The sequence below is a fragment of the Streptomyces sp. NPDC088350 genome (assembly GCF_044753545.1).
GTDB lineage: Bacteria > Actinomycetota > Actinomycetes > Streptomycetales > Streptomycetaceae > Streptomyces.
Genome location: NZ_JBIVNL010000005.1, coordinates 762,555 through 806,106, shown reverse-complemented (window position 1 = coordinate 806,106; position 43,552 = coordinate 762,555). Strand labels below are relative to the sequence as shown.

Annotated in this window: 33 protein-coding genes, 1 rRNA gene, 1 pseudogene and 1 riboswitch; of the genes and pseudogenes, 24 read left to right on the top strand and 11 right to left on the bottom strand. The window is 70.1% G+C overall.

Features of this window, described 5'->3' with window-relative positions; translation table 11 throughout:
• The 11 genes and pseudogenes from rrf to ACIQBL_RS21370 all read left to right on the top strand — a co-directional run.
• A 5S ribosomal RNA gene (gene rrf, locus ACIQBL_RS21420) occupies positions 1–95 on the top strand; the annotation flags it as partial.
• A gap of 111 nt (positions 96–206) precedes the next feature.
• Positions 207–815: a CDP-alcohol phosphatidyltransferase family protein gene (locus tag ACIQBL_RS21415; RefSeq protein WP_043667902.1), complete on the top strand. Its 609-nt coding sequence runs from the start codon at positions 207–209 to the stop codon at positions 813–815.
• A gap of 114 nt (positions 816–929) precedes the next feature.
• A complete protein-coding gene (locus tag ACIQBL_RS21410; RefSeq protein WP_401944011.1) occupies positions 930–3,425 on the top strand; it encodes a sugar phosphate nucleotidyltransferase in 2,496 nt (831 codons plus the stop codon).
• Between the two features lie 167 nt (positions 3,426–3,592).
• Positions 3,593–4,429: a DUF881 domain-containing protein gene (locus ACIQBL_RS21405; protein WP_401944009.1), complete on the top strand. Its 837-nt coding sequence runs from the start codon at positions 3,593–3,595 to the stop codon at positions 4,427–4,429.
• On the top strand, positions 4,426–4,758 hold the full coding sequence (locus tag ACIQBL_RS21400) for a small basic family protein (protein ID WP_019059351.1): 333 nt from the start codon (positions 4,426–4,428) through the stop codon (positions 4,756–4,758). The genes ACIQBL_RS21405 and ACIQBL_RS21400 overlap by 4 nt, the downstream gene beginning before the upstream one ends.
• Positions 4,759–4,763: 5 nt before the next feature.
• Complete coding sequence (locus tag ACIQBL_RS21395) at positions 4,764–5,600, top strand: DUF881 domain-containing protein (protein ID WP_401944007.1); 837 nt, start codon at positions 4,764–4,766, stop codon at positions 5,598–5,600.
• A 61-nt stretch (positions 5,601–5,661) separates the two neighbouring features.
• Complete coding sequence (locus tag ACIQBL_RS21390; RefSeq protein WP_078651359.1) at positions 5,662–6,543, top strand: FHA domain-containing protein; 882 nt, start codon at positions 5,662–5,664, stop codon at positions 6,541–6,543.
• Positions 6,544–6,586: 43 nt separating this feature from the next.
• Entirely contained in the window at positions 6,587–7,324 is a 738-nt protein-coding gene (locus ACIQBL_RS21385; protein ID WP_401944005.1) for a MerR family transcriptional regulator, read from the top strand.
• Positions 7,325–7,409: 85 nt separating this feature from the next.
• Entirely contained in the window at positions 7,410–7,883 is a 474-nt protein-coding gene (locus tag ACIQBL_RS21380) for a bifunctional nuclease family protein (protein WP_006123076.1), read from the top strand.
• A gap of 218 nt (positions 7,884–8,101) precedes the next feature.
• A complete protein-coding gene (locus ACIQBL_RS21375; protein ID WP_401944004.1) occupies positions 8,102–8,746 on the top strand; it encodes a MerR family transcriptional regulator in 645 nt (214 codons plus the stop codon).
• Between the two features lie 57 nt (positions 8,747–8,803).
• Positions 8,804–10,276 (top strand): annotated as a pseudogene (locus ACIQBL_RS21370) (DNA polymerase IV); the annotation flags it as partial.
• A gap of 260 nt (positions 10,277–10,536) precedes the next feature.
• On the opposite strand, the gene ACIQBL_RS21365 reads toward ACIQBL_RS21370, so the two are convergent.
• The gene (locus tag ACIQBL_RS21365; RefSeq protein ID WP_043667932.1) at positions 10,537–10,911 is read right to left on the bottom strand and encodes a PRC-barrel domain-containing protein; all 375 of its coding nucleotides are present in this window, start codon (positions 10,909–10,911) and stop codon (positions 10,537–10,539) included.
• Between the two features lie 114 nt (positions 10,912–11,025).
• Positions 11,026–11,121: riboswitch (glycine riboswitch) on the top strand.
• Positions 11,122–11,308: 187 nt separating this feature from the next.
• Here ACIQBL_RS21365 and gcvP point away from each other — a divergent pair.
• Positions 11,309–14,194, top strand: a complete 2,886-nt coding sequence (gcvP, locus tag ACIQBL_RS21360) for an aminomethyl-transferring glycine dehydrogenase (RefSeq protein WP_401944053.1) — start codon at positions 11,309–11,311, stop codon at positions 14,192–14,194.
• Positions 14,195–14,291: 97 nt separating this feature from the next.
• Here gcvP and ACIQBL_RS21355 read toward each other — a convergent pair whose 3' ends face one another.
• Genes ACIQBL_RS21355 through modA form a run of 3 tightly spaced genes read right to left on the bottom strand, consistent with a single transcriptional unit; the run spans position 14,292 to position 17,043 of the window.
• Positions 14,292–15,371, bottom strand: a complete 1,080-nt coding sequence (locus ACIQBL_RS21355) for an ABC transporter ATP-binding protein (protein ID WP_401944002.1) — start codon at positions 15,369–15,371, stop codon at positions 14,292–14,294.
• Positions 15,368–16,225, bottom strand: a complete 858-nt coding sequence (gene modB / locus ACIQBL_RS21350) for a molybdate ABC transporter permease subunit (protein ID WP_401944000.1) — start codon at positions 16,223–16,225, stop codon at positions 15,368–15,370. The genes ACIQBL_RS21355 and modB overlap by 4 nt, the downstream gene beginning before the upstream one ends.
• The gene (modA, locus tag ACIQBL_RS21345) at positions 16,222–17,043 is read right to left on the bottom strand and encodes a molybdate ABC transporter substrate-binding protein (protein WP_401943998.1); all 822 of its coding nucleotides are present in this window, start codon (positions 17,041–17,043) and stop codon (positions 16,222–16,224) included. Before modA ends, modB begins: the two co-directional genes overlap by 4 nt.
• Positions 17,044–17,248: 205 nt before the next feature.
• On the opposite strand from modA, the gene ACIQBL_RS21340 reads away from it, so the two are divergent.
• A complete protein-coding gene (locus tag ACIQBL_RS21340; RefSeq protein WP_401943996.1) occupies positions 17,249–17,740 on the top strand; it encodes a molybdopterin-dependent oxidoreductase in 492 nt (163 codons plus the stop codon).
• Here ACIQBL_RS21340 and ACIQBL_RS21335 read toward each other — a convergent pair.
• Positions 17,652–20,393: a molybdopterin-dependent oxidoreductase gene (locus ACIQBL_RS21335; RefSeq protein ID WP_401943994.1), complete on the bottom strand. Its 2,742-nt coding sequence runs from the start codon at positions 20,391–20,393 to the stop codon at positions 17,652–17,654. The two genes, ACIQBL_RS21340 and ACIQBL_RS21335, sit on opposite strands and share 89 nt — an antisense overlap.
• Complete coding sequence (locus ACIQBL_RS21330; protein ID WP_401943992.1) at positions 20,390–21,214, bottom strand: FAD binding domain-containing protein; 825 nt, start codon at positions 21,212–21,214, stop codon at positions 20,390–20,392. The genes ACIQBL_RS21335 and ACIQBL_RS21330 overlap by 4 nt, the downstream gene beginning before the upstream one ends.
• 181 nt (positions 21,215–21,395) lie before the next feature.
• Here ACIQBL_RS21330 and ACIQBL_RS21325 point away from each other — a divergent pair, with 181 nt between their 5' ends.
• From ACIQBL_RS21325 to ACIQBL_RS21315, 3 genes are all read left to right on the top strand, one after another.
• Positions 21,396–23,405 (top strand): helix-turn-helix domain-containing protein, encoded by a 2,010-nt coding sequence (locus ACIQBL_RS21325; protein WP_401943990.1) that lies wholly within the window; start codon positions 21,396–21,398, stop codon positions 23,403–23,405.
• A gap of 26 nt (positions 23,406–23,431) precedes the next feature.
• A complete protein-coding gene (locus ACIQBL_RS21320; protein ID WP_401943989.1) occupies positions 23,432–24,367 on the top strand; it encodes a LysR substrate-binding domain-containing protein in 936 nt (311 codons plus the stop codon).
• A 151-nt stretch (positions 24,368–24,518) separates the two neighbouring features.
• Positions 24,519–25,679, top strand: a complete 1,161-nt coding sequence (locus ACIQBL_RS21315) for an NAD-dependent formate dehydrogenase (protein ID WP_401943988.1) — start codon at positions 24,519–24,521, stop codon at positions 25,677–25,679.
• Positions 25,680–25,712: 33 nt separating this feature from the next.
• On the opposite strand, the gene ACIQBL_RS21310 is transcribed toward ACIQBL_RS21315, so the two are convergent.
• Positions 25,713–26,108, bottom strand: a complete 396-nt coding sequence (locus ACIQBL_RS21310) for a helix-turn-helix transcriptional regulator (protein ID WP_318015057.1) — start codon at positions 26,106–26,108, stop codon at positions 25,713–25,715.
• A 98-nt stretch (positions 26,109–26,206) separates the two neighbouring features.
• Between ACIQBL_RS21310 and ACIQBL_RS21305 the strand changes: the two genes are divergently transcribed.
• Positions 26,207–26,797, top strand: coding sequence for a DUF1707 domain-containing protein (locus ACIQBL_RS21305; RefSeq protein ID WP_401943986.1), 591 nt, complete (start codon positions 26,207–26,209; stop codon positions 26,795–26,797).
• Here the strand turns inward: ACIQBL_RS21305 and ACIQBL_RS21300 are convergent.
• Complete coding sequence (locus tag ACIQBL_RS21300; RefSeq protein ID WP_401943985.1) at positions 26,775–27,296, bottom strand: hypothetical protein; 522 nt, start codon at positions 27,294–27,296, stop codon at positions 26,775–26,777. The two genes, ACIQBL_RS21305 and ACIQBL_RS21300, sit on opposite strands and share 23 nt — an antisense overlap.
• A gap of 119 nt (positions 27,297–27,415) precedes the next feature.
• On the bottom strand, positions 27,416–29,371 hold the full coding sequence (locus ACIQBL_RS21295; protein ID WP_401943983.1) for an amino acid transporter: 1,956 nt from the start codon (positions 29,369–29,371) through the stop codon (positions 27,416–27,418).
• A 561-nt stretch (positions 29,372–29,932) separates the two neighbouring features.
• On the opposite strand from ACIQBL_RS21295, the gene ACIQBL_RS21290 reads away from it, so the two are divergent.
• Positions 29,933–31,345: a hypothetical protein gene (locus tag ACIQBL_RS21290; protein ID WP_401943982.1), complete on the top strand. Its 1,413-nt coding sequence runs from the start codon at positions 29,933–29,935 to the stop codon at positions 31,343–31,345.
• A gap of 1 nt (position 31,346) precedes the next feature.
• Here the strand turns inward: ACIQBL_RS21290 and ACIQBL_RS21285 are convergent, their stop codons facing one another.
• On the bottom strand, positions 31,347–32,951 hold the full coding sequence (locus tag ACIQBL_RS21285) for a Na+/H+ antiporter (protein ID WP_401943981.1): 1,605 nt from the start codon (positions 32,949–32,951) through the stop codon (positions 31,347–31,349).
• A 152-nt stretch (positions 32,952–33,103) separates the two neighbouring features.
• On the opposite strand from ACIQBL_RS21285, the gene ACIQBL_RS21280 reads away from it, so the two are divergent.
• The gene (locus tag ACIQBL_RS21280) at positions 33,104–35,653 is read left to right on the top strand and encodes an ATP-binding protein (RefSeq protein WP_401943980.1); all 2,550 of its coding nucleotides are present in this window, start codon (positions 33,104–33,106) and stop codon (positions 35,651–35,653) included.
• Here ACIQBL_RS21280 and ACIQBL_RS21275 read toward each other — a convergent pair.
• The gene (locus ACIQBL_RS21275) at positions 35,631–36,131 is read right to left on the bottom strand and encodes a hypothetical protein (protein ID WP_401943979.1); all 501 of its coding nucleotides are present in this window, start codon (positions 36,129–36,131) and stop codon (positions 35,631–35,633) included. The genes ACIQBL_RS21280 and ACIQBL_RS21275 overlap by 23 nt on opposite strands.
• A gap of 259 nt (positions 36,132–36,390) precedes the next feature.
• Between ACIQBL_RS21275 and ACIQBL_RS21270 the strand changes: the two genes are divergently transcribed.
• The 5 genes from ACIQBL_RS21270 to ACIQBL_RS21250 all read left to right on the top strand — a co-directional run bounded on the left by ACIQBL_RS21270 (position 36,391) and on the right by ACIQBL_RS21250 (position 43,416).
• A complete protein-coding gene (locus ACIQBL_RS21270; protein WP_401943978.1) occupies positions 36,391–38,232 on the top strand; it encodes an APC family permease in 1,842 nt (613 codons plus the stop codon).
• 657 nt (positions 38,233–38,889) lie between these two features.
• Entirely contained in the window at positions 38,890–38,979 is a 90-nt protein-coding gene (kdpF, locus tag ACIQBL_RS21265) for a K(+)-transporting ATPase subunit F (protein WP_016434100.1), read from the top strand.
• An 8-nt stretch (positions 38,980–38,987) separates the two neighbouring features.
• A complete protein-coding gene (gene kdpA, locus ACIQBL_RS21260; RefSeq protein ID WP_401943976.1) occupies positions 38,988–40,652 on the top strand; it encodes a potassium-transporting ATPase subunit KdpA in 1,665 nt (554 codons plus the stop codon).
• Complete coding sequence (gene kdpB / locus ACIQBL_RS21255; RefSeq protein ID WP_401943974.1) at positions 40,649–42,778, top strand: potassium-transporting ATPase subunit KdpB; 2,130 nt, start codon at positions 40,649–40,651, stop codon at positions 42,776–42,778. The genes kdpA and kdpB overlap by 4 nt, the downstream gene beginning before the upstream one ends.
• A 5-nt stretch (positions 42,779–42,783) precedes the next feature.
• Complete coding sequence (locus ACIQBL_RS21250) at positions 42,784–43,416, top strand: potassium-transporting ATPase subunit C (RefSeq protein ID WP_401943972.1); 633 nt, start codon at positions 42,784–42,786, stop codon at positions 43,414–43,416.
• The last annotated feature ends 136 nt before the right edge of the window (positions 43,417–43,552 follow it).

Here is a 43,552-nt window from a genome sequence, read left to right as displayed (position 1 = left end):
AAACGCCCGGTTACATTCCGAACCCGGAAGCTAAGCCTTACAGCGCCGATGGTACTGCAGGGGGGACCCTGTGGGAGAGTAGGACGCCGCCGAACTCCTTTTAGAGCTCTGGCTCTTGGGCACACAGCCCAAGAGCCAGAGCTTTTTTTGCGTTGAGGTAAGGTCTGGGGGAATCATCGGCACGTTTTCCCACAGGAGGCCCCCGGGTGGAGGTCCAGGAGACCCGCGTCCAGACAGACCGGGTGCTCACCATCCCGAACATCCTCAGCATGGCGCGCCTGGTCGGCGTACCCATCTTCCTGTGGTTGATCCTCAGGCCCGAGTTCGGAGGCCCCAAGAGCGACGGCTGGGCGCTCCTGGTGCTGATGCTGAGCGGGATCAGCGACTACCTGGACGGGAAGCTCGCGCGACGCTGGAACCAGATCAGCAGCCTCGGCCGGCTTCTTGATCCGGCCGCGGACCGGCTCTACATTCTCTCGACTCTGGTCGGACTCACCTGGCGCGAGATTCTGCCAATCTGGTTGACCGCCGCGCTGCTGGCGCGAGAGCTGGTTCTCCTGGTGGTCGTGGGCATCCTCAGGCGCCACGGCTATCCGCCGTTGCAGGTGAACTTCCTGGGCAAGGCCGCCACGTTCAACCTGATGTACGCGTTCCCGTTGTTGCTGCTCAGTGACGGAAGCGGTTGGCTTCCGTCACTCGCAGCGATTTTCGGATGGGCGTTCGCAGGATGGGGTACAACGCTCTACTGGTGGGCAGGAGTCCTCTACCTGGTACAAGTCCGCCGCCTACTGCGTGCGGACGCCATGGCCGACTGACCTTGCCGATTGGGCGGTAACAGTCGCTCGATGGCCCGCTGAGCAAAAGTGCGGGACAATCTGGACTGGTGAAGTCGGCTAGACCGTCGTCTCTCAGAGGAGGACGCTTCCGACATGAAGGCCGTCGTGATGGCCGGAGGCGAAGGCACACGCCTTCGCCCCATGACCTCAAGCATGCCCAAGCCGCTGTTGCCCGTGGTCAATCGACCGATCATGGAGCACGTGCTGAGGCTGCTCAAAAGGCATGGGCTCAATGAGACCGTAGTCACCGTGCAGTTCCTGGCCTCGCTGGTCAAGAACTACTTCGGTGACGGCGAAGAGCTCGGCATGGAGCTCTCGTATGCCAATGAGGAGAAGCCACTCGGTACCGCCGGAAGCGTCAAGAACGCCGAAGAGGCGTTGAAGGACGATGCCTTCCTCGTCATCTCCGGTGATGCCCTGACCGACTTCGACCTCACCGAACTGATCAATTTCCACAAGGAAAAGGGTGCACTGGTCACGGTCTGTCTGACCCGGGTGCCCAATCCGCTGGAATTCGGTATCACCATCGTCGACGAAGAAGGAAAGGTCGAGCGTTTCCTTGAGAAACCGACCTGGGGGCAGGTCTTCTCGGACACGGTGAACACCGGAATCTATGTGATGGAGCCCGAAGTCTTCGATTACGTCGAGGCCGACGTTCCCGTCGACTGGTCCGGTGATGTCTTCCCGCAGTTGATGAAGGAAGGCAAGCCGGTCTACGGCTTTGTCGCCGAGGGCTACTGGGAGGACGTCGGCACTCACGAGAGTTATGTGAAGGCGCAGGCCGATGTCCTGGAGGGCAAGGTCGACGTCGAGATCGACGGTTTCGAGCTGTCGCCGGGTGTGTGGGTGGCCGAGGGTGCCGAGGTGCACCCCGACGCGGTTCTCCGTGGGCCGCTGTACATCGGCGACTACGCCAAGGTGGAGGCCGGCGCCGAAATCCGTGAGCACACCGTCATCGGTTCGAACGTCGTCGTGAAGACCGGGGCTTTTCTGCACAGGGCTGTCGTCCACGACAACGTGTACATCGGTCAGCACAGCAATCTGCGTGGCTGTGTCGTCGGAAAGAACACCGACATCATGCGTGCGGCCCGGATCGAGGACGGCGCGGTCATCGGTGACGAGTGCCTGATCGGTGAAGAATCGATCGTGCAGGGCAATGTGCGGGTCTACCCGTTCAAGACCATCGAAGCCGGCGCCTTCGTCAACACGTCGGTCATCTGGGAGAACAGAGGCCAGGCGCACCTCTTCGGCGCGCGCGGTGTGTCCGGGATCCTGAACGTGGAGATCACCCCGGAGCTTGTCGTGCGTCTCGCCGGTGCCTACGCCACGACGCTCAAGAAGGGGTCCACGGTCACCACGGCCCGCGACCACTCCCGAGGCGCCCGTGCGCTCAAGAGGGCGGTGATCTCCGCCCTGCAGACCAGCGCCATCGACGTACGGGACCTGGAGAACGTACCGCTGCCCGTGGCCCGGCAGCAGACCGCGCGGGGCAGTGCCGGCGGGATTATGATCCGGACCACACCCGGGGTGCCGGACTCCGTCGACATCATGTTCTTCGACAGCCAGGGCGCCGACCTCTCGCAGGGGAGTCAGCGCAAGCTGGACCGGGTGTTCGCACGGCAGGAGTACCGGCGGGCGTTCCCAGGCGAGATCGGGGACCTGCATTTCCCGGCCAGCGTCTTCGACTCGTACACCGGTTCGCTGCTGCGGAACGTCGACACGACCGGGATCGCCGACTCCGGGCTGAAGGTCGTGGTGGACGCGTCGAACGGCAGCGCCGGGCTCGTGCTGCCGAGCCTTCTGGGCAAGCTCGGAGTGGACTCACTGACGATCAATCCCGGTCTCGACGAGTCCAGGCCGACGGAGACCGCGGAGACGCGGAGGTCGGGGCTGGTGAGGCTCGGTGAGATCGTGGCGTCCGCGCGGGCCGCGTTTGGAGTGCGGTTCGACCCGGTCGGTGAGCGGCTGTCGCTCGTCGACGAGAAGGGGCGGATCGTCGAGGACGACCGGGCTCTGCTCGTGATGCTCGACCTGGTGGCCGCGGAGCGGCGCAGCGGGCGGGTGGCGCTGCCGGTCACCACCACGAGGATCGCCGAGCAGGTGGCGGCCTATCACGGGACGCAGGTCGAGTGGACGACGACCTCGCCGGACGACCTGACCAGGGTCGGGCGCGACGAGACGACCATCTTCGGCGGGGACGGCAAGGCCGGGTTCATCATCCCGGAGTTCAGCAGCGTCTTCGACGGCGCGGCAGCCTTCGTACGACTCATCGGGCTGGTGGCGCGGACACAGCTCACGCTGAGTCAGATCGACGCCCGGATTCCGCGGGCGCACGTCCTGAAGCGGGACCTGGCTACTCCCTGGGCCGTCAAGGGACTTGTGATGCGGCGGGTCGTGGAAGCGGCCGGTGATCGCTTTGTCGACACGACCGACGGTGTGCGGGTCGTGGAGACCGACGGGCGCTGGGTGATGGTGCTGCCCGATCCCGCCGAGGCGGTCACGCATCTGTGGGCCGAAGGACCCGACGACGCCTCCGCGCAGGCCCTGTTGGACGAGTGGTCGGCGGTCGTGGACAGCGCCGGACGGTAAAACGCGGACCACGCGCGCGTGCCGGACATGAGTCCCCAAGGGGGCCTGTCCGGCACGCCGGTGGGGCCATTCGGAGGTACAGGCCACCACGTGCGACGATGTGCGGCATGCCGCAGCAGCCCCCCGTTCGGAGCACACCCACGCGACCTTCGCGCCCGGACGCATCCATGTCGCTGCTCACCAACGTCATGGACCACAGCCTCGACGACGGTTACGCCGAGGCCGCCGAGCGGAAGAAGGCCGCGGGCGCGAGCGGTGTGCCGAAGACCCTCCGGGCGAAGCTCGGTCTTGCCGCCGGCCTGGTGCTGGCGGCCCTCGTCGTGACCGTGGGCGCGGCACAGGCGCGCGTGGCCGCCCCCGTGGTGGCCAAGGAGCGCCAGGAGCTGATCGACCGTATCGACAAGGAGACGACGTCGGCGGACAAGCTGGAAGGCGCTGTCGACAAGCTCCGGGACGACGTGGGCGCGCGGCAGCGGGCCGCCCTGAAGACCAGCGGCGGCAGCGGACAGGCCGATCTGGTGAGCATGTTGTCCGGGGCCACCGCGGTGCACGGCCCAGGGGTGCGACTTGTCGTCAACGACGCGAAGGAAGCTTCCTCCGGCGGGGGCGACAACCCGCGTGAGACCGCGGACTTCTCCGACACCGGGCGGGTGCGCGACCGCGACATGCAGCGGGTCGTCAACGGACTGTGGGCGGCGGGCGCTGAGGCGGTCTCCATCAACGGGCAGCGGCTGACGGCACTGTCCGCGATCAGGGCCGCGGGCGACGCGATACTGGTGGACAACAAGCCACTGGTGCCGCCCTACACGGTGCTCGCGGTGGGGGACGGCCAACGGCTGAGCACCAGGTTCCAGAACGCCGCCGACGGGCTCTATCTGCACGCCCTGGAAGACAACTACGGCATCAGGGCGACCATTTCCGTGGAGAGCGATCTCCGGCTGCCCGCCGCGCCGAGTGTGATCGTACGTACAGCACAGCCGAGAACTGAGAAGGGCACATCGTGATCGCCGTACTGGGCCTCATCGTGGGAGTGGTGGCCGGAATCCTGGTCCGGCCTGAGGTGCCGGTGGTCGTCGAGCCGTATCTGCCGATCGCCGTCGTCGCGGCGCTCGACGCAGTGTTCGGGGGGCTGCGGGCCATGCTCGACGGCATCTTCGACGACAAGGTCTTCGTGGTGTCGTTCCTGTCGAACGTGGTCGTGGCCGCGCTGATCGTGTTCCTGGGCGACAAGTTGGGCGTCGGAGCCCAGCTGTCCACGGGTGTCGTGGTCGTTCTCGGCATCCGTATCTTCTCCAACGCCGCGGCCATTCGCCGGCACGTCTTCCGGGCGTGAGGTCGATGAGCAACGAGGACGAGCAGCCGGAGAACAGGCTGCGCAGGGAACTGCCCGAAGAGGTGCCGGCGTTTGCTTCTTCGGAGGCGCCGAGTCCTGAGGAGAAGGCCGGTCCCCCTGTGACCGGTCGGCAGCGGCTGGTGCAGGGACTGTGGCCGCCCCGGGTCAGCCGGGCCCAACTCATCGTCGCCGTGCTGCTGTTCGGCCTCGGCTTCGGGCTGGCCGTGCAGGTCGCGTCGAACAGCAACAGCGACAGCGCGCTGCGTGGGGCCCGGCAGGAAGATCTTGTACGCATTCTCGATGAACTGGACGACCGTACTCAGCGTCTTGAGGACGAGAAGCAGGGTCTGCAGAAACAGCGCGACGAGCTGGAGAACAGCTCCGACCAGGCCGAGGAGGCCCGCAAGCAGACGGCCGAGAAGGAGAAGCAACTCGGCATTCTGGCGGGCACCGTGGCCGCGCAGGGACCCGGCATCACGATGACCATCGACGACACGAAGGGAACGGTCGAGGCGGACATGCTGCTCGACGCGGTCCAGGAGTTGCGCGCGGCCGGCGCGGAGGCGATCCAGGTGAACGGTGTACGGGTCGTCGCCGGCACGTATCTGACGGACTCGGGCAAGAGCGTGAGTGTCGACGGGAACAAGATCAACGCGCCCTATCGTTTCAAGGTCATCGGCAAGCCGCAGGATCTCGAACCGGCGCTCAACATCCCTGGAGGCGTGGTGCAGACTCTCGAGAAGGAGCAGGCCACCGTTACCGTCGGGCGGTCGGCCAAGATCGTCGTGGATGCCTTGCGGGCGGCGAAGCAGCCTGACTACGCTCGGTCGTCCTCCCGGTGAACCGGGGGTGCATGGGGACCGTCCGGCGAGGGCATGAGGTTGCGGGGGGTCGACGCACCGATTGGGTGGTGCGTGGTGGAAACTGTCTGGTGGATACGGACGTTGTGAGGATGTCCGGGTCAACCGGTGTGTTCAATCAGGGTTCGTCCTGCCCCACGGGCGGGTCTGTTTCGGTCAAGGGGAATCGCCCGTGAAGTTGTTTGCGAAGTTGTTCGGCAAGAGTGCGAAAGAAGGCAGCGACAGTCAGACCGCCCGCCATCGCGCCCAACCGGACGCAGAAGGCCAGCGCCCGCTGTTCCGCGATCAGGTCGGTGGCCAGGGCGCGCCGTCGGTTGACCCTGCGCAGTCCGGCGACATAGGTTTCGGGCAACCGTCAACCTCAAGTACGGGTGGAGGGTTTTCCCCTATGTCGGCCCTGGTGTGTACGAGGTGCGGTAACCGCAACGCGGAGAACAGCCGCTTCTGTTCCAACTGTGGTGCGCCGCTGCGGCCCGGCGCGACCCCGGAGCGTCCGTCCGAGACGACCTCCACCATCTCCATCTCCGGTCTCGAGGCCTACGACGCCGAGGTCACCGGCCAGACGCAGATGCCCACGCTCTCCCCGGAGGCGCAGGCCGCCGTGGACGCCCTGCCGTTGGGCTCGGCGCTCCTGGTGGTGCGCCGCGGGCCGAACTCGGGCAGCCGCTTCCTGCTGGACGGCGAGCTGACCACGGCCGGCCGTCATCCGCAGAGCGACATCTTCCTGGACGACGTCACGGTCTCGCGCCGGCATGTGGAGTTCCGGCGCGCTCCTGACGGTTCGTTCACGGTCGCCGACGTCGGCAGCCTGAACGGCACGTACGTCAACCGCGAACGCATCGACTCGGTCCCTCTGGCGAACGGTGACGAGGTGCAGATCGGCAAGTACCGGCTGGTGTTCTACGCGAGCCAGCGGGGTTACTGACCCTCCCTCGGACTGGGTCCGGGGGGATTCCCCAGGAAGGTCCATGCTTCAAACACCGAGCGGCGGTGCCGGGCACGGCACCGCCGCCGCGGACACTGGGCTGATGAGCATCGGCACGGTGCTGACCGTGCTGCGCGACGAGTTCCCCGAAGTCACCATCTCCAAGATCCGCTTCCTGGAGTCGGAGGGCCTCATCGAGCCGCAGCGGACCCCTTCCGGGTACCGCAAGTTCACCCCCGCCGACGTCGAGCGCCTCGGCCATGTCCTGAGGATGCAGCGGGACCACTATCTGCCGCTCAAGGTGATCCGTGAGCACCTCGACGCCATGGAGCGCGGGGAGGCCGCCCCGCTGCCCACCGTGGGGCGTCAGCGGGACGGGGAAATCGTCCTGGAGCCCGTGGAGGGGCCCACGGCGGCCCGCATCGGGCGCACCGAGCTGCTGGCCGCCGTAGGGATCGGTGAGGAGGAGCTCGACGAGTGGGAGTCGTACGGGCTCATCGCTCCGCTGCCGGACGGGGTTTATGACGCCGAGGCCGTCACCGTGGCGGGACTTGTCCTCGAATTGGGGCGGTTCGGGATCGAACCGCGGCATCTGCGGGTGATGAAGGCGGCGGCGGACCGTGAGGCCGGGCTCGTCGACCAGGTGGTGGCCCCGCTCAAGCGGCACCGCAATCCGCAGACGAGGGCCCACGCGGAGGCCCGTACGAAGGAGCTGGCGGGGCTCACGGTGAAGCTGCACGCCGCGCTGGTGCAGACCGCGCTCGGCACCCGCCTGCCCTGAGCCGGGCGGGCTCGCGGCTGCCTGATCGGTCACCCGTTCTCGGCCCGACTACCCAAACGTCCCGGGCACGGCCTAGGGTTGCTGTGTGAACGAGCTCGATGTCGTAGGTGTCCGGGTCGAAATGCCCTCCAACCAACCGATCGTGCTCCTGCGTGAAGTGGGAGGCGACCGCTACCTCCCCATCTGGATCGGGCCCGGGGAGGCGACGGCGATCGCCTTCGCACAGCAGGGCATGGCCCCCGCACGACCGCTGACCCACGACCTGTTCAAGGACGTGCTGGAGGCGGTCGGTCAGGAGCTGACCGAAGTGCGCATCACGGATCTGCGGGAGGGTGTCTTCTACGCGGAGCTGGTGTTCGCCAGCGGCGTCGAGGTGAGCGCCCGCCCCTCCGACGCCATAGCGCTGGCGCTGCGCACGGGGACGCCGATCTACGGCAGCGACGGCGTGCTCGACGACGCCGGCATCGCGATCCCGGACGAGCAGGAGGACGAGGTGGAGAAGTTCCGCGAGTTCCTCGACCAGATCTCGCCCGAGGACTTCGGCACCAACAGCCAGTGAGACCGGCGGCCGGGCCCAAGAAATGCTGGCATTTGCCACCGGCGTGTGAGAGCGTCCTGCGGCTCCCCGCGAGCGCATTCGGCTAGCCTTTCCCCGCGGTGGGGTACGGGAAACCACTCCTAGGGTGATTATCACTCGGCGTGCCGAGTGTGGCGATCGTTGACGCACCCCTGGTGACTGCCTACCGTCGAGAAGGCAGGTCAAGGACGGAGGTCGGCGTGAGAAGCAGCGGCGACGGTACGGCTGGGGGTGCCCCGGAACGCAGTTTCGGGGACAGTGGCCCGTACCCGCTTCATGGCAGTGCGGCCGATCACGCTCCGCATCGACCCACTGCCGTGCCGAGCAGCGGAGGGGCGACGTCCATGGCGTCCGAGCAGATCGGCTACCGGGGCCCGACGGCCTGTGCGGCGGCCGGCATCACCTATCGGCAACTGGACTACTGGGCGCGCACCGGGCTCGTGGAGCCCAGTGTGCGGCCCGCACACGGGTCGGGGACACAGCGGCTCTACAGCTTCCGGGACGTCGTCGTCCTGAAGATCGTCAAGCGGTTCCTCGACACGGGCGTGTCGCTGCAGAACATCCGCAGCGCCGTTCTGCACCTGAAGGAGTGCGACTTCCGGGACCTGGAACGCATGACGCTGATGAGCGACGGCGCCACGGTCTACGAGTGCACCTCGCCGGACGAGGTCCACGCGCTGCTCCAGGGCGGCCAGGGCGTCTTCGGGATCGCCGTGGGTGTCGTGTGGCGGGATGTCGAGAGCGCCCTGTCCCAGTTGCACGGGGAGCGTGTCGACACGGGCGAGACGCTGGTCGGGTCCAACCCCGCCGACGAGCTGGCCAGGCGGCGCAACCGGGCCGTCTGAGGGCCCGGCGGGAGCCGTAGCGGGGCATTGTCAGTGGCGTAGGGCAGCATCGGAGATGTGAGAACCGCGCCCACGATCCTGCATCTCGACATGGATGCCTTCTTCGCCTCGGCGGAGCAGGCGTCCAAGCCGAGCCTGCGCGGGAAGGCCGTCGTGGTGGGCGGGCTCGGGCCGCGCGGGGTGGTGGCCACCGCGTCGTACGAGGCACGGGTCTTCGGGGTGAACTCGGCGATGCCGATGGGGCAGGCGCGCCGGCTGGCTCCGAACGCCGCGTATCTCGTGCCGCGGTTCGGGTTCTACCGGTCGATCAGCGAGCAGGTGATGGGGCTGCTGCGGGCGTTGTCGCCGCTGGTGGAGCCGTTGAGCCTGGACGAGGCGTTCGTGGACCTGGAGGCCGGGGGAGCCGCCTGGGACGCGGACTCGGCGCGGCTGACCGGGGAGCGGCTGCGGGCCGACATACGGGCGGTCACGGGGCTCACGGGATCGGTGGGGCTCGCCGCCTCCAAGATGATCGCGAAGATCGCCTCCGAGCGGGCCAAGCCCGACGGGCTCGTGCTGATCGAGCCCGGGAGCGAGCGGGCCCTGCTGGGGCCGCTGTCGGTGCGCACGCTGCCGGGGGTCGGCCCGGCGACGGGCGACCATCTGCGGCGGGCCGGGATCACCACGGTCGACGAGATCGCCGAGGCGGGCGAGGACGAGCTCGTACGGCTGGTGGGCAAGGCGCACGGGCACGCGCTGTACGCGATGGCGCTCGCGCACGACGAGCGGCCCGTGGTGGCCGAGCGGGAGACCAAGTCGGTGTCCGTCGAGGACACGTACGACGTGGACATCCACGACCGGATCCGGGTGGGCCTGGAGGTGCAGCGGCTCGCCGACCGGTGCGTGCGGCGGCTGCGGAGCGCCGGGCTGTCGGGGCGGACCATCGTGCTGAAGGTGCGGCGGTACGACTTCTCGACGCTGACCCGGTCCGAGACGCTGCGCGGGCCCACCGACGACCCGGGAGTGGTGCGGGAGGCGGCGGCCCGGTTGCTGGACTCCGTGGACACCACGGGCGGGGTACGGCTGCTAGGGGTGGGTGTCTCCGGGCTCGCCGACTACACGCAGGAGGACCTGTTCGCGCAGGCGGCGGGGGAGCAGGCCGACCTCCTTGAGGAGGAGCACACGGAGGAGGTCGGCGAGGAGCAGGCGGCGCCCGTGGAGCGCCACTGGCCCGCGGGGCACGACGTGCACCACGCCGGGTTCGGGCACGGGTGGGTGCAGGGAAGTGGGTTGGGGCGGGTCACCGTGCGGTTTGAGACGCCTGAGGATGCGGGGCCGGGGCGGGTGCGGACGTTCCGGACCGACGATCCGGAGTTGGAGCCGGCGGAACCGTTGCCGTTGGTGGCGCGGGAGGCGGGGGAGTCGCCGGGGGTGGCTGTGCCGCCGGTCGAGCCGTTGCCGTTGGCCAGGCGAGATTCCGGTGTCGGGCCTGCCGAGACTTTGCCGTCGGCCGCGTCGGACCCCGACGTTGCGCAGGCCGAGTCGCCGCCGTCGGACGTGCGGGATTCCGGCGGCATGCCTGCTGCGCCGCCGCCGTTGGCAGTGTCGGGGCCCGACGACTCGCCCGCCGCGCCGACGCCTCCGGAGCTTCGAAGATCGGGCGACGACCCGGCCGTCGAACGGGCTCAGGTTTCGTGCGAGTCTGCCGGCTTGCCGCTGTCGTCGGTCGCGCGACCTCTCGGCGTCCCGCCCGCCGCGTCGACTGACCCGGAGACTCGACGGCCCGGTGATGACCTGCCCGCCGAGCGGCCTCAGGTGTTGTCGTCCGAGCCTGCCAGTTTGCCGAAGTCGTGGTCCGGGAGGGACGGGGGTGGGGCCACGTCGAGGCCGTAGTGGTGGTAGAGCTGGAGTTCCTGGTCGGGGGAGAGGTGGCGGCCGACTCCGAAGTCGGGGGCGTCCTTGATCAGGGAGCGGTCGAAGGGGATGTGGAGGGTGCCTTCGATCAGTTCGCTGGGCTCCAGGGGGACGAAGGCGTCTCTGGAGAACAGGCCGGTGCGTATGGCCGCCCACTCCGGAACGCCGGTCGCGTCGTCGAGGTAGACCTCGTCGATCGTGCCGATCTTGGCGCCGGTGCGGTCGAACGCCTTGCGGCCGATCAGGTTGCGCGGATCGATATCGGTCTGCACGGGCCCTCCTCCTGGTCGCAACTCATCCGTAAGCACTACAAAAGAGCACATTGGAGAAGGTGGCCACTCGAAAGCTCGGCTTCAACGCTCGCTGGTAGGCTGGCAAGCGGCTGCTGACCCCGTGCGGGAGAGTCCTCCAGACTTCATCGGAGGCGCCGAAGGAGCAAATCCTCCCCGGAATCTCTCAGGCTCACGTACCGCACGGACGAGGTCACTCTGGAAAGCAGGGCGCGTGTCGTCGATGGTGTCGACGGCTCGCGCTCTCACCGACGGTGAAAACCGGTGACCTTCGGGTGGCCGGTGAAGCTCTCAGGTTGAGATGACAGAGGGGGAGGCCGTCCGGCACCCCGATGTCGTGGTGCCCTCGAAGGTCGTGTCCGACCAGGAGGCCTCCCTCATGACCACCCCTCGCCCTTCGCTCTCCGAGCTCGAACAGGGCATCCCGTTCGAGCAGCGCCACATCGGACCCGACCAGGAAGCGCGGGCCAAGATGCTCGCGCAGGTCGGCTACGGCTCGCTCGACGAGCTGACGGCCGCCGCGGTCCCGGATGTGATCAAGAACGCCGACTCCCTGGACCTGCCGGGCGCCCGCACCGAGGCCGAGGTGCTGGCCGAGCTGCGCTCCCTCGCGGACCGCAACGAAGTCCTTGGTTCCATGATCGGGCTCGGGTACTACGGGACCTTCACCCCGCCCGTGATCCTGCGCAATGTCATGGAGAATCCGGCTTGGTACACGGCCTACACGCCGTACCAGCCGGAGATCTCCCAGGGGCGGCTCGAAGCCCTGCTGAACTTCCAGACCATGGTCGCCGACCTGACCGGGCTGCCGACCTCCGGCGCCTCCCTGCTCGACGAGGGAACCGCCGCCGCGGAAGCCGTGGCGCTGTCGCGGCGCATGGGCAAGAACAAGAAGGGGCTGTTCCTGGTCGACGCGGACGCGTTGCCGCAGACCATCGCCGTGATCGAGACCCGTGCCGAGCCGGCCGGCGTCGAGGTCGTCGTCGCCGACCTCAGCGAGGGCATCCCGGCCGACATCGCCGAGCGTGAGATCAACGGCGTGCTCGTGCAGTACCCGGGCGCCTCCGGTGCCGTACGCGACATCAAGCCGCTGATCGAGCAGGCGCACGCGCTCGGCGCCCTCGTCACCGTCGCCGCCGATCTGCTCGCGCTCACGCTGCTGAAGTCGCCGGGTGAGCTGGGGGCGGACATCGCGGTCGGTACGACGCAGCGCTTCGGGGTGCCGATGGGCTTCGGCGGGCCGCACGCCGGATACATGGCCGTGCGCGAGAAGTTCGCGCGCAGCCTGCCCGGGCGACTCGTGGGCGTGTCCGTCGACGCCGACGGACACAAGGCCTACCGCCTCGCCCTGCAGACCCGCGAGCAGCACATCCGCCGCGAGAAGGCCACCAGCAACATCTGTACCGCTCAGGTGCTGCTCGCCGTCATGGCCGGGATGTACGCGGTCTACCACGGGCCCGAGGGGCTCAAGGGCATCGCGCGGCGGACGCACCGGTACGCCACGATCCTTGCCGCCGGGCTCACCGCCGGCGGTGTCGAGGTCGTGCACGGCGGTTACTTCGACACGCTGACCGCGCGCGTTCCGGGCCGGGCCGCCGAGGTCGTCGCCGCCGCCCGCGAGGACGGGGTCAACCTGTGTCTCGTGGACGCGGACCAGGTGTCGATCGCCTGCGACGAGACCACCACCCGTGCCCAACTGGCCGCCGTATGGGCCGCGTTCGGGGTGGCTGGTGACGTTGAGGCGCTTGACGCCTCCGCCGCGGACACGCTGCCCGAGGGCCTGCTGCGTACCGACGCCTACCTCACGCACCCCGTCTTCCGGGACCACCGTTCCGAGACCGCGATGCTGCGGTACCTGCGCAGGCTCGCGGACCGGGACTACGCGCTCGACCGCGGCATGATCCCACTCGGCTCCTGCACCATGAAGCTCAACGCGACCACCGAGATGGAGCCGGTCACCTGGCCCGAGTTCGGGCAGCTGCACCCCTTCGCGCCCGCCGAGCAGGCGGGGGGATACCTCACACTCATCCGGGAGTTGGAGGAACGGCTGGCCGAGGTCACCGGGTACGACAAGGTGTCGTTGCAGCCGAATGCCGGTTCGCAGGGGGAGTTGGCCGGGCTGCTTGCGGTTCGCGGGTATCACCGGGCCAACGGGGACGAGCAGCGGACTGTCTGCCTCATTCCGTCGTCCGCGCACGGCACCAACGCCGCGAGCGCCGTGATGGCCGGCATGAAGGTCGTCGTCGTGAAGACCGCCGAGGACGGCGAGATCGACGTCGAGGATCTGCGGGCGAAGATCGAGCAGTACCGCGACGAGTTGTCGGTACTGATGATCACCTACCCGTCCACGCACGGGGTGTTCGAGGAGCACGTCGCCGACATCTGCGCGCAGGTGCACGAGGCGGGCGGACAGGTCTACGTCGACGGCGCCAACCTCAACGCCCTTGTGGGGCTTGCGAAGCCGGGGCATTTCGGTGGTGACGTCTCGCATCTGAATCTGCACAAGACGTTCTGCATTCCGCACGGCGGTGGCGGTCCGGGGGTCGGGCCGGTTGGCGTGCGTGCGCACCTGGCGCCGTATCTGCCGAACCACCCGTTGCAGCCTGCGGCCGGGCCTGAGACGGGAGTGGGGCCGATCTCGGCCGCTCCGTGGGGTTCCGCCGGGATCCTGCCGATCTCTTGGGCGTACGTCCGGCTCATGGGTGGCGAGGGGCTCAAGCGGGCCACGCAGGTGGCGGTTCTCAGCGCCAACTACATTGCCAAGCGCCTTGAGCCGCATTACCCGGTGCTCTACACCGGGCCCGGCGGGCTCGTCGCGCACGAGTGCATCATCGATCTGCGGCCGATCAGCAAGGCGACCGGTGTCACCGTCGACGACATCGCCAAGCGGCTCATCGACTACGGCTTCCACGCGCCGACGATGTCGTTCCCGGTGGCCGGGACGCTGATGATCGAGCCGACCGAGTCCGAGGACCTGATCGAACTGGATCGGTTCTGCGAGGCGATGATCGCGATTCGGGGGGAGATCGAGAAGGTCGGGGCGGGGGAGTGGGCGGCCGAGGACAACCCGTTGCGGAACGCGCCGCATACCGCTGCCGCGCTGGGTGGGGAGTGGGAGCACGCGTATTCGCGTGAGGAGGCTGTCTTCCCGGCCGGTGTTTCCGTTGCCGACAAGTACTGGCCGCCGGTGCGGCGGATCGACCAGGCGTTTGGTGACCGGAACCTGGTTTGTTCCTGCCCGCCGTTGGATGCGTACGAGGACTGAGGTCGCGTTTTGGCTGCTGGTCCGTTGTGGCTGGTCGCGCCCGCGCGGCGGAGCCGCAAATCGATACAGCCCCGCGCCCCTTTCGGGGCGCTGTAGCTCAGGTTGGGTATGAGTGGGTCTGGGTTGCCTTGACGGCGGCCCAGACCGACGCGCCCTGGTGTAGGTCCAGTTCGGCTGCTGCCGGTGTCGTCAGGTCTGATGTCAGGGGGAGTTCGCCGGTCAGGTCTACGCGGATCTGGTCGCCGTGGGTTTCCAGGCCCGCTACCTCGCAGTGCCAGAGGTTGCGGGCGCTGGCGCCAACGGGGCGGTCGCGGAAGAGAGTTACCGCGCTGGGTGGGAACGCCACGAACACCTCGCCCTGGAGGTCCTCCGTGGTGGTGATCGCGGGGCCGGTGTCGAGGGTGACCGTGTGGCCGTCGGCTCGGCCCTTGTAGAGGTTGAGGCCGACTAGTTGGGCGATGTAGTCCGTGCGTGGGTGGCGGGCGATGTCGGCGGGGGTGCCCTCCTGGACGATCGTGCCCTGCTCGATCACGACCAGCCGGTCGGCCAACACCATGGCGTCCAGCGGGTCGTGTGTGACCAGGACGGCCACCGCCTCGAACTCGGCGAGGTGGCGGCGGAGTTGCGCCCGTACGTCGAGACGGGTTCGGGCGTCAAGGGCGGCGAGGGGTTCGTCCAGGAGCAGGAGTCGCGGGTGGGTCGCCAACGCCCTTGCCACGGCGACGCGTTGGGCCTGGCCGCCGGAGAGGCTGCGGGGCTTGGCGCCGGCGTGCTCGGCGAGACCCATGCGGTCCAGCCACTCGGCGGCCACCGCGCGGGACTCCGCCTTGGTCGCGCCCTGGCAGCGCGGGCCGAACGCCACGTTGTCGAGGGCGGTGAGGTGCGGGAAGAGGAGATAGTCATGGAAGACGACGCCTACGGGGCGGGATTCCGGGGGCGTGCGGTCCAACTCGGCGCCGTCCAGCCGTAGGTGACCATCCGTCAAGTCGGCCAGGCCCGCCAGGGCGCGTAGCGCTGTGGTCTTGCCGGCGCCGTTGGGGCCGAGGAGGGCGACTACGTCGCCGGGGGCGGCGGTCAGCTCCACGTCGAGGCGGAAGGTGCCGCGGTCCACGACGAGACGGGCGTCGAGGCCCTTGTCGCCCGTGGCTTCGGTGTCGGTCGTGCGGGGGTCGCTCATGATGTGGTCATCCAGCGGTCCCGGAGCCCCGCCAGGACCGCGATCGACACGGCCAGGAGGACCAGGCTCAACGCGATCGCCGCCTCGGGGTCGTTCTGCAGGGCGAGGTAGACCGCGAGCGGCATTGTCTGGGTGCGGCCGGGGAAGTTGCCGGCGAAAGTGATCGTCGCGCCGAACTCGCCCAAGGCACGGGCCCAGGCGAGGACCGCGCCGGCCGCGATGCCGGGGGCGATCAGGGGGAGTGTGACTCGGCGGAATGCCGTGAAGCGGGAGGCGCCGAGGGTTTGGGCCGCCTCCTCGTAGCGGGGGTCGGCGGCGCGCAGGGTGCCCTCCACGCTGATGACCAGGAACGGCATCGCCACGAACGACTCCGCGATCACGACGCCGGTCGTGGTGAAGGGGAGGGTGATGCCGAACCAGGAGTCCAGCCACTGGCCCACGACTCCGTTGCGGCCGAGAGCCAGGAGGAGCGCTACGCCTCCTACCACCGGGGGCAGGACCAGCGGGAGTGTCACCAGGGCCCGGACGAAGCCGCGGCCGGGGAACTCCGTGCGGGCCAGGACCCAGGCCAGCGGTACGCCCAGGACCAGGCACACAGCCGTCGCCGCGGTCGCGCTGAGGAGGGACAGTTGGAGTGCTTGCCAGACTTCCGTGCTGGTCAGCCGGCTCGGCAGAGAGCGCCACGGGGCCCGTACGAGAAGGGCGAGCAGGGGCAGGAGCAGGAACGCCAGGCCTACGAGTGCGGGGAGCAGGAGGGGGAGCGGTACCCCGCGGCCTGTCGTCCGGACACGGCGACGCCGCGGCCCGCCCTTCAGGGTCTGGGCCGCGGCGTCGGAGGTGTCGAGCCGGGTCACGGCTTGAGGAAGCCCGCCGCGGACAGCACCTTCTGGCCCTCGGCGGACTGCACGAGCGCGATGAACGCCTTGGCGGCGACGGCGTTCGGCGCGTTCTTGAGGAGGGTGATCGGGTAGTCGTTGATGGCTCCGGCGGACTCGGGGAACTCCACGCCCTCCACCTTGCTGCCGGCGGCGTGTACGTCGGTCTTGTAGACGACCGCCGCGTCGGCCTCCTTCAACACCACCTTGTTGAGGGCGGACTTGACGTCCTCCTCGTACGACACCGGGGTGAGCTTCAACTTGCTTGCCGTCAGTGCCTTTTGGGCGGCGGCACCGCACGGCACCGTCTTGTCGCACAGGACGACCTTGAGCGAGGACTTGGTGAGGTCCTTCAGGGAGGCGATCTTGTCGGGGTTGCCCGGCAGGGTGGCGATCTCCAACTGGTTGCGCACGAACGTCGCCGGAGTGCCGACGCCGTCGCCCTTGTCCGTGACGATCGCCATGGTCTTGGGGCTCGCCGCGGCGAACACGTCGGCCGGGGCGCCGCTGGTGATGCTCGCGGCGAGGGTGTCGCTGCCGGCGAAGTTGAAGGCGACCTTGGTGCCCGGGTGGGCCGCCTCGAACTCCTTGCCCAGGGTCGTGAAGGACTCCTTGAGCGAGGCGGCGGCGAAGACGGTGACCGTGCCGGACATCTTCGGGGACGCGGACGCCGAGGAGCCGGACTTCGTGGAGGACGAGTCGTCGCTGGAGGAGCAGGCGCTCAGGGCCAGCAGCGCGGCGGCTCCCGCCCCGGCAACCTGCAGGGTCCGGCGGGTCCGACGCGCGGAACGGGTCATCACGGTTCTACTCCTCTGATTCTGCTGATATGGGGTCGTCGCGCCCTTGCCCGGCCGCAACAGCCGTGCCGCGATGATACTGCCGCATATGCAAGGCATTAGTCTCCTGTCGCATCGCATGAGCTGCGCTATTCGCTTGCGGGGTGCGCATGTGCGTTTGTACGGGACCGTCCTCCGGGTACCACATTCCGGGAGGTGATGGCTCGTGACGCTCGCGCAGCTCGACCTGACGGGGGACCTCGCCCGACCCGCCCGGCTGACGGTGCCGGACCTGTTCAACTGGCCGCTGCACCGGGTGCGGGTCAGCTTCGAGTGCGCCACCAGCGGCACCCAGGTCCACCGCTTCGCCGGACCCCGGCTCTACGACGTCCTGTCCTCGGCCGGCCCCGGCTTCGACCCCGTCCGCCGCAAGGACCGGCTGCGTTTCCTCATCGCGGTCAGCGGTACGGACGGGCACCACGCGCTGTTGTCCTGGGCCGAGATCGACCCCGACTTCGCTCATGCCCCTGTTCTGCTCGCCGTGAGCATCGACGACACCCCGCTCGACCGTGCCGGACCGCAACTGGTGCTTCCGCAGGACCGTTGCGGGGCCCGGCACATCAGTGGGATCAGCGCGATACGGGTGGACGGGGGGTACGGCGCGGCGAGTCGGCCAGTGCCAGCCACACCCGGTCGCGGGTCAGCGGAAGTTCGGTGAAGCGGACGCCCGTCGCGTCCCGCAGGGCGTTGGCGAAGGCGGGTGCGACCGGGTTGAAGGGGCTCTCGCTCATCGACTTGGCGCCCAACGGGCCGATGGTGTCCGCCGTTTCCATGAAATGGACCTCGGTGCGCGGCACGTCCGCGTACTGCGGGAGCCGGTAACGGCGGAACGCGGCCGTCTCCACCGCCCCGTGCTCGTCGATGCGGACGTTCTCGAAGAGGGTCGCGCCGAGCGCCTGGGCGACCCCGCCCTCCACCTGGCCCCGGCACTGCATCGGGTTCATCACCTTGCCCGCGTCGGCCGCGTGCACACTGCGCAGGATGCGGATCTCGCCCGTGTCCGGGTCCACGGCGACCCTGAACCACTGCGCGTTGAAGGCCACCGAACGCGGGGTGCCGCCGAAGTGCCCGTCGGCGGTGAACTCCATCCCGGCCGCCGCACCCGCCGCGTGCAGCTCCTTCAGGGTGAGACGGCCGTCCGGGTGCAGTATCGCCTCCTCCGCCAACCGGCAGTCCGCGCGCGGGACTTGCAGATGGGCGGCGGCGAAGTCGAGCAGCTGGTCGGCGAGGGCGCGGGCCGCGCGCAGGGTGGCCTTGCCCGCCACCACCGTTCCCGTGGAGGCGAAGGCGCCCGTGTCGTGCCGGACGACATCAGTGTCGGACTGGCGGACGGTGATCCGGTCGACGGTGGTGGCGAGTTCGCCGGCCGCGATCTGGCGATGGACCGTGGTCGTGCCGTTGCCGAACTCGGCTGTGCCCACGGCGAGATCGAAGCCGCCGTCGGGGAGGAGGCTCGCCTTCGCGTCGGCGATGTGGCCGCCGGGCGGGCCCGTCGCGATCATCGCCAGGGCCGCTCCTTCGCCCACCAGCCAGCCGTCAGGAGCCGCGTCCCAGGGCTCGGCCTGCGCGCGGCGCACGATCGACACGCACTGGTCGAGGCCGTAGCTCGCGATGTGCAGGTCCTCCTCCTCGACGCCGGGGGAGAGCATCGGCTCGTCCGGGCCGATGATGTTCTTCTCCTTGAACTCCAGCGGGTCCAGGTCGAGTTGACGGGCGAGTTCGTCGAGGGCCGACTCCACGGCGAACATCACCTGGCCGAGGCCGTAGCCGCGGAAGGCGCCCGCCGGGACGGTGTGCGTGTAGACGGAGTAGGCGTCGACCTTCTTGTGCGGGGCGCGGTAGACGGCCATGGACTCGCCGACGCTGTGGAACATGACGGCGGGGCCGTGGTTGCCGTAGGCGCCGGTGTTGGAGACAACTCGTAGCTGGAGCGCGGTGAGTTGGCCGTCCCGGCGGGCGCCCACCTTCACGTTGACCGTGAACGGGTGGCGGGTGGTCGCGCCGTGGAACTGTTCGGCGCGGGTGTACTCCAGTTTCACCGGGCGGCGCAGGCGCAGGACCGCGAGGGCCACGATGTCCTCGACGAGCATCTCCTGCTTGCCGCCGAAGCCCCCGCCGACCCGGCCCGCGATGACCCGCACCTGCTCCTCGGGGAGGTCGTACAGCGCGCACAGGGCGCGGCGGGTGAGGAACGGGGTCTGTGAACTGGTGCGTACCGTCAGCCTGTTGTCCTCGTCGAACCAGGCCACCGCGCCGTGCGTCTCCAGGCTGGCGTGCTGGACGCGTTGGGTGCGGTAGGTGTCCTCGTAGACGGCGTCGGCATCCGCGAAGCCCGTCTCGACGCTGCCGATCTCGCCGTGTGCCTCGCCGACCACGTTGTTCTGCGGGCGTGAGATCCGGGCCGTGGCAGCGTCCTTGTCGTGGACCACCGGTGCGCCGGGGCGCATGGCCTCCTCCGGGTCGAGGACTGCGGGCAGGGGGTCGTAGGTCACCTCGATCCGCCGGCAGCCTTCCTCGGCGGCGGCCTCGCTGTCGGCGACCACGGCGGCTACGCGTTGGCCGATGTAGCGGATGGTGTCGTCCAGGACGCGGGTGTCGTCCGGGTCCTCCGTGGGGTGTTCGTGGCGGGCGGTGGAGAAGTGCCGTTCCGGGGCGTCGTCGTGGGTGAACACGGCGTGCACGCCCGGGACTTGGAGTGCCGCCGTGGTGTCGATGGCGGTGATGCGGGCGTGGGCGTGCGGGGAACGCAGGAGCTTCATGTGGAGCAGGTCGGGGATGTCGACGTCGAAGGTGTAGCGGGCGGTGCCGGTGACGACCTGGGGTCCTGCGGGGGCGGGGAGGTTGCGGCCGACGGCCTCGCCCGCGTCGGGGGCTTCGGCGTGGCACACCCCGCGTACCGCGTCCTCGATGGCGCGGTAGCCGGTGCAGCGGCAGAGGTTGCCCTTGAACGCCCGGGGGAGGTCGGTGAGTTGGTCCTCGTCCAAGGCGGCCGTCGTCATCAGGAAGCCGGCCGTGCAGAAGCCGCACTGGAAACCCTGCGCGTCCAGGAACTTCCGCTGTACCGGGTGGAGTTCGCCGTCCTCGGCGGCCAGGCCCTCGACCGTGGTGACGGCGCGGCCGTCGGCGCGGAAGGCCGGGTAGAGGCAGCTGTGCACCGGCTCGCCGTCCACGTGGACCGTGCAGGCGCCGCAGTCGCCCGCGTCGCAGCCCTTCTTCACGCCGAACCAGCCGCGCTCGCGGAGGTAGGTGCGCAGGCACTGACCCGGGCGGGGTTCTTCGGCGACGGAGCGGCCGTTGATCTCGATCTTCATGCTGCCGTCTCTCCCAGCTCCCGGCGGATCTCCTCCGCGTAGTGGAACGTCATGTGCGCCCGCCACTCGGGCAGTCCGTGGATGTCGTCGAACCATTCGTCGTCGGCGACGGCGGAGGCGATCGCGGTGCGCAGTTCCTCGGCCGTGGGCAGCAGTGGGAAGCACAGGCGGAACGGGCGGACCGTCGAGGCGGTGACCGTCAGCGCGAGTGAGCCGTCGAGTGGGTCCAGGGCGCCGATGACCAGGACTCCGGAGCGGCCGAGGCCGTAGAGGGACGCCTGGCGGAACGCCGTACGGCAGGCGAGTGCGCGGGCCGGCAGGGTGATCGAGCGGAGGAGTTCGCCGTCGGCCAGGTTCTTGCGGCCCGCGCCGGTCACGAAGTCGACGACGGGGATGCGGCGGTGTGTGCCGTCCTGGGCCAGGAGCAGGCACTCGCCGTCCAGGGCGGCGGTGAGGGAGATCATCGGGCCTGCGGGCAGGGCGTTGCAAAGGTTGCCGCCGACCGTCGCCATGTTCCAGATCTTGAAGGAGGCGAGGAAGGCGCGGCAGCACTGTTCGAAGAGCGGGGCCGCCGCCTCGGCCGTCAACTCCTTCGCGAAACGGGAGAGTTGGGCGATCGTGCAGGTGGCGGCGATCTCCAGGGAGCCGTCCGGGAGCCGTTCGACGGGGGTCCAGCCGGTGCGGCTCAGGTCCACCAGGCGGCGCAGGTGCGGTTGCGGCTCGGAGAAGAGGTACGTGCCGCCGCCGAGCCAGGCGTCGCCCGGCCGCCAGGGTGTCGGCTGCCGGGCGTCGAGGATCTCGGCCACCGTGTTCAGGTCCATGACCGCCAGTGAAGCAACGCGGACCGGCTCGGGACGACTGGTTCACAGCACGGAAACACCGACGTTCCAGAACGTCACCCTGGAGGATCAACCAAGAGGCGTTTCGGTCGATTGGTCTTGCACTTACCATGCGATCACTCGTGTTCACCTGGCGAATGCGAGATGCGAGGAGTCGGAACCCATGTACGTCGAACACCTCCTTCAGGACGAGTCCCTCGGCCTGCGCCTGCTGTGGGCCGAGGACGGCCAGCTGGCCCGGGAGATCAGCGGAGTGACCGTGACCGACCTGGAGGACCCCGCGCGGTTCGTGCGGCGGGACGAGGTGGTGCTCAGTGGGCTGGTGTGGTGGTCCGCCGAGGACGGGCCCGGACGAGCGGAACGATTCGTCTCCGCGTTGCGGGGTGCGGGGGCCGCCGTGCTGCTCGCCGGGGAGGAGACACACGGCTCGGTGCCGGACGACCTTGTCGAGGCGTGTGTGCGGCACGGGGTGCCGGTGGCCGCCGTACCGGCGCACATCATGTTCCGCGCGATCACCGACACCGTGTACTTGGGGCGGTGGGGCGAGCTGAGCCGCCGGCACGCGCTGCCGGAGAACGTGCGGGGGCGGCTGAGCCGGATGGCCGCGCAGGGTGCGGGGCCGGAGGCGATCGTGGCGACGGCCTTCGCGCATCTCGAACGGGCCGTGGCCTACGTCCTCACGCCCTCCGGGCGTACGGTCGCGGCGACGGCGGGTGCGCCCGCGATACCGGCGCGGGAGGCGGCCGTGCTCCTGGCGGAGTCCGTGCCCGTCGACGCCGACGGGGTCTCGCCGTACGAGCGCTGGCATCTCTACCTCCCCGACCCCGACGACGCACCGCCGCGCATGGTGCACGAACTGGCCTCGGTGCTGGGGCACTGCCAGGAGGCGCGGGTCCGATCGCGGGCCGACGAGCGGCAGACGGCGGACGAGTTGGGGGCGTTGCTCGCGGTGCCGGGTGTCGATGGCGCGGCTGTGGTGGCGGCGTTGCGGGCGTGCGGGCTGCCGGAGGAGGGGCCGTATCGCGTGCTGGTCGCGGAGACCGGGGGGCGGCGGGCGGGGCTGGCCGAGGGGGCGTTGGCCGAGGTGGTCGCGCATGTGGTGCGGGGGGTGGGTGCTGCGGGGCGGGCGGCGGAGGGCGCGGTTGTCGCGGGGGCTCCGGGTCGGGCGGGGGACGAGACCGCGTCGTCGCGTGGGCGGGCGGGGGCGGGGAGGTTGCCGGACGGCACGGCTGTCGGAAGGGTCGCGCGGCGGTCGGCGGAGAGCGGGGCGGTTGCGGGTGGGGCGGATGGGGTTGCGGGAGCGGTGCCGGTGCCGGTGCCGGTGCCCGTGCCTGTGCCGGGGGCGAGGGCTGGGCGATCGTCGGACGGCGCGGTCGGCGCGGGCGCTGCGGGGCGATTGCTGGACGGTGCTCCGGTTGTGGGGGCTGGAGGATGGTCGCCGACCGGCGTGGCTGTCGCGGGGGCTGGTGAGCGGATGGCGGACCGTACTCCGGTCGCGGGGGCTGGGACGCGGTCGTCGAACGGCGCGGCAGTCGCGGAGACGGGTGAGCGGGTGTCGCACGGCAGGGCCGTCGCGGGGGACGGTGAACGGGCGGCGGGCGGTACCGGGGTCGCCGAGGGGCTGTTGTCGGGTGTCGGTGCCGTAGGGCGGTTGCCGGACGGTACCGCGTTCGCTGTTGTCACCCGGGGTGAGGTCGGCGCGCTCCACGAGGTGTGGGCGCTCGTTGCCGGTGCCGAAGCCGGCGTGCCGCTCTACGGTGGGACCGGGGCGCCCGTCGGTGCGGCGAAGGATCTCAACGGGGCGTTGGCGCAGGCGCGTTACGCGTTGGCCTCGGCGCGCAGTACCGCGTGTGATGGGTCGGCGCTCACCGACGCCTCTACGCTCACGGGACTCGACGCGCTGCTCACCGGTGTTCCGGCGGAGGTCCGTACCGCCTACAGCCGGACCGTTCTCGGCCAACTGCGGTCCAACGCCGTCCTGTTGGAGACCATGGAGACCTTCCTGGCCTGTGACGGCTCCTGGGCGCGGACCGCGGAGGCCCTGCATCTGCACGTCAACACCGTGCACTACCGCATCGGACGCATCGAGCACTTCACCGGCCGCGACCTCTCCCGCCTCTACGACCGGCTCGACCTGTGGGCCGCCCTGTTGTGCCGGACGGAAGCGGCTTAGCCTGCACGTTCCAGGGGAGGTTGGGCATGCTGCTGCGTCAGCTGGAGTACCTCGTCGCGCTCGCCCGTGAGCGGCACTTCGCGCGCGCCGCGGCGGCCTGCTTTGTCTCGCAGCCCTCGCTGTCGGCCGCGATCCGGCGCCTGGAGCACGAGTTGGACGTGCCGATCGTGCGGAGAGGCAGACGGTACGAGGGGCTGACGCCGGAGGGCGAGGTCGTGCTGGCCTGGGCGCACCGCATCCTGGCCGAACGGGACGCGCTGCACCAGGAGTTGTCAGCGCTGCGCGGTGGACTGACGGGTACGCTGCGACTCGGTGTGGTGCCCACCGCGCTGCCCGCCGCCTCCCTCCTCACCACCCCGTTCTGCGAACGGCATTCCCGGGCCCGGGTCGCCCTGGAGTCCCTCTCGTCCGTCGACATCACCCACGGACTCGCCGAGTTCGAGCTGGACGCGGCGATGACGTACCTGGACGACGAGACCCTGAAGAACGTCCGTCGTCTCCCGCTCTACGAGGAGCGGTACGTCCTTCTGACCCCCGTCGACGGGCCGCTCGCCGGTGTCGGCACGGTCAGTTGGGCCCAGGCGGCGACCCTTCCCCTCTGTCTGCTCAACTCGCGGATGCGCAACCGCCGCATCATCGACGAGTGTTTCGCCGCCGAGGGGGCGACGGCCGCCCCGGCGGTCGAGTCGGACAGTGTCGCCGGGCTCTACACGCTGCTGCCGGGCGGACGCTGGTCGAGCGTGATCTCGCACGCGTGGCTGCACATGTTCGACGTACCGGAAGGGATGCGGGTGGTGCCGCTGAACGGGCCCGCGCACGGGCCCCGGGTCGGACTGGTCGTCGCCCGCAGCGAACCCCAATCGGTGCTGGCGGAGGCCCTGTTGAAGGTGGCGAGGGAGGCGGGCGTACGCGACGCGCTCGACGAACTCCTGCACACCTACCTCGGCGGCGACGGACGCTGAGCGGCCGCTGATAGGAGCGGGCTATGTCGGCATAGCGACGTTCGCTTTGACCAGGGCGATTCACCCCGAGGATCGTGAAGTGCGTCTTCCGGCAACGCGGAGTTCTTCCGGCAACGGAGTTCTTCCGACAATGGAGTTGAGGAGCCGCGACATGGCCAAGGTTCTCTGTGTCCTGTACGACGACCCGACCGACGGATACCCGACCTCGTACGCCCGCGACGACCTGCCCGTGATCGACCACTACCCGGGCGGCCAGACCACCCCCACCCCCGAGGCGGTCGACTTCACCCCCGGTCACCTCCTCGGCAGCGTCTCCGGTGAACTCGGCCTGCGCGCCTATCTGGAGGCCGCCGGGCACACCCTCGTCGTCACCTCCGACAAGGACGGCGAGGGCTCGGTCTTCGACCGGGAACTGGTCGACGCGGACATCGTGATCTCGCAGCCGTTCTGGCCCGCGTACCTCACGCCGGAGCGGATCGCCGCCGCCAAGAACCTCAAGCTCGCCGTCACCGCCGGCATCGGCTCCGACCACGTCGACCTCGACGCCGCGATCTCCCACGGCGTGACGGTCGCCGAAGTGACGTACTGCAACAGCATCAGCGTCGCCGAACACGTCGTGATGATGACGCTGTCCCTCGTGCGCAACTACCTGCCGTCCCACCAGGTCGTGCTCGACGGCGGCTGGAACATCGCGGACTGCGTGGCCCGTTCGTACGACCTCGAAGGCATGCACGTCGGCACGGTCGCCGCCGGGCGGATCGGGCTCGCGGTGCTGCGGCGGCTCGCGCCCTTCGACGTGAAGCTGCACTACACCGACCGGCACCGGCTGCCCGCGGACGTGGAGCGGGAGTTGGGGCTGACCTGGCACGAGAGCGCCGAGGACATGGTGCCGCACTGCGACGTCGTGACGATCAACGCGCCGCTGCACCCCGAGACGGAGGGGCTGTTCGGCGACAAGCTGTTCGCGCAGATGAAGCGCGGCGCGTATCTCATCAACACCGCGCGGGCGAAGATCGTCGACCGGGACGCCGTCGACCGGGCCCTGCGCAGTGGGCAGTTGGCGGGATACGCAGGTGACGTGTGGTTCCCGCAGCCCGCTCCGGCGGACCACCCGTGGCGCACGATGCCGCACCACGGGATGACCCCGCACATCTCCGGCTCGTCGCTGTCGGCGCAGGCCCGGTACGCGGCGGGCACCCGGGAGATCCTGGAGGCCCACTTCGCCGGGCGGCCGATCCGGGACGAGTACCTGATCGTGGACGGGGGCGCGCTGGCCGGTACCGGCGCGCACTCCTACTCGGTCAGCAAGTAGTGCCGCGGTGACGGACGGGGGTCGCCGCTCGCCTCACACCCGGTCGATGTGCACGTTCGTCGACTTCACGCGGGCGGTGGCCTCCATGCCGACCTCCAGGCCGAGTTCCTCGACGGCCTCCCGGGTCAGCAGGGAGACCAGCCGGTGCGGGCCCGCCTGGATCTCGACCTGGGCCGCGACGTCGCCGAGCTTGATCGCGGTGACGATGCCGGGGAACGCGTTGCGCACCGAGGTGTAGGAGGGGTCCTCCTCGACACCGCCCGCCTTCGCCAACTCGACCGAGAACGCGGCCAGATCGACCCCGTCGATGAGCCGGCGCCCGCCCTCGTCGCGGTGGGTCGTCACCCGGCCCGCGTCCGCCCACCGGCGCGCGGTGTCCGGACTCACGCCGAGCAGCCGCGCCGCCTGGCCGATTGTGTAGGACTGCATACGCGCCACCCTAGGGGCAGAAACGGAAGTCGGTGGACGGGGGGTTGGCTCTGGGGTATAACGCGATATAGCGTCAGGCCGTCGATCGGGGTGAGGGTATGTCGGGTGAGCTGACCAGTACGACCGGGTTGCGGGCCTCGCATGCGGACCGGGACCGCGTCGTGGACGTGCTGACCGGCGCGGCCGGCGACGGACGGCTGACCGCCGAGGAACTCGACGAGCGCGTGGAGGCCGCCCTGTCCGCCCGCACGCTGGGTGAGCTGGCGGTCCTGACGGCCGACCTCCCGGTGACGGCCGACGCGGTCGCGGCGGAGGTCAAGGACGTTGCCCGCATCGAGCAGAACGGCGGTTCGACGCGCCGCGGTGACGGCTGGGTGGTGCCGCGCCGGCTGGAGATCCAGTCGCGCCTTGGCGATGTGACCCTCGACTTCACGCAGGCCGTGATCACCCAGGGCACGCTCCGCATCGACCTGGACATGCACCTCGGCGCGCTACGACTGCTGGTCCCGCCGGGTGTCGTGGTGGACACCGAGTCGGTCGTGCTCAACTACGGCAAGGTCAAGACGCGTGGGCACGGTGACACCGGTGCCCCGGTCGAGCTGCGGGTCGAGATCGCCGGGCAGTTGGGGTTCGGGAAGGTCCTGATACGCCGGACGCGGCGCGGAGTCAGGAAATCCCCGAAGCCCTGAGCACCGACCGCGCGGTCTCGTCGTCGATCAGATGACCGAGGTGACGCCGGACCTCGGTGCCCTGGCGCAGCGAGCCGAGTTCCATCGAGTGCCGTATGCCCGTGTCCAGCTCGTGCCAGAGCAGGGGGTTGGCGACCAGCACCCGGGGGTCCAGTTCGAGCCAGTGTCCGTGCGCGTCCCGCAGGACCAGGCGCGCGGAGACATCGCCGTACTGCCGTACGACGGTCAGCGCGTCCGTGTGCACCGTGCGCCGCAGCAGCGGGCCGTCCACGGTGAGCCAGCCGGGGCCCGCGGTGACGCGGTGCGGCAGGAGCACGGCGAAGAGTGTCGCCGACAGGACGAACCACAGCAGCGCGCGGGTCGGGGTGAGGGTTCCGGCGTTCCAGTCGACCAGCAGGGTCATGCCGAGGAAGCCGAGCGCGCAGCCCGCCGCCAGCCGGGCGTCGCCACGCCAGTGGCGGTCGCCGGCCGGGTCCGGTGGTGGGGTGCTGTGCCGCATGAGGCCGACCGTAGGCCGCCTCGCACGTGGCGCGAGGGCCCCTGACGGGGCTCTTACGCCACGGGACCGGATTTTGTCGTGTCTCTTACGGTGACGGTGACAAGAGGGGTCCCGAACGGTCAGCCGGTGTGCACACGCGGGCGCCGCGCGCGGTCCGGCTCCGCCTCGCGCAGGACCTCGCGGGTGACCGGGGCGACCTCGCCCTGGCCGAAGAGGAAGAAGCGGAGGAAGTTGGCGAACGGGTTGCCCTCGGTCCACTCGAAGTACATGTGCGGGATGCGGCCCGTGGTGTCGCGGGCGTGCAGCATCAGCGCGGCCAGGGCGTTCGGGACCGACGAGGACTCCAGGGTCAGCACCCGGTAGCGGTTGTGCAGGACCTCGCCGCGCACGGTCAGGCCCGCCTCGAACTCGGAGGCGTCGAGGACCGTCACCTCGACGAACACGAAGTCCTCGCCGGGGATGTCGTTGTCGGCGCGGATCTGCTCGATCTTGTCCCGGTACTCGGCCTTGTCGCGGCGGTCGGGCTCGTTGGCCACGAAGCGGATCTTCCGGCTGGCCATGTCACGGATGAATCGTTCCGCCATGGAGTCCAACTGCACGCTCGTCACACGGAGTTCGAAGGCGCGGGCCAGCCGGGACAGCAGGGAGACCAGGATGATGCCGGCGATGAAGCAGGCGCCGATCTTCACACCGTCAGGGCGTTCGATGACGTTCACGACGGTGACGTAGAGCAGGACCGCCGAGACGATGCCGAAGGCGATCGTCCAGTTGCGCTGCTGGGCGCGGCGGGCCGCGATGGTCACCGCGATCGCGGCGGAGGACATCAGGACCAGGACGCCGGTGGCGTAGGCGCCGCCCTGGGCGTCGACGTTGGCGTCGAAGATCCAGGTGACGAGGAACCCGACCAGGGTGAAGACGATCACCATCGGGCGCACCGCGCGGGCCCAGTGCGGGGCCATGCCGTAGCGGGGGAGGTAGCGCGGCATCAGGTTGAGCAGACCGGCCATCGCGGAGGCGCCGGCGAACCACAGGATGGCGATGGTGGAGAAGTCGTAGACCGTGCCGAAGGCGTTGCCCAGGTACTCGTGCGAGAGATACGCGAGCGCACGGCCGTTGGCCTGGCCGCCGGCCTTGAACTCCTTCTCCGGGATGAGCACGGTGGTGATGAAGCTGGTGGCGATCAGGAACACGCTCATGATGAGTGCGGCGGCCGTCAGCAGCTTCTTGGTGTCCCGGATCCGGCCCTTCGGGATCTGCTCGGTGTCGTCGGGGTCGCCCTGGACGTGCGGCATGACGGCCACGCCGGTCTCGAAGCCGGACAGGCCGAGTGCCAGTTTGGGGAAGACCAGCAAGGAGACGCCGACCATGGCGAAGACGTTGCCGTGCTCGGTGGTCAGGGCGCTGGTCCAGTCGGTGACCACGTGCCCCTCGGTGACCACATGCCACATGCCGACGACCACGACCACGGTGTTGAGCGCCAGATAGGCCACCACCAGGTACACCGCGACGCCGATCGCCTCCAGGAAGCCCTTGAGGAACACCGCGCCCAGCAGGGCGACCAGGATCAGGGTGATCAGCATCTGCTTGTCGTGCAGCACGCTCGTGAAGTGGGGGTTCTCCACCAGGTGAGTGGAGGCGTCCGCCGCCGAAAGAGTGATGGTGATCAGGAAGTCGGTCGCGGCGAAGCCGAGCAGGGCCAGGACGAACAGCTTGCCCTTCCAGAACGACAGCAGCCGCTCCAGCATCGCGATGGAGCCCTCGCCGTGCGGGCTCTCCTCGGCCACCCGGCGGTACACGGGCAGGGCGCCGAAAAGAGTGACCAGTACGAGCACGATGGTCGCCACCGGCGACAGCAGACCGGCGGCCAGGGCCGCGATGCCCGGCTGGTAGCCGAGGGTGGAGAAGTAGTCGACGCCGGTCAGGCACATCACCCGCCACCAGCGCTGCCCCTGGTGGGCGTGCTGCTCGGGTTCCGGCGGGGCCTGCGGAGCGGGCGTGCCGCCCTTGCCCATGTCGGCCAGCCCTTCCAGCATCCAGGCGCGCAGGCGACTGGGAGGGTGTTCGGTCGTGGCCATCGGCGTGCTCCTGAGATGCGGGTCAGCGTGTGGTCTTCGGCCATCACGCGGACGGCGGCACCAGCGTAAGCGGAGAGTGACGCGTGGGCCCACGGATGAGGGCGCCGCCGGCGTCAATCTTCCGTTAAGACTGGCCGGGTGAACGGAGGGGGCGCATCAGGAAGGGGTGGCCGGGACTGTTCTGAGGCGCGTTGGGCTGTATGGGGGTGAGGGGTGGGGATGATCTTCGGTGGATACCGAGCGTTACGGCGGGCCGGGGGTGGGTGTTCCCGAGCGGGGCCCGTCGGCTCCTGAGGTATGGGGGGGAGCCGGCAACCGCGTCAACGTCCCGTCAATCCCGCCCGCGCACACGTCAGGACTCCGTCAACGTGAGGCATCCCCGGCCGGACCGGTTCCAGACTGACGGAAACGGGGGGAGGGACCGTGACGATCACGGCCGGAACATCGCGGAGGCATCGGAGACCGGCTGTCGCACCGCCACCGGTGCGACCGGTGGCACCGGCCGGTGGAAGCCCCGGTCCACGGCCGGACGGCCCGTCGCACCGCCTCCGGCACCGGGCCGTGGCCGCACGGGCCGCTCTGCGTCACCGCTACTGGGCCACCGTGCCCGCGCGGCTGCGCCTCCTGCGCGCGGTCACGGTCCTGCTCGCCACCGCCCTGGCCGCACTCCTCGCGCTGGCCGGTCTCGCCGCCTCCGGCACCTGGAACACCGTGGCCGACCGCGACGCACCCCGCACCACCAGTGCCGCCGACCTCGAACTCGCCCTCAACGACATGGACGCCCAGGTCGCCAACATGCTTCTCGCCAACGGCGACGCGGGCAAGGGGCGGCTGGAGACGCCGTACAGGAAGGCGGTCGGGTTCTACGGTGACGCCCGGGACGGGATCGGACACGATCTGCGCGCGCTCGCCGTGGCGGCACAGGGCGACCGGGCCGACGAGCGGACCGTGGAGTCCCTCACCGACACCTTCGCCGAGTACCAGGAACTTGTCGGCCGCGCCCTGGAGAACGACGGCCGCACCGGGGGCAGGGCCGCCGCGTTGACCGACTACCGCCGGGCGACCGACCTGCTGCAACGGCAACTCCTGTCGGAGGCGCGGGACTTGGTGTCCTCCAACAACGCCGTGTTCAACTCGGAGTACACGGTGGCCGGGTCCGCGCTCTCCGCCCAGCTCGTCGCGGTCGTCGCGCTCGGTGTGCTGCTGCTCGCCGTACTCGGCCTGCTGCAGTGGTACTTGAACCGCCGGTTCCGAAGAATTCTCAACCCGGGCGTGCTGGCCGCCACCGTCTGCACCCTCCTCGCCGTCGTCCTCGGGGCCCAACTCCTCTCCTCCTCAAGGGAGAACCTGCACGGCGCCCGCCGCGACGCCTTCGACTCCGTCGTCGCGCTCTCCCGCGCCCGCGCGATCGCCTACGACGCCAACGCCGACGAGAGCCGCTACCTCCTGGACCCGCAGCGCCGCGACCAGTACGCGCGCTCGTTCCTCGCCAAGTCCCAGGAGCTGTACGGCATCCGGGGCGCGACCCTCGACACCTACGACGCCCAACTCGCCGCCACCTGGCGGGAGTACCGAACCGACCACGAACACCCGCGCTTCACCGGCGAGTTCCGGCGCGAGCTGGACAACATCACCTTCGCCGGTGAGCGGGTCGCGGCGGAGAAGACCGTCGAGTCGTACGCCGTCTACCAGCGCGACGACCGGACGATCCGCAACCTGGTGGCGGAGGGCGACGAGTCCGCTGCCGTGAGGTTCTGCATGAGTGGGCAAGCGGGCACCTCCAACGCGCACTTCGCGGCCTGGATGCGTGCCCTGGACGAGGTGACCGCCATCAACGAGCGGCACTTCGACGGGTTCGTCGCGGCCGGTCGATCGGATGTCACCGGGGCGCTGCCCTGGGTCTGTGCGCTGCTGTTCGGGGCGGTCGTCCTGACGGGGGTCGGGCTGCGGCCGAGGCTCGCGGAGTTCCGGTGAGTCACGCGTCCGTCAGCCTCGCCTCCTCCAGGTCCAGGGAGCGCTGGAGCCGCCTGCGGGTCGTGTCGCTGATGGCGTGGTCGTCGTAGAGGCGCTGGAGTTCGACCGCCTCCACGGCGATCAGGTCGCGGCGGAGTTGGCGGTAGACGAGGTCGGCGGACTCCGTGGGGGACGTGTGGCCGTTGTTCTCGGCGAGGCGGTCGCGGGCGTCGTCGAGGCGGGCGTTGAGGCCGCGGCGGAGGCGGTCGAGGACCACGTCCGGTACGGCCTCCAACTCGGCGAGTTCGTCGAGGCGGCGGATGCCCGCGTCGGCCAACCGGCAGCGGGCGGAGGCCTCTTCACGTTCCGTGTGGTCGGGTTCCAGGGCGATGCCGGAGCGGCGGACGACCGGCGCGAGCGTGAAGCCCTGCACGACGAGGGTGACGACCACGACCGAGGTGGTGAGGACCAGGACCAGGGGGCGGTCGGTCAGCGTGGCGCCGGTCCTGGTGACCTCGGGGATCGACAGGGCCGCCGCCAGCGGGAGGACACCCCGGGTGCCCGCCCAGGTCAGCACCATCGGCACGCGCCAGTTGACCCGGTGCGTCCCGCCCTTGCGCTGCACCACCGCCGACAGCGGCGCCAGCCACAGCAGTCGTACGGCGATCAGGGTGCCCGCCACGGCGAACGCGTACAGCGGCCACGCGCGGTCGCCGTCGGACAGCGCGCGCACCTGGGCGGGCAGCGCCAGTCCGATGAGCGAGAACACCACGCTCTCCAGCAGGAACACCACCGTGCCGTAGACGGCGTGCAGTTGGAGCCGGATGCGGGCGTTGGTCAGCCGGTCGCCGCGACCGCCCAGGACGACCCCGGCGACCACGACCGAAGTGACGCCGGAGGCGTGGGCGCCCTCCGCCAGGACGTAGGCCGCGTACGGGGTGACCAGGGCGATCACCGTCTCCAGGACCGGGTCTTCGGTGCGCCGCCGGATCAGCGTCACGACGTAGGCGACGGCCGCCCCGATGACCGTGCCGCCGCCCGCGAGGACGACGAACTCGCCGCCCGCCGCGCCCCAGTCGGCCGCCGCCGAGGCCACGGCGATGCTCACCGCGACCCGGAACAGGACCAGCGAGGTCGCGTCGTTGAAGAGGGACTCCGCCTGGACGAGTACCTGGACCCGGGGCGGCAGCGCGAGCCGCCGGCCCAGCGCGGTGACGGCGACCGGGTCGGTGCTGGCCAGGACCGCGCCGAGCACGAGCGCCATCTGCCAGGAGAGCGGAGTCACCGTCGACGCGACCCAGCCGACCGCCGCCGCGGACGCGAGGACCAGGCCGATCGCGAGGATCCCGACCGGCTTCCACACCGCCTTCAGCTCGCGCCACGACATGTCCTCGGCGCTGGCGTAGAGGAGCGGCGGCAGGACGACCAGGCCGATCACGTCCGGGCTGATCTCGATCGCCGGGGTGCCCGGCAGCAGGGCCACGGCGAGACCGGCGACCACGAGCAGGGAGGGCGCCGGGATGCGCCACCGGCGGGCGAAGGTCGCCACCAGCGTCGCCAGCACCACGAGTGCGAGAACCGTACCGACGCCGCGCATGCCGTCCCCCTGGGGCTTGGACGAGCCCATGTGGACTCCCCGCCGACCAGACTTCCCGGCACACCGCGTTCACCCTAACCCGGCCAAGGCCCGTCAAGACAGTGTCAACGTCCCCGCGGGCGGCGCCAGGGACGCATCAAGAAGCCTGCCCGCAGGCCTGCGGAGCGCTTCTCTGGGAGGCGATGAACGACGTACTACGACGCGGACGGCTGAAGGTCTACCTCGGGGCGGCCCCGGGTGTCGGCAAGACCTACCGCATGCTCGACGAGGCGCGGCGCCGAGCCGCCCGGGGCGCCGACGTGGTGGTCGGGTTCGCCGAGTGCCACGGGCGTCCGCGCACGGAGGCGATGCTCGACGGCCTGGAGGTTGTCGCGCGGGCTCAATGCGCCTACCGGGGCGGGGAGTTCGAGGAGATGGACCTCGCGGCGGTCCTCGATCGGCGTCCGGAGGTCGCCGTCGTCGACGAGTTCGCCCACAGCAACGTTCCCGGCGGCGGACGCAACGCCAAGCGCCGGCAGGACATCGACGAACTGCTCGCCGCCGGTATCGATGTCGTCACCGCCGTCAACGTGCAGCATCTGGCCTCCCTCAAGGACGTCGTCGAGAAGATCACCGGGGTGCCGCAGCACGAGACGGTGCCCGACGACGTCGTACGCCGGGCCCAGCAGATCGAGTTGATCGACATGCCGCCCGAGGGGCTGCGTCGGCGCATGGCGCACGGCAACATCTACGCGCCCGAGAAGATCGACGCGGCCCTCGCCAACTACTTCCGGCCCGGAAACCTCACCGCCCTGCGGCAGTTGGCGCTGCTGTGGGTCGCCGACCGGTTCGACGAGGCCCTGCACGCCTACCGCGCCGAGCACGCCATCGGCGGGGTGTGGGAGACCCGGGAACGCGTGGTCGTCGCCCTCACCGGCGGGCCCGAGGGCGACACGCTGATCCGGCGCGCCGCCCGCATCGCCGACCTCCCCCGGTCTCGGCTTCGCTCGACCGGGGGTACCCCCATCGCCGGCGGTGACCTGCTCGCCGTGCACGTGGCCCGCAGCGACGGTCTCGCCGCCGGGGTGTCGCACGCCTCGCTCGCCCGGCAGCGCAGGCTCGTCGAAGACCTGGGCGGCAGCTACCACTCGGTGGTCGGTGACGGAGTCGCCACCGCCCTGGTCGAGTTCGCCCGCACCGAGAACGCCACCCAACTCGTCCTCGGCACCAGCCGCCGGGGCCGGTTCGAGCGGTTCCTGACCGGCCCCGGCACAGGGGAGACGGTCACGGAACTCTCCGGTGACATCGACGTCCACCGCGTCACACACGAGCGCGCCGGACGCGGGACCCTCCTGCCGTCCCGTCGGCGCACTCTGTCCACAGCACGGCTGATTGCCGGACCGGTGGCGGGACTTGTGCTGCCGGTGCTGCTCACCGTCTGCCTCGCCCAGGTGCGCGGCACGGTCAACCTCACCAGCGAGGCCCTGCTGTTCCTGCTCGCCGTCGTCGGGGTCGCCTGCATAGGAGGCGTGACCTCGGCGGTCATCGCGTCGGTGACGGCCTCGCTGCTGCTCAACTACTGGTTCATCCCGCCCATCGGGCAGTTCACCCTGGACGACCCCAACGCCCTTCTGGCGCTGGGGGTGTTCACGGTGGTGGCGGCGACCGTGGCCGCCGTGGTCGACCGTTCGCTACGACTCTCCCGGCGCTCGGCGCGTGCCACCGCCGAGGCGGAGACGATGTCCTCGCTCGCGGGCAGCATCGTGCGCGGCGGCCAGACGATCCCGGCACTCCTGGAACGCACCCGCGAGACCTTCGGCACCGAGTCGGCCGAACTCGTCGACGAGCCACCGGACCACGACGTCGGCAGCGGTGTCACCACCGTCCCGGCGGGCCCCGGTGCCTTCCTCGTCCTGCGCGGACGCACCCTGTCCTCGTCGGAACGGCGGGTGCTGGCCGCCTTCGCCGCCCATGTCGGCTCCGCCGTCGAACGGGCCCAACTCGCCGAAGCAGCAGCCGAGATAGAGCCGGTGAAGGCCGCCGACCGGTTGCGTACCGCGCTGCTCCGGGCCGTAGGGCACGATCTGCGGACGCCGCTCGCGGCGGGTTGGGCCGCCGTGACCTCGCTGCGCGGCCGGGACGTGGAGTTCTCGGACGAGGACCGCGACGAACTCCTCGCCACCGCCGACGAGTCCATGGCCAAGCTGAACCGGTTGCTGGAGAACCTCCTCGACCTCAGCCGGCTGGAAGCGGGTGTCCTCCCGCTGAACCTGCGGGCCACGAGCCTGGAGGAGGTGCTGCCGATGGCGCTCGCGGACGTGCCCGACGTGGACCTGCGGGACGTGGAGGCGATTCCACCGGTGCTCGCCGATCCGCCGCTGCTGGAACGGGTGATCGCCAACCTGGCCGGCAACGCGGCCCGGCACACCCCGCCCGGGCGGCGGGTCATGGTCACGGCCGGCGCGCTGGGCGGGCGGGTGGAGTTGAGGGTCGTGGACCGGGGGCCCGGGCTGCCGACCACCGGACGCGAGCGCCTCTTCGAGCCCTTCCAGCGGCTCGGTGACACGGACAACACCACCGGGCTCGGGCTGGGTCTCGCCCTCGCGCGCGGCCTCACCGAGGCGATGAACGGCACCCTCACGCCCGAGGACACCCCGGGCGGCGGCCTGACCATGGTCGTGTCCCTGCCGCTGGCCGAACGGGCGGGCCAGGCGGAGCCGAGCCTCGCGGTCACTCCAGACCGGACACCCTGAACACGGTCTCCGCGGTCTCGCGCTCGACGCGTTCCGCGATCCGGCGCAGCGCGGTCTCCCCGCAGGTGAGCGAGCCGGAGGCAAGGGACTTGTGCGAGTCCTCGGCCAACCGGTGCCACACATCAGGGTTGTTGACCAGCACAACGGGATCGATCTCGACCCGGCCGCCGAACTCGTCCCGCAGCACCAGCCGTTGAGAGACCCCGTCCAGACAGCGCACCGACACCAGCCGGTCCGTGCGGACGCGCCGCTCGCGCAGCAGCCCGCGTGCGGACAGCCAGCCCTCGCCCGCCCGGACCCGGGCCGGGTAGAGCACCACGAGGAGCAGTGCGGCGAGGGTGAGCCACAGCGCGCCGCGCCAGAGGGTGAGACGACCGTTGAAGTGGTCGACGAGCAGCAGGAGTCCGAGCAGCGCGCCCGCGCAGCGGAACGTGTCGCGCAGGTCCCGCGCCCATCGTCGGTCCTCCACCGGTTCCATGGAGGTGACGGTAGAGATCCCCTGTGTACAGAATCCGGGTCTTGACGCGACTCTGACGGGCGTCCGGCGCTTCTTGACGCCGTCGCGGCGGCCGAGGGCAGTTGCCCTGGTCACACGCTCGTCAAGTTCGCGTCAAAGAACGTGTGTTCGGCGCGAAGAAGCCGCAAGGAGAAGGAGAAACCGGCGGCGGCGGGACGGAACCTGGAGCGCACCCGCGCGTTCCCGTCACCGCGCGTCCGTACGTGAAGGAGCCACCCGCATGACCGTTCTCACAGTCCAGCCGGGCGAGACGCCCGCCGACGAGGAGCCTCCGGATACCGGCGAGCGCCATCGGCTGACCGCCCTCGCCGGGTTCGCCGCCCTCTCTCTGGACGCCATGGCGTCGGTCGCCTACGGCCCCGAGGCGATCGTCCTCGTGCTGGCCGCCGCCGGCGCGCACGGACTCGGCTTCACCCTGCCGGTCACGCTCGCCATCGCCGCCCTGCTGGCGGTGCTCGTCGCGTCGTACCGGCAGGTCATCGCGGCCTTCCCGGACGGCGGCGGCTCCTACGCCGTGGCGAAGACCCACCTGGGCGCGCGGACGAGCCTGGTGGCGGCGGCCTCGCTGGTGCTCGACTACGTACTGAACGTCGCCGTGGCCGTCACGGCCGGGGTCGCGGCCCTGACCTCGGCGTTCCCCGGGCTCTACGACGACCGGCTGTGGCTGTGCCTCGTGGTGCTCGCGCTGGTCACGGGGGTGAACCTGCGCGGGATCGTCGAGTCGGCCCGCGCCTTCGTCGTGCCGACCGTCGTGTTCGTCGGCTCCGTCTTCGTGCTCATCGCGGTCGGCCTGTTCCGGTCCGCGCCGGTGAGCACCGCGACCGCCGACGGACACGCCTCCGCGCTCGCGGCCAACGCCACGAGCGTCGGCACCCTGCTGTTGCTGAAAGCCTTCGCCTCCGGATGCAGCGCCCTCACCGGCGTCGAGGCCATCGCCAACGCCGTGCCCTCCTTCCGCGCACCCCGGGTCAAGCGGGCCCAGCGCGCGGAGGTCGCCCTCGGCGCGGTCCTCGGCGTGATGCTGATCGGCCTGTCGGTCCTGATCTCCCGCTTCCACCTCCAGCCCGTGCAGGGCGTCACGGTCCTGGCTCAGCTCGCGGACGCCTCCCTCGGCCACAACTGGGCTTTCTACGTCATCCAGTTCGCGACGATGATCCTGCTCGCCCTGTCCGCGAACACGTCTTTCGGCGGGCTGCCGGTGCTGCTGAAACTGCTGGCCCGCGACAACTACCTCCCGCACGTGTTCGCGCTCAAGGCCGACCGCCAGGTGCACCGGCACGGGGTGCTCGCGCTGGCCGGGGTCTCGGCGGCCCTGCTGGTGTTCTCCGGCGGCGACACCAACACCCTTGTGCCGCTGTTCGCGATCGGTGTCTTCGTCGGCTTCACCGTCGCCCAGGTCGGCATGGTCCGGCACTGGCGCGGCGAACGGGGACCCGGCTGGCGCGGAAAAGCCCTGCTGAACGGCTTCGGCGCGGTCCTCACCGGTGTCGCGGCCGTCGTCGTCACCGCGAGCAAGTTCGAGGAGGGCGCCTGGCTGATCGTGATCGCCCTGCCGCTGCTCGTGCTCGCCTTCGAGACCGTGCACCGCGCCTACGCGCACATCGGCGAACGGCTCGGCCTCGGCCGTATCCCGGAGCCGCCGCACCGCGACCGTTCGGTGGTGATCGTGCCGGTGTCCTCCCTCTCCCGCCTCACCTCCGAGGCCCTGACGGCCGCCGCCTCCCTCGGCGACGAGGTCCGCGCGGTGACCGTCTGCTACCCCGACCCCGAGGACCGCGCCCACCTCCACGCCCTGGAGCGCGCCTGGGCCCAGTGGAACCCCGGCGTGCCCCTGGTCCGGCTCGCCTGCGAACGCCGCTCGCTGGGCCGCCCGATCGCCGCGTACGTACGAGACGTGTCGGCCACGGAACCGGACACCCGGGTCACGGTCCTGATCGCCGAGGTGGAGCCCGTACGGCTGTGGCAGCGACTGCTCCAGAACCAGCGGGGCGCAGTGGTCGCCCATGCCGTACGGCGGGACACGGACGCGGTGATCTGCCGGCTGCGGTTCCGGTTGTTCTGACGCGGGGGTGTGGGGTGGGGCTGCCTGTGGCGCCGTCGGGGTGTGGCGCGGGCACCTGTTCTGCCGCTGAGGTGTGGTGCGGGCGGCTGCTTTGTCGCCGGGGTTGCGGTGCGGTCGCCTGTTTCGCCGTCGGGGTGCGGTGCTCGCGCCGGCGGCTGTCGCACGGCGTCGGCGTTTGGGCCGCTTGCGTGTCGGTGCCGGCATCGGCGTTAACGCCCGCAGGCCGGTGCCGGTGCCGGTGCCGGCGTCGGCGTGAAACCCGGCGCAGGCGCGGGCGTCGGCGTAGAACCGCCTGCGGTCCGGTGCAGGCGCCGGCGTGGAGCCGCCCACGTTGGTGCCGGCGTCGGCGTGGAGCCGCCCACGTGCTGGTGCCGGCGCCGCCGAGGAACGCTCGCGACCCTGCGCCCCGCACCGCCGTAGAACCGCGCCTGCGGCCCGAAGCCCGCCTGCGCCGTAAGAGTCGCGTCAAAGGCGTATGCGCCGCCGTAAGGGACCCGTCAACGGCGGCCGAATCCGGTCACGGGCGCGGTTACCTCTAAGCGTCCGTTCCCTTCGCACCTCAATCCAGGAGCTCACGATGGCCGATCTGGCCTTCGTCGTCACCACGATCGCGGTCTTCGCGTTGGTGGCCCTCGTCGCCAAGGGGGTGACGAAGCTGTGACCGCCGAGAACATCGTCGGCCTCGTCGTGGCCGTCGCCCTGCTGGGCTATCTCGTCCTCGCCCTGATCTTCCCGGAGAGGTTCTGAGCCACGACATGGGTCCCGTACTCGCAGGCGTTCTCCAGCTGCTCGCCCTCATAGGCGCGCTGGCGCTCGCCTACATCCCCCTCGGCACCTACATGGCCAAGGTCTACTCCTCCGACAAGCACTGGCGGGTCGAGAAGTGGATCTACAAGGGCATCGGTGCCGACCCGAACACCGAGATGCGCTGGCCCGCGTATCTGCGCGGCGTGCTCGCCTTCTCGGCGGTCGGTGTTCTGTTCCTCTATCTGCTCCAGCGTCTCCAGGGCATCCTGCCCGGCTCGCTGGGCTTCTCCTCGGTCGATCCGGCGCAGTCGTTCAACACGGCCGTGTCGTTCGTGACGAACACCAACTGGCAGTCGTACTACGGCGAGCAGACCATGGGTCACGTCGTACAGACCGCCGGTCTGGCCGTGCAGAACTTCGTCTCCGCGGCCGTCGGCATCGCCGTGGCGGTCGCTCTCGTACGAGGCTTCGCGCGCTCGCGCACCGGTGAACTCGGCAACTTCTGGGCCGACTTGGTGCGCGGCGTCATCCGCATCCTGGTGCCCGGCTCGATCATCGCCGCGATCGTGCTCGTCGCCTGCGGCGCGATCCAGAACTTCTCCGGGATCCACGAGGTCGGTCAGTTCATGGGCGGCCACCAGCAGTGGAACGGCGGCGCGGTCGCCTCGCAGGAGGCCATCAAGGAGTTCGGCACCAATGGTGGCGGCTACTTCAACGCCAACTCCGCCCACCCCTTCGAGAACCCGACGCCCTTCACCAACCTCTTCGAGATCTTCCTGCTGCTGGTCATCCCGTTCGCGCTGACCCGCACCTTCGGCGTGATGGTCGGCTCGATCAGGCAGGGTTACGCGATCCTCGCCACCATGGCCACCATCTGGGTCGGCTTCGTCGCCCTGATGATGTGGACCGAGTTCGCCCACCACGGCGCGGCACTCCAGGCCGCCGGCGGGGCGATGGAGGGCAAGGAGACCCGGATCGGTGTCGGCGCCTCCTCGATCTTCGCGGTGTCGACCACGCTGACCTCGACGGGCGCCGTGGACTCGTTCCACTCCTCGTTCACCGGTCTCGGCGGCGGAATCACCATCCTGGGCATGCAGTTGGGCGAGATCGCACCCGGTGGTACCGGCTCCGGCCTCTACGGAATGCTGATCATGGCGGTCATCGCGGTGTTCATCGCCGGACTGATGGTCGGCCGTACGCCCGAGTACCTGGGCAAGAAGATCGGCACCCGCGAGATGAAGCTCGCGGCCTGCTACATCCTGATCACCCCGGCCCTGGTGCTGATCTTCGCCGCCGCCTCCATGGCGCTGCCGACTCCGCCGCACTCCATGCTGAACTCCGGCGCGCACGGCTTCTCCGAGGTGCTGTACGCCTTCACCTCCGCCGCCAACAACAACGGCTCCGCCTTCGCCGGTCTGAACGCGAACACCGACTGGTTCAACACCATGACCGGACTCGCGATGGTGCTCGGCCGCTTCCTGCCGATGGTGTTCGTGCTGGCCCTGGCCGGCTCGCTCGCCGAGCAGAAGCCGGTGCCGGTCACCGCGGGCACCCTGCGCACCGAAAAGCCTTTGTTCACCGGCCTGTTGGTGGGCGCGATCCTCATCATCACCGGTCTGACCTACTTCCCCGCCCTGGCGCTGGGACCGCTGGCCGAGGGGCTGGCGTCATGACCACCCGTACCGAGAACCAAGAGGACTCGATGTCCACAGCCACTCCGACCCGGGCGCCGCACAGCGATGTGCCGACCGGTCACAAGGACGAAGGGCGGGTCGGCGCGGGCCTGTTCGACCCGAAGCAGCTGATCAAGTCCCTGCCCGACGCCTGCCGCAAGCTCGACCCGCGGGTGATGGTCAAGTCGCCCGTCATGTTCGTGGTGTGGATCGGGTCGGTGCTGACCACCGTCTTCTCCTTCAAGGACCCGGGCGACTGGTTCGGCTGGGCGATCAGCGCCTGGCTGTGGCTCACCGTCATCTTCGCCAACCTGGCGGAGGCCGTCGCCGAGGGCCGCGGCAAGGCGCAGGCCGACACCCTGCGCAAGGCCAAGACCGACACGGTGGCCAGGCGGCTCAACGGCACCGTCGAGGAGCAGGTGCCCGGCACCGAACTCCGCATCGGTGACCTGGTGGTGTGCGAGGCGGGCGACATCATCCCGGGCGACGGTGACGTCGTAGAAGGGGTGGCGAGTGTCGACGAGTCGGCCATCACCGGCGAGTCCGCGCCCGTCATCCGCGAGTCCGGCGGCGACCGCAGTGCCGTCACCGGCGGGACGAAGGTCCTCTCCGACCGCATCGTCATCAAGATCACGACGAAGCCCGGTGAGACCTTCATCGACCGGATGATCGCCCTCGTCGAGGGCGCGGCCCGGCAGAAGACGCCCAACGAGATAGCCCTGAACATCCTGTTGGCGTCCCTCACCATCGTCTTCCTGCTCGCCTGCGCCACCCTGCCGCCGTTCGCGGACTACGCGGGCACGCACCTCACGATGATCGTGCTGGTGGCCCTCCTGGTCTGTCTGATCCCGACCACGATCGGCGCGCTGCTCTCCGCGATCGGCATCGCGGGCATGGACCGGCTGGTGCAGCGCAACGTACTGGCCATGTCCGGCAGGGCGGTTGAGGCCGCGGGCGACGTGTCGACCCTTCTCCTCGACAAGACCGGCACCATCACCCTCGGCAACCGCCAGGCCTCCGAGTTCGTGCCGGTGACCGGCACCACCGAGGCCGAACTCGCCGACGCAGCCCAGCTCTCCTCGCTCGCCGACGAGACGCCCGAGGGCCGTTCCATCGTCGTCCTGGCGAAGGAGAAGTACGGTCTGCGCGAGCGCCACCAGGGCGAGTTGGCCCACGCCGAGTGGATCGCCTTCACCGCGCAGACCCGTATGTCGGGCGTGGACGTCGACGGGCGCAGGATCCGCAAGGGCGCGGCCGGTTCGGTCGTCACCTGGGTCCGCGAGCGGGGCGGCGAGGTGTCCGAGGACGCCGGCGCGCTCACCGACCGGATCTCCGCGGCCGGCGGCACCCCGCTGCTGGTGGCGGTAGAAGACACCGAAGGCGCACGGGTGTTGGGCGTCATCCACCTCAAGGACGTCGTCAAACCGGGCATGCGCGAGCGCTTCGACGAGCTGCGGCGCATGGGCATCAAGACCGTCATGATCACGGGCGACAACCCGCTGACGGCGAAGGCGATCGCCGACGAGGCCGGTGTCGACGACTTCCTCGCGGAGGCCACTCCCGAGGACAAGATGGCGCTGATCAAGCGGGAGCAGGCCGGCGGCAAGCTGGTCGCGATGACCGGTGACGGCACGAACGACGCGCCCGCGCTCGCCCAGGCGGACGTCGGCGTCGCGATGAACACGGGCACGTCGGCCGCGAAGGAGGCCGGCAACATGGTCGACCTCGACTCGAACCCGACCAAGCTCATCGAGATCGTCGAGATCGGCAAGCAACTCCTCATCACCCGGGGTGCGTTGACGACGTTCTCGATCGCCAACGACGTGGCGAAGTACTTCGCGATCATCCCGGCGCTGTTCGCGGCGGTCTACCCGGGCCTGGACAAGCTCAACGTCATGCACCTGTCCTCGCCCGACTCCGCGATCCTCTCCGCGGTCATCTTCAACGCGCTGGTCATCATCGCGCTGGTCCCGCTCTCCCTGCGGGGCGTGCAGTACCGGCCGGTCAGCGCTGACAAGATGCTGCGCCGCAACCTGACGATCTACGGCATCGGCGGGCTGATCGCCCCCTTCGTCGGCATCAAGCTCATCGACCTGCTCATCTCCCTCATCCCCGGAATCGGCTGAAGGCCATGAACAACTCCGTTACGAACACAGCCAGGTTGCTCTGGGCGGGCCTGCGTGCCCTCCTCGTGCTGACCCTGGTGACCGGCGTCATCTACCCGCTGGTCGTCACCGGGATCGCCCAGGCGGCCTTCCCCGGCAAGGCGAACGGCTCGGAGATCAAGTCGGACGGCAAGGTCGTCGGTTCCTCGCTCATCGGCCAACAGGGCTACAGCCTGGACTACTTCCAGGGGCGCCCCGCCAATGGACTGGGCACGAACTCGGTCAACACCCAGTACAAGCTGATCCTCTCCGGTGCCACCAACCTCTCCGCCGACAGCAAGGTGCTCCTCAAGCAGGTGGAGGACGCCAGGGCGGCGGTCGTGAAGAACAACTCCACGGCCGACTACAAGGTCAGGCCCTCCCAGGTCCCGGCGGACGCGGTCACCTCCTCCGGCTCCGGCCTCGACCCCGACATCTCCCCGGCCTACGCCGAACTCCAGGTCCACCGGGTCGCCGAGCGGAACCACCTCTCCGTCACCCAGGTGGAGAAGCTGGTCGAGGACCACACCGACGGCCGCACCCTCGGCTTCATCGGCGAGCCCACGGTGAACGTGCTGGAACTCAACATCGCGCTCAAGTCCCTTGTGACGAAGAGCTGATGGCGTTACGCGACCGGCAGGGGAGTGGGGGGGCCCGGCGGGGGCCCCCCCCCCCCCCCCCCCCCCCCCCCCCCCCCGGCCCCCCCCCCCCCCCCCCCCCCCCCCCCCCCCCCCCCCCCCCCCCCCCCCCCCCTCC

Bases quoted from the DNA above. Each gene is read 5' to 3' on its own strand.
- ACIQBL_RS21320 (WP_401943989.1), top strand. From the start codon at position 23,432: ATGCTGCTGCGTCAGCTGGAGTACCTCGTCGCGCTCGCCCGTGAGCGG.
- ACIQBL_RS21330 (WP_401943992.1), bottom strand. From the start codon at position 21,214: ATGGACCTGAACACGGTGGCCGAGATCCTCGACGCCCGGCAGCCGACA.
- ACIQBL_RS21315 (WP_401943988.1), top strand. From the start codon at position 24,519: ATGGCCAAGGTTCTCTGTGTCCTGTACGACGACCCGACCGACGGATAC.
- ACIQBL_RS21410 (WP_401944011.1), top strand. From the start codon at position 930: ATGAAGGCCGTCGTGATGGCCGGAGGCGAAGGCACACGCCTTCGCCCC.
- ACIQBL_RS21250 (WP_401943972.1), top strand. From the start codon at position 42,784: ATGAACAACTCCGTTACGAACACAGCCAGGTTGCTCTGGGCGGGCCTG.
- kdpB (WP_401943974.1), top strand. From the start codon at position 40,649: ATGACCACCCGTACCGAGAACCAAGAGGACTCGATGTCCACAGCCACT.
- ACIQBL_RS21305 (WP_401943986.1), top strand. From the start codon at position 26,207: ATGTCGGGTGAGCTGACCAGTACGACCGGGTTGCGGGCCTCGCATGCG.
- gcvP (WP_401944053.1), top strand. From the start codon at position 11,309: ATGACCACCCCTCGCCCTTCGCTCTCCGAGCTCGAACAGGGCATCCCG.
- ACIQBL_RS21325 (WP_401943990.1), top strand. From the start codon at position 21,396: ATGTACGTCGAACACCTCCTTCAGGACGAGTCCCTCGGCCTGCGCCTG.
- ACIQBL_RS21270 (WP_401943978.1), top strand. From the start codon at position 36,391: ATGACCGTTCTCACAGTCCAGCCGGGCGAGACGCCCGCCGACGAGGAG.
- ACIQBL_RS21285 (WP_401943981.1), bottom strand. From the start codon at position 32,951: ATGGGCTCGTCCAAGCCCCAGGGGGACGGCATGCGCGGCGTCGGTACG.
- ACIQBL_RS21310 (WP_318015057.1), bottom strand. From the start codon at position 26,108: ATGCAGTCCTACACAATCGGCCAGGCGGCGCGGCTGCTCGGCGTGAGT.
- ACIQBL_RS21395 (WP_401944007.1), top strand. From the start codon at position 4,764: ATGAGCAACGAGGACGAGCAGCCGGAGAACAGGCTGCGCAGGGAACTG.
- ACIQBL_RS21280 (WP_401943980.1), top strand. From the start codon at position 33,104: ATGAACGACGTACTACGACGCGGACGGCTGAAGGTCTACCTCGGGGCG.
- modA (WP_401943998.1), bottom strand. From the start codon at position 17,043: ATGACCCGTTCCGCGCGTCGGACCCGCCGGACCCTGCAGGTTGCCGGG.
- ACIQBL_RS21355 (WP_401944002.1), bottom strand. From the start codon at position 15,371: ATGAGCGACCCCCGCACGACCGACACCGAAGCCACGGGCGACAAGGGC.
- ACIQBL_RS21300 (WP_401943985.1), bottom strand. From the start codon at position 27,296: ATGCGGCACAGCACCCCACCACCGGACCCGGCCGGCGACCGCCACTGG.
- ACIQBL_RS21385 (WP_401944005.1), top strand. From the start codon at position 6,587: ATGCTTCAAACACCGAGCGGCGGTGCCGGGCACGGCACCGCCGCCGCG.
- ACIQBL_RS21335 (WP_401943994.1), bottom strand. From the start codon at position 20,393: ATGAAGATCGAGATCAACGGCCGCTCCGTCGCCGAAGAACCCCGCCCG.
- ACIQBL_RS21295 (WP_401943983.1), bottom strand. From the start codon at position 29,371: ATGGCCACGACCGAACACCCTCCCAGTCGCCTGCGCGCCTGGATGCTG.
- kdpA (WP_401943976.1), top strand. From the start codon at position 38,988: ATGGGTCCCGTACTCGCAGGCGTTCTCCAGCTGCTCGCCCTCATAGGC.
- ACIQBL_RS21275 (WP_401943979.1), bottom strand. From the start codon at position 36,131: ATGGAACCGGTGGAGGACCGACGATGGGCGCGGGACCTGCGCGACACG.
- ACIQBL_RS21405 (WP_401944009.1), top strand. From the start codon at position 3,593: ATGTCGCTGCTCACCAACGTCATGGACCACAGCCTCGACGACGGTTAC.